Source organism: Cellulophaga sp. BC115SP (assembly GCF_009905545.1).
GTDB lineage: Bacteria > Bacteroidota > Bacteroidia > Cytophagales > Spirosomataceae > Flectobacillus > Flectobacillus rivi.
Window position 1 is genome coordinate 1 of the sequence record NZ_JAAALB010000036.1, and the last position, 57,671, is coordinate 57,671.

Consider the following 57,671-nt stretch of genomic DNA (forward strand, 5'->3'; position numbering starts at 1 on the left):
GCGGTGAATGGTAGTAATGTCTTAACCTTAACAGTGAAGGCATTGGATGCAGCGAGTGGATCATCAGTGGTGAATACAGCAAGTGTGATCGGAGGTGGAGATCCAAGTACGACACCAAAACCATCGAACCCAGTAACGACAGATATTACCCCAGCACCTAAACCAAACTTGTTGATTAGTAAGTCTGGTCCAGTAACAGGAATTGTTAATACGAACTATGATTATACCTTGGTGGTGAATAACTCAGGCACAGCATCAACTGCAGGAGTAATTACGGTGACAGATAACCTACCAAATGGTTTACAGTTTGTGAGTGGTGGTGGCAATGGTTGGAGCTGTAGTACTTCAGGACAATTGGTGACTTGTACGAATAGTGGAGTGATAGCAGTAAGTGGCAGTAGCTCGATGAGTTTGACGGTGAAACCAACACAAGCAGGAACTTATACCAACGTAGGTAATGTAGTAGGCGGTGGAGACATTAGCACTGAAACATCCAATAGTGTAACGACGGTGATTTCGAACCCACCAACACCAAACTTGGTGATAGTGAAGTCAGGACCATCGACAGCGACCGTAGGTACGAATTTCAACTATACTTTGACGGTAAACAACACAGGATTAGCAGCGAGTACAGGTACGATAACAGTAACGGATAACTTACCAAGTGAGTTGAGTTATGTGACATTCAGTGGATCAGGTTGGACTTGTAGTGCAGTGGGTCAAGTAGTGACTTGTACAACAACAACTTCGATAGCAGCGAATGGTAGTAGCACGATAGTCTTGACAGTTAATCCAACGACAGCACCAGCTTCGGGCTTACCAGTGAAGAATACGGCTTATGTAACAGGAGGTGGAGATCCAGTAACGACACCTAAACCATCGAATGAAGTACCGACGACTATCAATGCTTTACCGCAGGCAAACTTAACAATTACGAAGAGTGCTCCAGTAGTAGCGACAGTAGGCACGAACTTTGCTTATAGTTTCAATATAGCCAATGGCGGAACAGGAGCTACGACTGGTACGATAACAGTAACAGATAACTTACCAATTGGCTTACAATTTGTGAGTGGCCCAAGTACAGGCGGCTTTACTTGTAGTGCAGTAGGTCAGGTGGTGACTTGTACCAACAATGGCTCAACGCAGATTCCAGCAGGTCAGAGTGTAGGCTTGAGCATCAATGTGAAGGCTAACTTCAGTGGTGTGTTCAAGAACACAGCAGTGGTAAGCTCAAATGGAGGAACACCAAAAACCTCAAATGAGACTACCACAACAGTGAACTGTCCAACAGATATTAATCCAGGGGTGCTTGGATTCTAATATTCATAAAGAGGGAGCTAAAACTCCCTCTTTATTCTACTATAGCAGATAGTGTTATGAAAAAGTATTTTCCCAAAAGTTTCTTGCTATTATTATCACTTCTAATGATGTGTAGTTTTACCATCTGTAGTCAAACCTTAGGGTGTAATTTCAAACCTGGTACAATCCAATTAAATTTGAGTGGTCAAAGTATAGGTACCAATATTGTGAGTTATGTTGTGTTAGTAGATGGAGGTAATATTATCCGATATAAATCTGTAGTTAATTCAGGTACGATAGAGGCTGTTGGTGTTGGCAGTTATAAAGCTGTAGCGATCACATGGGATAATAGTCAGTTAAATCTACCATCATTAGAAATAGGAAAAAACTTCACTGAAATAGATCATTGTTTGAAAAGTACGGCAGTAGATATATCTATCTGTGATTGTAACACAACCACCAATAGTATAACTGTACCGAGCTTAGTAGGATTATCCCCTCAGTATTTATTAACTGATGGACGAGGAGTAATTCAACAAGTACAGAGTGGCACGACCTTTTCAGGTTTGAGCAATGGCGTTTATAATCATTATGTCTTGTGTAATACAAATCCCTCACTGGTAATTGGAGCAAAAATCACAACGATACCTAGTACAGATTTTTGTAGAACTGTGCCTTTGTCATACGTGGTATGTGTAGCCGAATGCGCCCCAGTGATATGTGTACCGATGGTGATAGCCAAAATTAGATAGGTTAGCATAAAGAAATTTATGAGCCTAAGGAGGACTAAAAAATATAATAAGATAGAAGTATAGATGAAATTCGTTGCGAGCGAATAGAAATCGAATTTATCATTAAATAAAGACTACGAAAGTAGTCTTTATTTTTGTTTTTAGCCTGTAATAATTTTGTGGTTTTTGAATTATAATAATAGATGATCTATCAAATAGGAAATATATCCTATTTTGTTGCGATAGGATCTTCCAATTGGTAATTTTTTTGCATTATTTAATTCAATTTCTTTGGCAGATACCCGCAAAATTTTTTGAGCATTAATAATGAATGAACGATGTAAACGCACAAAATTTTTCGAAGGAAGACGTTCTTCGAGTAAAGTAATAGATTCTTTTACTAAGATTACCTGATTCAAAAGAAAAACATTACAGGAAGAGCCTGTAGCCTCAATATAAAAAATATCATTAAAACTAATTTTGGTCATTTCTGCTCCAGTAGGAAAAAAGTCAAAATGATTGAGGTGTTGTACTTTGGGCAATACGTATTTGCTTAAAACTCTAATAAGTAAATTTTGAAGTTTTTCGGGATTAATGGGCTTCAAAGTAAATAAAATGACGTTGTCTAAATCATGAGGATCGAAGATTGTCTCATAATCATTGGCAATAACTATGATAGAAGTATCTCTGGGAATGCTAGAAATTACTTTTACTTCTTCCTCACTTATGTTATCTCCATTAAAAATAATTACCTCAAAGTATTCTTGTTCAATCAAACCATAAGCAAGCTCAAGTGATGAGACATTCGTAAAGTGAAAGGAGATGTTGCGAGGAAAGACATCAAGTTCTAAACTTATATCATTTGTTAGGTCAACGTATAGGCAATGAAATTGAATAGGTCTCATAATAGTAAATGCTAGATAATAGATTCTTAATTAACTGATATTTTACAAAACTGAAGGGACTGATTTATTCTTGTATTAAGATAATTAACCCCATAGAAAATAATACTAATTTTCGTTTGGGTGAATACAGATAGGATAAAATACAAGCCAAGATGCTAGTATGATCAATGTTAAAGATTTTAACTAGAGTTTGAAAAAGAATTGTAAATGATGAATAGGCGTTATTTATAAGCGGTGGATAGAAATTTACGAGTTAGACTTCTCACTAAATTTAGAAAGAAAAAATCTACTTTAAAAATAACAAAGTAACCGCAAGATTACAATACTATATGAGCTTTTATGTGAAGTAATACAAACAAATACGCCGTTCATATTTAATGAACGGCGTATAAAGAAAAAACTATTTTAAAGGGATAATCAACTTTTCACCTTTTTCTGTAATGTCTCTTGTCTTTTTGTTGGCTTGCATAATGAGTGCTTTTGAAACACCATATTTCTGTGCAATGACCCGAAGTACATCGCCTGAGCCAACGGTATGGACTTTTAGGACTCTGACTTTTAGTTTAGTAACCCCAACTTTGATTCCCTCAGGATTTACGCTTGGGTTGAGCTTTTGCAGAGATTGCCATTTGAGGTTATAACGGTTGGCGATTCCAAAGAAAGTTTCGCCTGCTTGCACTACGTGAGTGATTGTTTCTCCTTTACCTAAGCTAGCGTCAGATGCTTTGCTATATGTGCTTTTTTCTACCTTAGTTTTAGTAGTAGCTTTTTCTTTAGACTCAGATTTTTTCTCTTTCTTTTCTTCTTTTTTATGTTCCTCTTTACTATCTGATTTTTTTTCTTCTGATTCTTTTACTTTTTCTTGATCTTCACTTTCTTCATCAGAAGCTGCTTCTGCTACAACTGGAGATTCTCTATTATTGTCAATCACTGCAATGCTGTCTGTACCAGCATTGGTAAGTTCATTGTCTGAAATAGAGTCTTCTTTTAAATACTGCCAGCCAACGTAGAGTAACGCAGCAATCAATCCCAATAATACTAATAAAGTAATGTTAGGGACTTGAGAACTTTCTTCAACTGGTCGAGGGTTTCTTTTGTCTTCCATCTTCGTAAGGTTAATTAGGGCAAAATACTAGGATTTAGCATATCCCAATAATCTTTCCTAAGTTAACGATTGAACTTGTAAGGGAAAGAGATTTTTGATAAATAATTTATTGAATGGTTTTTTTCAATTCAGTAACCATATCGTCTACCTTGCTACTCAGCTGTTTTTTGTACTCAGCCAAAGTTTCGGCAATCACAGGGTTTTCAATACCTAACATTTGCACGGCCAAGATTCCTGCATTTTTAGCACCATTCAACGCAACCGTAGCTACAGGAACTCCTGATGGCATCTGTAAAATAGAAAGTACAGAATCCCATCCATCAATCGAATTAGATGATTTCACTGGCACTCCAATTACAGGTAAAGTAGTAACTGAAGCTACCATTCCTGGTAAGTGTGCTGCACCACCAGCGCCAGCAATGATTACTTTGATGCCACGTTCACGAGCTGTTTGAGCATATTCAACCATTTTGATGGGTGTACGGTGTGCCGATACAATATCGATTTCGTAGTCTACACCTAATTCTTTGATAACGTCGGCAGCTTCTTGCATAACTTTTAAGTCAGAGATGCTACCCATGATGATTCCTACCATTGGAATGTATTGATTTTTATGAATGAAAAGACTACCAATAATTTATGCGATTACTTTCAGCGTATTTTTTACGAAATCTACTTTTTCTTTCAACTTCGCTAGGTCATTTTCTACAACAGTAACATGTCCCATTTTGCGGAATGGTTTGGTTGTAGTTTTACCATATAAAAACGGATATACGCCTGCAACACTTAAGACGTCGGACATACCTTCATACTGAGCGTCGCCTGAATAACCATCTTCGCCCAAAAGATTAACCATAGCAGCAGTACTGTGAGCAGTGGTATCGCCAAGTGGTAATCCCAAAACTGCACGTAGATGTTGCTCAAACTGCGAAGTATGATTTGCACGAATCGTATGATGACCACTATTGTGCGTGCGAGGCGCTACTTCGTTGATTAGAACTTCTCCATCTTTTGTCAAAAATAACTCGACTGCAAGCAATCCTACTATCCCTAACTTTTCGGCAGTTTCAATGGCAATAGCTTTAGCTTTTTCGCTAATTTCTACAGAAACGTCTGCTGGTGCAAAAAGATATTCAACCAAATTGTGAACAGGATGGAACACGCACTCAACTGTTGGGAATGTTTTACATTCACCTTGTTCGTTACGCGCTACGATCACAGCGATTTCTTTTGCAAAGTCTACGGCTTTTTCTAAAAGACTTGGTTCTGTAAAAGCAAGGTGAACATCCTCGGCTGAACTAATGCGTTGAACGCCTTTTCCATCATATCCGCCACGACCTAATTTATTGAACGCTGGCAAGAAATCAACATTAGCTGCCACAGCGTCGGCGTTGTCGGTCAAGACAAAATCTGCTGTCGGTAATTGATGATCACGATAGAATTGTTTCTGAATGCGTTTATCTTGAATCAACTCCAACACTTCTGGTTGAGGGAACACCTTCTTACCTTCGGACTGAAGTTTTTTCAATGCATCGAGATTGACATTTTCGATTTCGATTGTTATTACTTCACAGTCTTGACCGAAAGCATATACAGTGTCAAAATCCAAGAATGAACCACAGACAAACTCTGGTGCAATTTTAGCACAAGGAGCATTAGGATCTGGGTCGAGAGCCTTCACATGGATGTCTAAATCGATAGCAGCTTGGAGCATCATACGGCCTAACTGGCCACCGCCTAAAAGGCCTAATTTGAAATTTTTCGAGAATACTGGCATGATTTGTAGCACGAAATCAAGAATCGTGTTTATTTATACCCCAAAATTACTGCTAAATATTGAAAGGTTATTAAATTTGTTGTGTATCAAATCAAGACATTTCATGAAAAATTCAATAAACCTTCGTTTTGGGGTAATCGCGGGAATGATTACAGTAGCAGCGTTGAGTCGTTTTTTATTTTTAACCCCTTCTTTAGCCAACTTTTCTCCAGTAGGAGCAATGGCACTTTTTGGAGGTGCTTACTTCGTCAACAAGCGTTGGTCGTATGCTATTCCTATGTTGGCATTGTGGCTTTCAAACTTAGTGTTGAACAATGTTGTTTATAAAGAATATTATCCAACTTTCTCTTTTGGTGTTGAGTCAGGCGTATTTGTGAGTTTTGCTGTGATGGTAACAGTTGGTATTTTTCTTTTGAAAAAGGTGACTGCACAAAATGTATTATTCGCTAATTTGTTGGGAACACTTGCTTTTTTCTTAGTTTCTAACTTTTTTGTTTGGACTGAAGGCAAGCTTTATACTCAAGATATGAATGGTTTGGCGTCGTGTTATGCAAATGCGATTCCGTACGTAAAAAATACATTAATGAGTAATCTTTTGTTCTCGACTTTAATGTTTGGAGCGTTTGAAGCTGCTAAACGTCAGGTTCGTGCATTGGCTTACTAAATTATGTTCGAAAGAAAGGAAATTTCCTATTTAGTGAATTGCGATTGAGTGATTATTCTTTAAATCTAAATTTCATGAGTAAAGACGCAATGTTTTGCGTCTAAATAGATACCCTTCCGAAATATAGTATCAAAAAAGCTGTCGGAAATTGTTTTTCGACAGCTTTTTTGATGTTACAATGCTATGTTTTACTCGACTTCAGACGCAATGCATTACGTCTCTACAGCTAGAATACAAATTTTAGAATAATCGCCCAATCACTTAATTCGTGACGGCTCATGTTTATTTCTTTTTGGGAGCAGACTTTAATGGATAAACTCTCACGTAGTCAATCTCCATACGCTGAGGAAAAATACTTTCATCCACACCTTTTAGACCACCCCATCCTCCTCCAACAGCAATATTTAGCAAGATATGGAAGGGTTTATCAAATGGATATTCTTCCCATCTATCGCTTACTTTTGGAAAAGACAAAACTCGCTCATTATCGATAAATGCCTCTATTTTGTCGGGAGTCCAATCTACTCGATATACATGAAAAGCCGTATGAAAATCAGGAAGCATTTTATTGGCAGAACGCTGAGTGCCTTTGATATGGTTAAAGTCGCGGGTATGTACTGTGGCGTGTACGCGACCAGGGTCGTAGCCTACGTGCTCCATAATGTCGATTTCGCCATTGTCGGGCCAATAAGTATTACTATAAAATTGCTTTGTTGCCAACATCCAAATGGCAGGCCAAGTGCCTCGTCCTTCAGGAAGCTTGGCTTTAATTTCGAATCTACCATATAGAAAATCTCCTTTGCCTTTGGTTACTAAACGTGCTGACGAATAGGCATTGTCTTTCACTGTTTCCTTCAGTGCTTCGATAATGAGTACACCGTTTTCAACACGAGCGTTTTTGAGATTTTTTTCTGTATAGTATTGTAGTTCATTGTTGCCCCAACCATGACCGCCCACATCATAATTCCACTTGGTGGAGTCGGGGAGTCCATTTTTGTTAAACTCATCAGCCCATGAAGGTTTTGAGGCAAACTGATACGTTTTTGTTGGAGTATTTTGCCCCCAAGACCAAAATTGCAAGCAAACGCATAGTCCAGTTAATACATAGCTTTTTTTCATTGTTTGCGAATTAATATATTGATAATAAGCCTTTTATTAGAAATGTTAAATGAAATATAAAAGAATAAATGTTAATATGAATATTTTTATATAAAATTAGAAAAATTATATTTTGTAGGCATTATTTTAAATGATTTCTTGGATTGAAACTGTAAAATTCCTATATTTAATCTAAGGAGTTTAGAAAATAAAGAAGAATCAAAAACATACTCAATACCTAAAACTCCCTTTCTTTCGGACTGCTAACACACATAGAATCAATAAATGCCTTCTAAAGTCCGAAACGCCTTAATTGTAATTTGCTCAGTATATTCTTTCCTTACTTGATTAACGTAGTTACCGTCTTGTAAATAAACTATGTTATAGTCAGAATCGATAATTGCTTTCTAGAAATTACCTCCATTGTCTCTCCCAACCGAGAGACCTAAATTTATATTGTTCAATTTTAAACCTTAATACAGAGCCATGATTGATATTCACGATTTTTTCAAACGTACTTTTCCAGATGCTTTAATTGCTAATCCAAGTGTAGCGTCGTTGCATCCGATGAAACTTCGTTTAACTATTCACGGCGAGCGCGAAGGAGAGTGGATTGTTGATACGACAGGCGTACCAACGTGTTATGTAGATGCTGCTGAGCATTGTGAAAACTCGATTAAGATGTCCTATTCGGCTTTTCAGAGTTTTATCAAAGACCCAATAGGTTTGGCAGCATCGTATGCTTCAGAAGGACTGATAAAAGTAAATGGCCGATTGAATTTGCTACCTCATTTTTCAAAGTTATTTAAAGTAGTAAAAGCATAGAGGATAGGTAATGAATCACTAGCTGTGATAAATTGAATACCTTTAAAAGCAAAAGCGGCTACTCCAAAGGAGCAGCCGCTTTTGCTTGATTTAAGCTTTTGCCGACAAACTATTTCTTGTTAAGATTGTTAATCCAAGCGGCAATTTTTTGAATATCCTTTTTAGGAACGTGGCTCATTGGTGCCATTGGCGTAGCAAAATCAGGCCAGTTTTCTGGTTTTGGTTCTGCAATCAAAGCTTCCAATTGAGCATTGGTATATTTACGTTTTGCTACTTCCGAATACGCAGGACCTACAGCACGCTCATTTACTTTGTGACAAGCCAAACAAGTATGTTTTGACAATAATGCCATGGCTTCTTTGTCAGAAATAATTGACGATACCGCGGCGGTTTTAGCACCAGCTTTTGGTTTAGCGCTACCTTTCATACCTTCAGTACTTGGAGCCGCTTCCTTCATCTGATTGTCTGGTGTATTGGCAGCCGCACCAGCATCTACTCTTTCACGTTGAGCTCTTGTTTTTGGAGTTACCAACGTTATGTTTGCTTTCGGACCAGTAGGAATGCTGTTTAATGTATAATATGCACTTCCGTGTAATAATGCCAAACCATCTTTCGCAGATTTAACACCTTCTGGCTTGATATCGTGAATATAACCTTCACGAAGACCGTCTACTACAATTCTTACTTTCAAACCATCTTCCGATGCCTTAGCGCCACGCACAGCGTTGTCTTTACGATCTACAATTGGACTACCATAAACAGGGTGGTATTTGTAAGTATAGCTCGATACATCATAGTTGTTTACATCTTCAGCCGTCTTTTTGTCAACTGGCGCTGTAAATTCTATTTCGAAACCATCTGGCATAGCACGAACAGCTTTCATTTCGAAAGGCGTTTTTCCTGTGTAAACCAATCTTTCTAAACCAAAATCTTCTTTACCTACAGAACCCCAACCACGGTTTGTACCACCTACATACATACCTTTGTCGGTACCCCATGACATACGCAAAACACCCGAACGGAATCCTGAACGGAAGTCAAAAGAAGCACCTTGGTATTGTCCGTTTACTTTTTCAAGAAATACACGAGCAATTTTTGACATACCTTGATCACCTACAAAAAGCTGACCTGCAAATGGACCAAATGCGCCACTTGTCTCGTCAGCAATGATTTCAGAAGTAGAAACTCCCAATACACCGTGAGGCAACCATACTGCTGGCGACTTGATATTCATGTTTGGATATGTTTTATGAGCCATTTCATAAATGGTAGTCATAGGCTCATTTTTCACATATTCAGGTTTTACTTTCGGATCGTCGCGAGGATCAACTTTTGAGAAAATCATATCCGCACGCATTTTTACTGGCGATTCAGGACGGCTAGCCCATTGCAATGAAGCAGGGTGACCCAAGAAATCGCCTTTTTCTACATGAGTGATAAAACCAGAACCCATCCAGTCACCTTGGTTATCACCATAGAAAAATTCACCATTCAACATACCAATACCGCAAGGAGAGCGCATACCAGCTGCGTAAGGTTGCATGTTACCATCTTCGGTAATACGCATCGTCCATCCACGCCAAGGTACAAGTGACTTGCCAGCCCACCAGTCTGAGTTACCGAAGCCTACGTTGCCAGTTACATAGAATGCACCATCTGGACCAACTTTTGGACCAAATGAGTACTCATGGTAGTGACCAGAAATAGGCCAAGCATATACTGTTTCATAGCGTTCTGCTTTGCCATCGCCGTTTTTGTCAACCAATTTAGTCAACTCACCACGTTGAGCACAGTAAAGATTTCCGTCTTTGTAAGCTAAGCCCAAAATTTCATGCAAACCGCTCGCAAATTTGCGATAAACAGGCTTGGTAGAGGTTGGGTTTTCGATGATGTAAACGTCACCACGACGTGTTGAAACAGCAATATCGCCATTGGGTAAAGTTACCAAACCACCTACTTCAAGAACAATACCTTCAGGGATTGGGACTTTTACAATTTTATAATAATCATTTTCAGTTGGGCCATCTTGAGCAAAAGCCCCAGCACTCATACATCCTGCCAATAGGAGTGCTTTAGATACTGAGTTGAATACAGATTTTATTTTCATTTTTTTGAAAGTCAAAATTGATGTTTTTCATGCCAAAAGTTTTTCTTTCAGCTTAAAAAAAGTAGTAAATCTACGTCCTCGGCAAGCACTTTTTTACATGCTTTACCAGACCAATGATTACCACATAATTGCGTACTGTACTTTTTCTGAAGCTGGTACAGTCAATACTTTCTGAGCACCTACCGATTCGATTGTAGCACCCGAAGCCTTGATATAATAGCTTTTGCCGTCTACCGTGTAAGTATCGTCAGCTACCTTGCTGATTTCGTTACCCAAAGCCAAACGAACTACTTGTCCCGCTGGATTTTTGATGCTCAACGTACGAGTCAAATATTTGTTATCAGTAACTCGGATTTGGTCTTCTACATCGCTACCCAACATTTTGTAACGGAAAGTAGGAAGATCATTAGCATCTAAGTCATATCCTAATGGACGGTATGCAGCCGACTCAGCAGGAGTATCAGTAGAAGAACCTTTGTCTGCGCTAGCTACCAATACAGGGCTATCAGGCAAAGTCAACAAAGCTCCACGAGCACGTGAAGAACCATCACCACGGTCATCCCACATTGGAGATGTATCCAAGAAATCACCTTTCCAGATTTGAACGATAGCACCGTTGTCTAGATCGTAAGTATAGTGCAAGTTGCTTGGGTTACCTACATTTACTGAGTGAACCACACGCTTTAATTTTTTACCTTCTTTGAAAAGGTCTGTAAACGAACGGAACACGATTGGTTCTTTGGCATCTAACAAAATTGGATCAGCAGGAGGTCCAGCCAACGTAGAAGCCAAGCTATGATAAGCCGTTGAGCGGAAACTTGGGCCTTGTACCCACATGCCTAAGATTGGAGGCATCCAACCATCTGTTTTATATACAGTAATCTCTACAGGAACTTTGCCCGCAGGTAAATCCATTTCAGCAAAACGCTTATCTCTTGAGAAAGTCCACGCATCTGGTAACAATTCTTTACCATTTACATTGACATAATATTTACCCGCAAGTTGGAATTCGAAAGAATGTTTTCCTGCTTTCGGAACATCAAGGGTAGTTGTGAAGATTTGAGCGAAATCGTTGGTTTGCTTACTTACATCCCAAGATAGGGTATTGATAGTGCCAGTAGCATCTGGTTTTTTCGAAAGAAAATCTTTTGGCTCTTTAAATTTGCCATAGAACACTTTGTAAGCGATAGGCGCCATTACAGCAGGTTTACCGCTAAGGTCAGCTATCTTGAAGTTACGGAAAGCTACCGCACCGTGGTCACCTTGAATCATAAATGGACCAAGTGGAGCTTCATCTTCAGAGATTGGACCACCTGTAGGACCAGTCAATTCTACATTTTCATGAAGAACATAACCGTTTAACCTAATAGAAATAACCTTGGCATTTGCGATTTTTTTACCAGCAGCATCAAAACGAGGCGCTTGGAAAGAAATCTGCATGTGTTGCCATAAGCCAGGAGCCAAACATGCATTGATACGTGGTGCGTGTCCTTCGTAAAGGTACTCCTGTGGAATAAACTTGCGACGCTTATAAATACCACCGCAATCGCCATAAGCAGGTTTTTTTACACCCCAACTGTCAAGCAATTGGATTTCGTAACGTCCTTGTAGATAAAATCCAGAGTTTGAGTGAGAAGCCATCATAAAGTCAAATTCTACATCTACGTCACCGTATTCGGCAGCAGACAATAAATTTGCACGGTTGTTGGCGTCAGGGAGGTTGACCAAAATGCCTTTTCCAGCCTGAGTGGTCATTGTTTCATTTTTTGTGAGGTCGGCAGTTACGTCACCAGCGATTTGCCAGTTGGCTTTACCCGTTGGCTTCCAGAATGATAAATCATTCAAAGAAACAGTCTCTTGTGCGAAGCTTCCTAAGGGCAAACACAAAGACATGACCAAAAGTAATTTTTTCATAAAAAGAGTTTTTGATATGAATAAAAATAGAAATTGGGAATTTGCCCTTAAATTTAACATTATACTTGGTATTTGTTATCCTGAAAAGCAAGAATCGGTAATAGGTTGTCGATTTCTCATAATTTCTGAAATGTAAAACGATAGTCTTATCAAAAATTAGATAGATTTCATGCAAAAGACTTCTAAGGATGTTGAGTATAGACATCTATAAAGACATTTAAATAAAAAACTATGGAAAAAGTATTTATTGCTCCTAATGCTTCGGTGATGGGAGATGTGACCTTCGGGAAAGGAGTTTCGGTTTGGTATGGCGCTGTGATTCGTGCAGATGTGGAAAAAATTATTATTGGCGATAATACCAATATTCAAGATACCGCAGTATTACATGCCGACCCAGGTGATCCCACTATCATTGGCGACTCGGTTACGGTAGGTCATGGTGCTATTGTACATGGCGCTGTCGTTGGCGATGGCTCCCTGATTGGTATGCGTGCTACGGTGTTGAATAAAGCCAAAATTGGAAAAGGCTGTATCATTGGCGCACATGCGCTTGTGACAGAGAAAATGGAAATTCCTGATTATTCCTTGGCTGTAGGAGCACCAGCGAAGGTGATTCGTCAACTTACTCCTGAACAAGCTGAAAAGATGAAGCTTGGTGCTCAACATTACGTTGATATGGCAGAGCGTCACGATAGAGGGGAGTTTCCTTTAGTATCTATAACTGAATGAATTGTGTGAATATTTTTAATATGAATTTTACTAGTAGAGACGCAATGCATTGCGTCTAAAGAGGTGTGATTCTGAGATATATTATCAAAAAGGCGTTCGAAATAAGATTTTCGAACGCCTTTTTTTGATACTGTATCTATTACTTGTATCCTTCTGATTATGAGTCTATTCCAGTGACTGATATACGGTTAACTAATAACTTCCTTTTACAACAAAAGTCCTGCTAAAGTAGCTGACAAATAACTAGCTAATGTTCCGCAAATTAGCGCTTTAAAACCTAGTTTTGCCAAATCAGCACGACGGCTAGGCGCTAGCTCACTAATACCTCCAATTTGGATAGCAACCGAGCTAAAGTTCGCAAAACCACAAAGCGCAAAGCTGGTAATTGCAATCGTTTTTGGCGCTAAAGTATGTTGTTGCTTAATCAAGTCGAGATACGCTACGAACTCATTTACTACCATTTTGGTACCCATCAAGGCGCCTGCAGCTTCAATATCTTTGGAAGGAACACCCATCGCCCAAGCAAAAATGGCGAACAATTTACCCAAGATAAAGTTGAAACTCAACTCTGGTAAACCAATCATAAAGCCAACTTTACCCAAAATCAAATCTAGCAATGCGATTAACGCAATAAAACCAATCAACATCGCGATAACATTCATACCTACTTTCAACCCATCACTAGCACCACCAGCGATAGCATCCACTAGGTTGACGTGTGCTTTTTCAACTTTGAGTTTTACTGTCCCTTGTGTTTCTGATTCTTCTGTTTCGGGCATTACGATTTTCGAAATCACCAAAGCGCCTGGCGCAGCCATAATACTAGCTGCCAAAAGATACTGTGCAGGTACACCCAAAGCAATGTAGGTCGCCATTACACCACCTGCAATACAGGCAAAACTACCTGTCATCGAAGCTAAAAGCTCCGAATTAGTCATGCCTTTGAGGTAAGGTTTAATCATAATTTGTGCTTCTACCTGTCCTACAAACGTACTTGCTACGTTTGATACCGCTTCGGCACCACTTACACCCATTAACCATTTCATACCTTTGGCCATTACTGCAACTACACGTTGCATCAAACCAATATGATAGAGGATATTTACCAATACTGCCACAAAAATAATTGTAGGCACTACTTTGAAAAAGAAGATAAATCCATTCTCTGGACCGAATACTTTACCCAAAAGCTCTTGCTTTACTAATGGACTAAATACAAACTCGGCACCTTTGTCTGACATTTCTAATAGGCGCTTGATTTTTTCGCCTAACCATTGAAAAATGTTTTGACCAAGGTCAGTTTTTAAAATAAAAATAGCTAGTGAGGCTTGTAAACCTAGTCCTACACCAACTGTACGGTAGTTGATTGCCTTTCGGTTGTTCGACATCAAATAGGCGATTCCTAGTATCAATACAACTCCGATTAGTCCTGTAAAGCGTTCCATGTTTTATGTAATTAGACCGAGATTAGTGCTTAGTTTTATAGTTGATGAATTTTGCAAAAACAGGTAAAGATAGGAAAAAAACTTCTAAACCTATACGAATATATAGGCGATAGAGCTCAAATGACCTTTTTGACCAGAAAATCCCTGAAGAAGTAAGTAGTTTTTCTGTTATACTGTTTTTACCAATTCATCCGTTTGCGTAGCTCCAAGATATGCGCCACATGGTGACGCCCATGCCACGAATACATGCCTGCCATTACGCTCAAGGAATTGGTGTGACGCGTAGCTGGATGAAATAATTGCTTATTAAAATCGGCCTTTGTCATATTTTCTAGCAACATTCCCCATCTCAAGTGTAGTGCTTCTAATAAGGTCAATGACCATTCGATAGGGGCATTTTTGCCATCAGATAACTCCGCCCAAAGTTGTTCTTCGTAAGGTCTTATCGTAGGAATACTCTCTGTTAGGGCTAATTTGAATCTGGTATAGGCATTAATATGTGAATCTGCAACGTGGTGAACTGTTTGTCTGACAGTCCAGCCGTCAGGTCTATAAGGTGTTGCCAATTGTTCTTTATTGAGTCCTTCCACTGCATCAGTAAGCTGCTGCGGTAATTTTTTAATATCAAGAATCCATTCTGCCAGTGTAGATTCTGTGATTTCTTGGGGTTTTTCAAACTGACCAATTGGATATTTTAGTAATTCTATATCGTCTTTTTGCATAAGGTAAAAATTGTTTATAACGAAATTATTATCTTCTAGGATAGAAGGTTTCCCTAATATATCTATTTCAGTTGTAAAATAGCTAAACTAAAAGCAAAAATTAAGCAACAGCTCATTTGTTGGTAGACTTGCTAAAATCATAGAGGCATTACTTCGAGCATTTACTATGATTAAGCAATGGATAGGGGATAACTGGCTTAAGTACAAATACTTATGACTGTTTTGAAGGGGGCGTCACTTTCGAATTTCTGATGAAAAATACTCTTCAGATGGTTATATATCATAAATTCTTTGAATAATTAAATTTCAAAAAAAGATATATATGTCAATTCAAAGAATAAATTTAAAAGTGTCGAAAATATTGAAATTATATTTTGATTTTTAGATTTTTTTTGTAAAATAGTGTATGCTTTTTCCAAAAACACAAAATATAATACTGATTAAGATAAAGAATATAAAATAAATAAACTTATCTATTAAGTATTATTTCTTAGACCAGTTCAGTTGTCCAAACAATCCCAAAATCGCTTCAATTGATAAAAGTTTTACGCAAACTCGTAGGAACCCATTCCTGATGTTATTGTAAAGAATCTTGATAAACATCCTATAAATCAATACCCTTATTAAACTCATTATTCACCCTTAAAAAAAAACAGGTTATGAAACATTTAGACAAGCTACCTCCAGTGGTGTTAATTATGTTATTTGTTTTGTTGACATTGGTTAGTGCTTAATAAGTAATGCCATGGTCTCGGAAACACTGCGATAATCTTTCGCTTACAGCATGCAACGCCTTGTTCATGACAGGTGATTGGGACAATCATCTGGAAATCTCACATTATGTAAACCCATTTTGCAAGATTTACTTGATTACAATCTTATCAGCTTTTGCCGAGCTACATAGTTAATAGACCTGTGAAGTTATATTTTACAGGTCTTTTTATTTCCATAATGTTTCGTTCCTTTTATACTACCTAGAGGTTTCACTAAGTGACAAATTCGCTGTTGCAGGTATTTTAGCATATACTAACATTTTGGCTGCTGTTTCGCTATCTAATTTTAGTATATAGGTTAAGTGGGTCAAAAAAATATTTGAAAAATACAATATTTATATTTTTACATATCTTAAAATATCTCCTATATATTGTTTTGATTTAATCCTATTTTTGCTAATTTTACATAAATGAAAGGCTATATGTAATTTTTCAAAACCTATTTTTTTAATTTTTGTAAAAATATTGTAAAAAATAAGTTTGTTTTAATGCAGTTTTTGTAATTATTGATAAATTTGTATTATTGAAAAAGTGCTATATGCTGTTTCATTTTTTTCCCTTAACTATCAAATTATAATCAACAAGCTAGAGCCGTACTTCATCCTTTGTTTCACTACTAACTAAGACGTGTTATGAAAACAGTACTCAAACTCTCAGACTACCTTAAAATGTTGTTGGCAGCCATTGGCGCATATTTTGGCGCATGGATTATAGCCTAATGCTTGTTCATGTTGTTTGTGAGTATTCTAGAAGGGCGTCCTTCGCAATTTTCTGCTCATTCGACTTTCTAGAATTCTCTCGCAACAAGTTTCTTGATTTTGACTCAAAGGAGATAGAACTCCTCGATAACCATACAAGCTGCAAAACACAAAGTTTTGCTCCAAAGTACAAAAAGGTAATAATGACAGTACTGCCTTAAGGATTATTGAGACCACATCGACAAATCCAACTGCATTATGCTGATCGATAAATAGACTATCATTACTCAAATCACTTCAAAAACAACGTCTTACCATGTCATTCAATATCAATCGCCGTGATTGGCTCAAAAAAAGTCTTATAGCCACCGCAGGTTTGGGCGCTGCTTCAACTTATATCCAACGTGCACAAGCAAATCCAACTGTAAGAAGAGAATTACAAATGAGCTTGTCGCCTGATTTTCAGTTAGAAAAATCATTGATAGGTATCAATCCTCCTGTGGTAATGAAGGCTCGTTTGGGTGCCAATGAAAACCCTTGGGGACCTTCGGCAAAAACCAAAGAGGCGTTGATTGAGGCTGTTGGCGCATCAAATCGCTATGGTATGCAAAGCCGTTCGGCGTTGATTAAGTTGATTGCAGAAAAAGAAGGTGTGCCTGAAACTCATATTTTATTGGGTGCTGGTTCTTCTGAGTTGTTGACAGCGTCGATGGTAGCTTATGGTTTGAAAGGTAAGATTATTTGTGGTGACCCATGCTATATTTCAGGTAATGAAGAAAAAATCCCAATGGAGAAAGTGCCATTGACTAAGGATTTTCAATATGATTTGGATGCCATTGCAGGTCGTTTGAACGGCTCACAAAGTTTGGTATATATTACAAATCCTAATAACCCAACAGGTGCGATTTTGCCAGCGGATCAACTAACGGCCTTTATCAACAAAGTTTCTGATAAAACCCCTGTGTTGGTCGACGAAGCTTATATCGATTATGCCAAAAACCCTAAAACCGATGCTATGGTGGCATCTATCAATGCAGGTAAAAACGTATTGATACTACGTACTATGTCTAAGCTTTATGCTTTTGCTGGCTTGCGTGTGGGTTATGCTATTGCCAAACCAGAAATCTTAAAGACCATTGCACCATATTGCTCTGGAGGTTTTGATATTTCGGTTCCTTCTTTTGCAGCAGCAATTGCAGCGTTAAAAGACACAGATTTTCAACAATTGACATTAACGAATACTGCAGAGTCAAAAAAATACCTGTATGATTTCTTGGCAAAAGCAGGTTATAGCTACGTTCCTTCTTCAGCCAACTTTGTGTTGTTCCCAATCAAAATGAAAGGACAAGATCTCATGAGTAAACTTATGGCTGAAGGTGTTATGGTAAGAAGATGGGAATTTGATCGCCAACACTGGTGCCGTGTTTCCATTGGAACCATGGACGAAATGAAGGCATTTACAGAAGCTTTCTCGAAAATCACCTCTTAGATAATTGATAAAAGTCATCGATTTGGATTGTTGAGTAACCAGTTGATTTTCTTATTTTTAATATTTTTTTCTAATAAAAAATCAAAGGTTCTTTATCGACAAAATACAAATCAAGCATTTCAATTACTAAGACACAACATTATGACGAGAAGAGATTTTATAGAAAGAACAGGTGCTGCTAGCTATTTGACATTATTAGGATTAGGAATGATTCCAGAAGCAAATTCACAACCCTTGGATTTGCAAAGAGGAAAGGCAGATAAAAAAATTATTATCCTAGGAGCTGGTTTAGCAGGCTTATGTTCGGCTTATGAGTTAACAAAATTAGGCTATCAAGTTACAGTACTAGAAGCACGCAGTCGCCCAGGTGGACGTGTTTGGACTGTAAGAGGTGGCACCACAGAAACTGAAATTGGAGGTCCCTCACAAACGGCTCAATTCGATAAGGGACTTTATTTAAACGGTGGTGCGGCACGTATTCCGCACAATCACGAAACGACGCTCCATTATTGTCGTGAATTTAATATTCCGCTCGAAATATTCATGAATATGAACGAGGGAGCTTATTACTACAGTGACAATGGAACAGGTCCTTTGGCAAACAAACGAGTAAAAATTCGTGAAATACATGCTGATGTTCGTGGTTATACAGGAGAGTTATTGGCAAAGGCAGCTGACCAAAAAGCCCTAGACCAAGATTTGACCAAGGAGGATATCGACAAACTCATTGCTTATCTGAAAGAGGAATGCGATTTGGATATTACCAAAAAATACAAAGGCTCTGAACGACATGGGTATTTGCGACAAGGTGGATATGGAGATCAAATCCCACAATTGGCAGAACCTCACTCGTTGCACGATATCATTGGTGGAGGGTTGTTTCACCCTGCATTTTCGAATGTAAGCGAATATACTTTCAATCAGCAACCAGTCATGTTACAGCCCGTTGGCGGAATGGATGCTATTCCGTATGAGTTTGCAAAGCGTCTTGAAGGAAAAATACAATATCAAACTGAAGTAAAAGAAATCCGAAAAACACAGCCAGGAGTTCGGATAGTCTATAAAGATAAGGCTGGACAGGAAAAAGAACTTAAGGCAGATTATTGTATTTGTACCATTCCTCTACCTGTGTTACGGAATATACAAACAGACCTTTCATCGGATATTCGTCGTGCAATAGATTTTACTTCTTATATGAATACTGGTAAAATTGGTTTGCAGTTCAAGCGTAGATTCTGGGAGGAGGACGATAAAATATTCGGTGGTATTTCTCGTACCAACATGGATATTACCCAAATTTTTTACCCTTCCTACAATTTTATGGGTAAAAAAGGTTTGTTGAAAGGCTATTACAATTTTCATGACCGAGCCGTTAAAATGGGTAATTTATCCATCGCCGAAAGAGAAAAAGCAGCTTTGGAACAAGGAAGTAAAATTCACCCGCAATATGCTGCCGAATTTGAAAGTTCCTTTTCGTTGGCTTGGCAAAAAATTCCGTATTCGCAAGGAGGTTGGGCGGAGTACACAGATGCACAACGCAAAAGATTATATCCAGCCTTGATTAAGCCTGATGACGAGATTTATATGGCAGGAGAGCACACCACTCACCTTACAGCTTGGATGGCTGGTGCATTAGAATCGGCTAAAGCGGTAGTAGACCAAATCCATCGTCGTGTCAATGCATCATAATTTTTTAATTTATTTCTTTAATTAGTTAAAATTATTTTAAAAAATTTGAGATACTATTATTTGATAATCAATAATTTATTATATTTATAATTGTAAAATAATTTTGATTTAATAATGCTGTATTTCAAATAACTATTACACAAGTTTTCAGTCGTGATGAGTTATTTCTGAGGTTAAAAATACCTCCAATCACTTGTTATTATATCAAGTGCTTCATTATTGAAGACTAAAATTATTCAGTATGAAAAAAGTATTATTAGTATTCGGTTTAGTTTGCTCAACTCTTTTCGCCAAAGCTCAAGAAGTAGCTAAAGTGGGAATCAAAAATGCTGATTATGATGCGCTTAAGAAAATTGCAGTCAAAAATCCTGACAAGGATACATATATTAAAGAGGGAGCTTACGTATTGGATAACAGTAACCCACCATACGTCTTCAAATTCTCGGATGGAAAAGAGCGTCGTATATATTTATACAAAGTCTTAGAAACCGCCGAAATGAAGGAAATGGGCTCTTTGATGGTTTTTACAACGCCGAAAGACGGTAAAAAAATCAGCTTAGTAGTGCCCAACCCAATGGCCGAAAAGGAAGTTTGGGGCAAATACATCGATGACCTAAAAGATGGCGAAAAAGCCGTTTCAGGATTCTCATCTTGTGTAGCTTTTGTACTAGCAAAAGAATTTACAGGAGGCGCTTCAGGTGCTGAGCATGGTGCAGAAGATAAATACGAATATTGTTTCCCTGAGACAGCTGTTGTAACAATGGCTGATGGTTCGCAAAAGTCCATTGCAGCAGTAAAAGCAGGTGAGGTGGTGATGTCTTACAACACTGCAACTAATAAAGCCGAAACAACGCTTGTCGATGAAGTAATTGAACACGATAATAAGTCTTTTGGAATCGTAAAAGTATTGTTGAGCGACGCCGAAGACCAAGCTTTTGCTTCGACACAACCGCTTTTTCAATTAACAGAATTGGAAGGTACAGCCAATCATCCTGTAATGACTACTACTGGTCATGCCAAATTAGGTAAGTTGAAAGTGGGTGAACAAGTTTTGATGTACAATAGCGATACGCATACTTTTAATCGTTATAAAGTATTTTCAACTAATTCAGACTATCGTACGGTCGAAAAGGTATATAACCTTCGTACCGCTAATGATAAATACCTCGTAAATTCTATCGTGGTATTAGAAAAATAAGTGAAATGGTTTAATGCACATCGAAGGTTTCGGCCTTCAACCTAAATGTTAAGCCTACCGAAAGGGACTTAATTTTTTTGAGATTGTTTTTGGATAATTTTTAAATCCTTTCTCTTCTAGGGAAAGGATTTATTTTTTTTATATGGGGTAATATCTGCTATTTGAGTGTTTTTTGAGCGAATTACATGACTTAAATAGCTTTATTACATAAGGTGTATTTTAGTACTAAATCAAGATTTGTTTTTGGTATAAAAAGAGGGGATGAAAATATTTGTTCATTTTGTTTAAAAAAAAATTGTTAAAATTATATTTTATTCAAAAAATGCTATTACATTTGTAAAGCTAAGCAGTTAGCAATATTCAAAAACAATCTCGACAAGATATAAAGTGATTCTCTAGATTAGAGAAAACAATTTGACTTAACAAAAGATTTGAATCCAGAAACGGATAGAAGCTTTTAAAGATATTTTCAGAGCGAATTTTAAAATGATAAAATTTTAGGGTCACCGTAAGTGACAAACTATGAAAGTACCAATTTGATTAATTTACTAAACTCAAAACAACTATTTAACTTTGAAGCTCTGATAAGCCCCAGCTAACCACTGGGGCTTTTTTATTAAGTGATTTAGTGATTTTCTATTGAGTGATTGTTGAAATTCTCCTTCAAGTTTTGTCAATACAGATAACGAATATACCGTTAACGATTAACCTCTTTCACGATTTGTGCTAAAACCTGCTGTTTCTCTGCCGATATATCTACTTGGTTTTCTATACCCTCCAGTTGCTTCAATACATTTTGTAAAAACTTCTGATGAGCTTCGGACGTAATATCAAAAGGCTTGTGAGTTAACGCTCTTTTGATTTGTTGCCATTTAGGTAAAAAAGTTTGTAAATCGTCTGAAAAATAGGTTTTTGCAAACTGCTCAAAAATATATTGCTCCGCCACCTCATTGGGATGAATCATGTCTGCCTTATAGAAACGATAATCACGAAGATCGTCTATCATGATTTCATAAGATGGAAAATACGCTACATTTTCATAATCAGTACTGAGATAATGACATGCCGTTCGAAGAATTGATTTTGACAATTGGTTTTCGGCAAGTCCTTCTTTGGTATGTCGCACTGGCGAAACAGTAATAATGATTTTTAGAGAAGGATTTAATTCTGTTATGGCTTTATGCAACTCTGCAAACTTTTTACAAATATCCTTCACACTCAACAAATCCTTTTCAAATAAGCTTGCGGGCATTTTATGACAATTGGCTACATAGCTCGGTGTAGTTTTGAGCTGATGAACAAATGCCGTTCCGAAGGTTAAAACTAAGAAGTCATATTGCTGAATCTGAATTTTTGCTAAGCTATCATTCAGTAATTCCTTTAGAGATTCTTGCTGAGAAGCAAAAAATTGCGAGTGAAAATCATAATGCAACCATGTTTGTTGGTGCTGTACAAATAGTCGATCGTCGGCTTGTTGGTAGTTAGGATTCAAAAGTTTGAATATCGACATGGGGTTAAACAACGTCCCGAAAGGGTTAACTTCGGTCGCAATTTTGTTTTCTTCAAGCTTTTGTCCGATAACCTGTGCAAAGCATGAACCAACTGTCAATACCTTGGACTGAAGTTGTATTTGAAAGGGCGATTTTTCTATTTTTATTGGCGTTCTGAATTCCATAAGGCGATTTTGACTGAATATTTTACAAAGGTAAAGTTAAGCAATTTAGGATATGATAATTTCTAAAAACTGTTTAACAGACACTCTGTTAGTCTTAAAATAAGATTCTAAAATTGAAAAGAATTCTCTATTCTCTAATTCCCTCAATCACAATTTACTACCTTTGTACCAGATATAGGTGCTTTATACGTCAAATCTACGAAGTGTTAAAGCTTAATAGGGAATTAGGTGCAATACCTAGACTGTCCCCGCAACTGTAAGTTTCAATGATGTCGAATTCAATCTTCATGGCCACTGCCCTTGCGGCGGGAAGGCTCGAAGTCGATGAAACAAGTCAGGAGACCTGCCTTTTATCTATTCTTGGTACAATTTACGGTGGATGAGTTGTCGCTGAGCGTTCGCTTTTCTGTTCATTTTCTTGCCTTTTAATGTCAATTCATTTGAGCCTATCCTATAGGCACGAGTGTTAACTTTAGGGAAGAAAACAATCATCAAATCAATGTTTAAATCTTTATTTTTCTGTTCAGGATTACTTTGTGTGGCAAGCCTAAGTATGGCTCAAAACAATGTGACAAACCTTAATGAAGTAGTAGTTACCGCCAATAAAGTACCTCAAAAGCAACTACAAACAGGAAAAGTTTTAACCGTTATATCCAAAGAAATTTTGGAGCGCAATGTGGGCAAGTCGCTGGGAGAGCTACTCAACCAACAAGTGGGCATGCAGGTAGTAGGTTCGCAATTAACACTTGGTGCAAATCAAGAAGTAAGTATCAGAGGCTTGAGCAATGGTTATGCTCTTTTGCTTATGGACGGCATTCCATTGAACGACCCATCTACGATTGGTAATTATTTTGACTTAAACGTTATTTCAATTGACCAAATCGAAAGAATTGAAATTTTGAAAGGAGGGCAATCCACCCTTTATGGTTCGGATGCTGTTGGTGGAGTTATTAATATTATTCGTAAAAAAGCTGACAGTAAGCCATTTAGTGCGCAAGCCAACCTTTCAGGAGGAAGTTATGGAACTTGGAAGGGAGCTTTGAATTTGAGTGGTACTTTAAATAAAAACTCCAGTTATTCTTTGGCTTACACCAAGTTATATTCAAAGGGTATTTCGCAGGCAGCTAATAAAAAAGATGATAACCTAAACGAAAAAGATGCTTTTAATCAAGATGCGTTTCGTGCTCAGTTTCAGCAAAAAATTGGCACAAACCTTACAACCAAAGTTTTTGTAACCCACGAAACTTATCGTGCCGACATTGATAACGGAGCATTTAGCGACGATAAAGACTTTGTAGCCAATAGCCGCAGCACACAAATAGGAGTAGGGGCAGAGTATTTTGTGGGAGGTGGCAAATTAGTGGCCAATTACCATTATAACGACCTCAAACGTAGCTATATCAACGATTCTAATTATGTTGCTCCTGATGCGTATGATAAGTATTCAGCTAGTAATTATGGAGCAAAAACCAACTATGCAGAACTATATGGCAGTTGGAGTTTGGGTAAAAATGTAACATGGTTGATTGGTGCAGAATACCGTGCCCAAAAAATGAGTCAAACCTATTTGTCTATCAGCGATTGGGGACCTTATGAGGATGCTCCATTGAGTGATGATTTGGCAAATGTAAACCAAGTGAGTGGTTACACATCTTTTACCTTGAATAATTTAGGTGGTTTTGGTGCTGAAGCAGGAGGACGTTACAATCATCATTCTTTGTACGGAAATAATTTTACCTACACCCTCAATCCTTATTATTTGTTAGGCAAAAATCTAAAGGTATTAGCTAACTTTTACTCAAGTTTTAAGTCGCCGACTTTATATCAATTGTATTCTCCTTACGGAAATACAGCTTTGAATCCTGAAAAATCATTCACGCAAGAAGGCGGTTTTCAGTTGTTTAGCAATAACCAACAATCCTATTTCCGTGCTGTGTATTTTAATACAACCATCAACGATGTGATCATTTTCCAGTCAATCAGTGCAGCGCCTTATGGCAAGTATGTTAATTTCAATAAGCAAGCAAGTAAAGGTTTGGAATTAGACGCTCAAGCGCAGTTAGGCAAGTTCAATATGTCGGCTACCTATACGCACCAGATTGGAGAATTGACTACCAAAGTAGCAGGAAAAGACACTACTTACAAAAACTTGATTCGTCGTCCTGAGAATGCCTTTACCTTGAGTTTGGGTTATCAGGCTACTTCAAAATTGTATGTTAGTTCAACCTTGAGAGGCATTGGTGCTCGTAAGGACACCTACTATGATAATGACCAATTCAAATCTATTAACGTAGATTTGGATGCATATCAGCTGTTAGATGTTTATGGTGAATATCGCATCAATTCAAAAATCAAAGCGTATGCTGATTTGAGAAATATTTTGAATACCAAATTTGTAGAAATAACAGGCTACCAAACCCGCCGATTTAATGCAAGTATTGGGTTGAGTTTGCAGTTTTAAAATAGGCACTAGGCATTAGGCAAGAGGCAATAGTTTTTATTTAAAAAAATAAAGATTTGTTTAATGCTCAGGAATTTTACATCCAGTAATTAAACCACTAGTGCCTTTACCCTCAAAAAATGAACCTCCTTTGTTCTTGGTCTGGTGGAAAAGATTCTTGTTTTGCTTTGATGCAAATGAATCAACTGCCTACCGTAATTTTTACGACACTCAACGAATGGGGCGACCGCTCACGTTCGCATGGTTTGAGCCCTGCTATTTTGGAAGCTCAAGCTAATGCTATTGGTTGTCCAAGTGTTACGATTAGTACTTCTTGGGAAAATTATACCGAAAAGTATATCGCTCGTCTCAAGTCGCTGACTGAAGAATACCAATTGACAGATGCAGTTTTTGGCGATATAGACCTACAACCGCATCGTGAATGGGAAGAGAAAGTTTGTGCCGAGGCACAGCTCAATTGCCATTTGCCACTTTGGCAACAAGACCGTAAAACATTGGTTTTTGCAATGATTGCGTCAGGTATCAAAACGATGATTGTATCTTGTAATGATACGTTGGGTGCCTCGTTTTTAGGTAGAATTATTGATGCTCAAACTGTAGCGGATTTGGAAGCAAAAGGTGTGGATGTTTGCGGTGAAAATGGCGAGTTTCATACCGTAGTATTAGATTGCCCTTTGTTTCAACATCCAATTGATGTGGTTCAAGGCGAAAAATTAGTTCATAACAATTATCATTTTTTAGAGTTAACATTGGTAGAATGTTGAAGATACACACCCATTGTCCACGTTGCCAACAACCATTTCAGTGCAAAGTTGACGATATAGCACATTGTGATTGTCAACAAGTAACATTGACTTATGAGCAAACCCAACAATTGAGACAGTTGAGTTTAAATAAGTACGGAGGACAATGTTTGTGCAACACTTGTATAAAGTCTCTAATCAAAACCCATTTTGAAGACCATGATGCAACTCAGTCCTAAAACTTTCTGCGACACTTTTTCAAGTGTAAATACCTCTATGCCAATTTTGACTGGTATGGAATTTATGCGTCGTCCTGCAAGACTCAGCGATGCGTTACTGCATGAATATGAGTGTGTGAGTCGAATGGCTCATGTGCGAAAATGGGATTTCGATTTGTATCATTTCCGAGAGTTTATTCAAGACCCTCAACATGCTGTAGTCATTACCAACGTTCAACAAACTATACAGTGGGTAAATCATGGTTTTGCTAATATGACGGGCTATCAGATACAAGAAGCTTTGGGAAAAAAGCCTAGTTTTTTACAAGGAAAAGAAACCGACCCACTTACACGATCAGCGATTAAGGCTTGTTTGTTGGAAGAGAAAAAGTTTGAAGGAAAACTGATCAACTACCGCAAAGACGGCGAACCTTATTGGTGCGATGTTCGTATAGAACCTATTTTTAACGAGCAACAAAAACTGGTTAATTTCATTGCCTTCGAGGAAGAAATTGTTTGAAATAAAGATATGTGATAGAGACGCCAAACTTAGCGTCTCTATTTTTTATATCGTAGCTACCTTTATGACTAAATGTCCTTTTTTGACACCATAAGGCTTGTAAGATATTCTTAAAAAGCCTCTTCCATAGTAATCAATACTATAATCTAGGGCGGTTTTTCCCTTCTTCAAGTTGAATCTATTTACAATATAATTTGGATTATCATAATCACGAATCTCGATATAGGCTGGCGCATCTAGCTCACCTTCTATTTTTAGGGGTAAACTCACGAAGTCATGGAAAGTAGCAGAGGTGTCAACGTAAAATTGAGGTTTTTGAACGTCTTTGACCGTGATAGCCAAGTAATTGGGCTTTTTGAATAGGAGCATCCAAATACCAAAGAAAAGAGCAGTATTAAGCACAATAGGCGCGATGTTACGTTTGATTTTTTGTAGCATGTAGATTGAAATTAATAGATGAAGACTATTATAAAAGTACATATTTAACTGAGCATTGGCAACGCCTTCTTTTTCAGTATCTATATGCTTATTTACTTTTCTCTAGTAATAAATCACTAAATTGAGTAGTAATACTTATTTTATTTATGAGTAATTATTACCAATTTTGTAACAAGTTAATAATTCATCTCATGCTATCGAATTGTAAACTTTAACAGAGAAAAGACCGAACGCCCCCCGAAAAACGTTCGGTCTTTTATTTTTACACCTGTTTCGACACCTAAACCTACGAAAATGATAAAAGTTTCTTGTAAAAACTGAAGAATCCTCTAACTTGTAAGTTGATTTATATCGTGTCCATTTGAGGTTTTTGAAGTCTAACTCAAAGGAATGTTATACAAGCAGAAATGCGTATCTAAAATTTATTTCCTTAATTTCTTCATATACCTTTTTCGTAAATCATTAATCGAAATAACCCTACCTGCAATGAAAAAAATTATGTTTGCCCTTTGCTTTTGGCTCTTAGGAATCGTGTTTGCCAAAGCTCAGACAATCTATGTAAACGGTCAATCATTGAATGCTATTCGAAATGTGAATTATATCACAATCAAAGCCGAAAAAGCTTGGCTTGCAACCAAATTATCTGTTTTTCTTGATTATGGACAAGGAAATTCACCAAGAGAACAAGAGGTGACAGATGCCAACCGAAAGCCTTTATTTTTTAATAGTAAAGTTGAAATATTCAATTTGATGGATCGCCAAGGATGGGAGTTAGTGGATACTTACGAAGAGATAAAAGAAGGTAAAACCTTCATTTTGCATATATTTAAACGTAAAATTTTACCACGTGTAAAATAAGCATATCTACTTAAAAGTCAGTAGTAGTAGCTACATAAAGAGATTAAAAAGCCTCAACTTTTAAAAGGTTGAGGCATTTTTTTTATCTTTGAAAAGATTTGCAATGTTTTGTATAACATGAGCAAGTTTTTGCAGAAAACCTTGAACTAATCAAATTAATTATACCATAACACCACTAGCTTTTAGCGAGATAGAAGTTAGTTATATCCCGAAATTGAGAATTTATGAGTAAAGTAGTAGTAAGTGCCGAAAAATTAAGGTTAAAAACTCGTGCCGACAACAAAGGATGGAAAAAATGGGGTCCATATCTATCTGACCGTCAATGGGGAACAGTACGAGAAGATTATTCTCCTAATCAAGATGCTTGGAATAATGTAACGCACGATATGGCTCGCTCAAAAGCCTATCGTTGGGGCGAAGAAGGTATCGGTGGTATTTCGGATAACAAATCGTATATCTGTTTTGCACTTGCTTTGTGGAACCATAATGACCACATTTTGAAAGAAAGGTTCTTCGGACTAACAGGAAATGAGTCGAACCACGGCGAAGATGTAAAGGAATTATATTACTATCTTGACTCGACGCCTACGCACTCGTACATGAAGATGTTGTACAAATATCCCATAGCAGCATTTCCCTATTCAAAACTGGTAGACGAAAGCCGTAAGCGCTCACGCTTAGAGCCAGAATACGAACTTCTTGATACAGGTATTTTTGATAACGATGAGTATTTCGATGTATTTATCGAATATGCAAAGTCGGACGAACAAGATATTTTGATAAAAATTACGGCACATAACCGTAGTAATAAGCCTGCTCCAATTACCTTATTACCAACTATTTGGTTTAGAAACACTTGGTGCTGGGGATACGAAAACTTCAAGTACAAGCCAATGTTGACTGGTGTGTCAAACAAAGTAATTGAAGTAGACAACAAAAGCGTAGGACACTATAAATTGTATTGTGAAAAGGCGGATGAATTATTATTCTGTGATAACGAAACCAACTTCCAACGCTTGCATGGTGTAGCTAATAATGTGCCATATACCAAAGATGGTATCAATGAGTACATTGTTAATAAAAACAAAGCGGCTGTCAATCCAAACAATATCGGTACTAAAGCCTCAGGACGTTACACCAGAGTGGTAAAAGCGGGTGAAAGTGTAACGATTCGTTTGCGTTTGTCCGACCATTCTATTATTGAGCCATTCGGTGGTTTTGAAGACATTATGGACAAGCGTATTCGTGAGGCAAATCAGTTTTACGATGAATTGCAAAGTAGTGTACAAGACCAAGAGTTACGTTCAATTCAGCGTCAGGCTTATGCAGGGATGCTTTGGACAAAACAATGGTATTATTACAATGTCAACGAGTGGATTAAAGGCGACCCTACAATGCCGAAGCCTTCGGACAATCGGAAGTTTGGTCGAAATTCAGGCTGGCGACACATGTATGCCGCCAACATCCTTTCGATGCCCGACAAATGGGAATATCCTTGGTTTGCGGCATGGGATTTGGCCTTCCATACCATTCCATTGGCACGACTCGATCCTGACTTTGCAAAACGCCAGTTAGCCGTAGTATTGCGTGAATATTATATGCATCCGAATGGACAAATTCCTGCTTATGAATGGTCATTTTCGGATGTAAATCCTCCTGTACATGCTTGGGCGACATGGCGTGTGTATGAGATAGATAAAGAAATGAATGGCGTAGGGGATGTCAAATTCCTAGAGCGTGTTTTCCATAAATTATTGCTCAATTTTACGTGGTGGGTAAACCTCAAAGACGAAGGTGGTAACAACATCTTTGGAGGCGGCTTCCTTGGAATGGATAACATCGGAGTATTTGACCGCTCGGCAACTTTACCAACAGGCGGACGTCTTGAACAGGCTGATGGTACAGGCTGGATGGCCATGTATAGCTTGAACATGCTTCGCATTGCCTGTGAAATTGCAGTTGAGCGCCCAGTATATCAGGATATGGCTTCTAAGTTTTTTGAACACTTCTTACATATTGCTGGTGCAATGCAAATGTTGGGTGGCTCAGAAATTAGCCTTTGGGATGAAGAAGATCAGTTCTATTATGATATGCTTCACATGCCAAATTCGCAAAGTATGTTGCTCAAAATCCGTTCGATGGTAGGATTAATTCCACTTTTTGCTGTAGAAATTCTTACACCAGAAATGTTGGAAAAACTTCCAGACTTCAAACGTCGCGTGGATTGGGTTTTGGCTAACCGACCAGATTTGGCAGGTTTGATTTCACGTTGGTACGAGCCAGGAAAAGGAGAAAACCGTTTGTTGGCAATCTTGCGTGGTCACCGTATGAAGATGATTATGAAAAAGATGTTTGACGAAAATGAGTTCTTGTCAGAACATGGCGTTCGTTCATTGTCAAAATATCACCTCGAAAATCCATACCAGTTCCGTGTACACAACGAGGTATTCAGAGTAGATTATACCCCAGCCGAATCTACGGGAAGTATGTTTGGGGGTAACTCGAACTGGCGCGGACCTATCTGGATGCCAATGAACTTCTTGTTGATTGACTCCTTGTTGAAATTCCAGTCGTATTATGGTAATGAATACGAAGTAGAATATCCTACCAATTCGGGTAATATGGTGAGCATCAAACAAGCCGCTTTGAGCTTGGCAGAACGTTTAATCAAAATCTTTAGAACAGATGAAAACGGTAAACGTCCGATGTATGCCAATTACGAAAAAATGCAAACCGACCCACATTTCAAGGATTTGGTGTTATTCTACGAATATTTCCATGGGGATGATGGCAAAGGGCTAGGAGCTGCTCACCAAACAGGTTGGACAGGTCTAGTAGCAGAATTGATTTTGATGGTAAATGAGGCGAATAAGGCAGAGATAAAAGAAATCTTATAAATGCTGAATTCTGAGGTGTGAATTAGGGCTGTACGTTCAGATATCGGATGTTGGATTTCGGAAGTGTAAGCTTCTATACTTTGTAAAAATCAAGATATTTTACTTTTTACCGAAATCAGAAAGCCCAATAATTCAATCTTATTCCTCCAAAACAGTATCAACAAAAAAGCCTTAAGCAGTCTGCTTAAGGCTTTTTTATTGATACTGGCATTCGGAAACTTTAAGCATTTTAAAGAATCTAAAAGCAACTCATCAAAATATTCTTAGTGTGCTTTTGCTCCTGATGGAGTTTGTTTGCGCATAATGAAATACAATACGGCAAAAGCGATAATCAAGATGAATGGGAATACTGCCATATTATCCAAAGTTGCTTGTCCAGCAGCTAAGTCAAGCTCTTGACCTGTCAGACCATTGGCAGCAGCAGCAGCTTTTTCGTCATCCAACCATTTACCAATGATTGGTTGGAAAATTGAGGTAGAGAACATCCCCATACCACCAATAATTGACATACCAAAAGCACCAGTACGAGGTAGATATTCAGCTACAAAACCAATCATAGTTGGCCAGAAATAGCATACACCAATCGCGAAAATTACTGCCGAAACATATACCATTGCACCTTCAGCTTGGCTCATCAAAACCACACCGATTGTTGCAAAAATAGCCGAACCTAGCAATACACCCGTTGGGTTTAGATTATGTACAATTGGACCAGCAAAATAACGACCTACTGCCATCAAACCAGTTACCAAAGCCAAAATCAACATTGGACTTGCTCCTGCATGACCCAATACTGGACCAATCCATTGCTCAGGACCAAATTCAGAAATAGCAGTCAATGCCATACATGCCAACATAAATAAGTACAATGGCGAAAGCATCGCTTTGAAGTTTTGACCTGTTGAAGCAGCACCTTCATCTTGACTTTCAGGAAACGCTTGTCCCAAAATCAATGCTGCATAAGCTACCGCAGGAATCAAAATGATACCAATTTGCAACTGCCAGCCCATACCAGCCGAAGTCATAAATTCAGAAATTAAACTCGCAATAACGATACCTCCAGGGAACCACATGTGGAAACGGTTCAACATTTTGGTTTTTTGATTGCCTTCGTACATATCAGAAATCATTGGGTTACAAGCCGCTTCTACGGTACCATTGCCAAATCCAACGAAGAAAGTCGAAATCAATAAAGTCCAGAAACCACTTGCGAAAATGGTCATTACTAAACCTAATACGTGTGTAATAAATGCTACCCACATGATTTTTTTAGGACCTAATACATTGTAAAGAGGACCTCCAATAATCATTGCGATAGGGAAGCCTAAAAATGCCATCTGGTTGACGTATCCGAGGTGCTCTGCATCAAGGTTAAAGGCTGTACCTAACTGCGTGAGGACACCTGCACGAATACCGAAAGCCATTGAAGTAGTGATTAGTGCAAAGCAACTCGCCAAAAACAATCGATTATTATTAACTGTTTGGGACATAATTGATTAAAGGGTTTAAGATTAATAAAAGGGACAGTGTTCTTATTTTATTATAATTCGTACTAAAAAAAATCCATGCCAAAAAAACAAAAAGATTTCCGTATTTACTAAATGCCTTTGTAATAATTTTAATTAAAATTTGCAATCAAACGGTATAGAGCGGGCTAAATGTAGTATTTTCAGGTGTTTTTTTAGATTACTTTTTCAAATAGTACATTTTAGGATGATTCCTCAAATCATTTCATGATTACGCTTCAGGCAATAAACCATACTTATCAGGAGTGCCGAATTATGAATGCTGAATTAGGAGTGTACGAAAGATTTCCAATAATTGCGGATTTGGGATTTCTGATTTCGGAAATAAAGTAAAATATCTCTATTTTTTATAAAACATAGAAGATTACACTTTCGAAATCCCACATTCCACATCCGATATCCGAAATAGACATTTTTAGAATCCTTCGTACAGTTCTGATGATGAATTGTATATGTATTTTTTAATTGTCAATAACTTACAATTAAAAGTTGTTATTTTTTGCATGAACGCTTATTGGAAGCAAAAATTTATATTCTTGTATTAGGAAATACAATTCCAACATTTAGCACATGGCATAAAGCATATAGCTCTCAGTCAATAAAATTATATTACTTTTGTGCAATATTGTATCAAAAAGATACAGAAAGAGAGAATAGTCTTATTTTTCAAATATCAATATTAGCTTTAGGCAAAAGACCGTAGGCATTAGGCAAAAAATGTATACCTGATTTTATTAGAATACTTTTATACTTTTGGCTTAGTGCACATAGCCTAACGCCTATTGCAAGTAAAATTGAAGTAGTTGTGGATATGAAATACTGATAAACTTTACATTCATCATTCACAACTCATAATTCATCATTAATTAATGATCCATTATTCTAATTATATATATCAATTATTATTTCAACCTAAAACTGTTGAGCCTTTAGAACAAGCTGACCTTGATTAGTCAGCCGAGCCGTTCAGAAGCTCGATATTTAATTAACGAAAAAAATGGCTAGAAAAATCAGAATGGGCATGATTGGAGGAAGTTTGGATGCCTTCATCGGAGCAGTTCACCGCAGAGGAGCCGCCTTAGATGGCGAAATCGAACTTGTTTGCGGAGCGTTTAGTTCAAATCCTGAAAAATCTAAAGCTACTGGCGAGGCGCTTTATTTACCTGCCAACCGAGTATATGACTCGTATGAGGAAATGATTCTGAAAGAAAAAGAACTTCCTGAAGGCGAGCGTATGGATTTCGTTTCGATCGTTACGCCAAACCATGTACATTTTCCTGCGGCAAAATTTGCTATCGAAAACGGTTTCCACGTAGTGATGGACAAACCACTCACTTTGACGATGGAAGAGGCTAAAGAATTGACCGAAATCGTTAAAAACTCTGGCTTGTTATTCGCCCTTACGCATAACTACACGGCCTATCCAATGGTAAAAGAAGCACGTCAATTGATCAAATCAGGTGCTATTGGACAAATCCGTAAAGTAATTGTTGAATATCCACAAGGATGGTTATCTCAATTGGTGGAGGCATCTGGTCAAAAACAAGCTTCATGGCGTACGGATCCCGCTCGTAGTGGAGCAGCAGGTGGAGTTGGCGATATTGGTACACATGCTGAAAACTTAGCTGAATATATTACTGGCTTACAAATTACAGAACTTTCGGCGGACCTTACGATTTTTGTGGAAGGTCGTATGCTCGACGATGATGCCAATATTCTCCTACATTTTGACAATGGTGCCAAAGGTATTTTGCACAATAGCCAAATCTGTAATGGAGAAGAAAATGACCTTAATATTCGTGTCTATGGTGAATTTGGAGGTCTGAAGTGGCGCCAAATGGATCCGAATACTTTGATTATGACAAATCAAGAAAATGGTTCGAAAATTATCCGTACAGGAGTTGGCAATTTGTCACCTCACGCACAGGCACATACGCGTCAGCCAGCAGGACACCCAGAAGGCTATATCGAAACATTTGCAAGTATTTACCGAAACTTTACTTATGCCCTACGTGCCCGTTGGGGTGCCGAAAGCAAATCTGGTACAGGTGGTGGTTTAGGAAAAGGTACTGGAGTGGAAGGTTACGACCCAGATATATATGACTTCCCAAGCATCGAAGATGGTTTGCGTGGTATGGCTTTCATCCAAACGGTTGTGAAGTCAGCAAACTCAGCGGAAAGATGGACAAAATTTGAAATCTAAAAAGAAGTATCTCCAAGTCACAGATTTATGCTTGATGGCTTGGAGATATTCTGTAAATTTGGAGGCTATTAAAGAGGCGCAGCCTATAGAAAATCGTCTTTTTCTTTCATCCTTCATTACTTTTGTACAAAAAGTTTGGAAAAAACTCGCTTGAGATTGTTATGAAATACTTCTTAACATTCCTGTTTTTAGGACTCCTATTTACTCGTTCATTGGCTCAAATATCTCAGTATGAAGTGTTTTTTGCTCAATATCAAAATGAATTAGTCATTAGGAAATGGAAAGATGCTGGTACTACCCAATACTTACTGGTTAATCCAGAAAGCCTCAAAACACGCGTTCTGAATAATATTGAGGTGCAGTCGATGGAATGGAGCAATGTGATAAATGCTTTTGAAAAAACACCTTATATTCATGATTGGCAAATAGAAAAGCATCGTGATTATGAGCTTCAAGACGCAGGAATTACAAAGGCAGATAGTACGCTCAAAGGTTTTAGTTTAACGATAGATTTATGTCCATCGAGCAAACCATTGACTCGAAGTTTTTTCCAAAATGTGATTAAAAGTTTTGAAATCAGTGAACGTCCTGTTCCTCTGACTATAACCATTACAGGCGTTTGGATGCAAAAACATCAAGATGACCTCAGTTGGCTTAAGCAACAAGAAAAAGTAGGTAATTTACGTATTACGTGGGTCAACCACAGTTATACGCACCGTTACGACCCTAAATTGCCTCTTACTAATAACTTTTTGTTGGAACATGGTACCAATATCCTTTCGGAAGTATTATTGAATGAGCAAGCTATGTTATCCAATGGACTAGTTCCTTCTATTTACTTTAGATTCCCGGGGTTGGTGTCCGACAAAAGCATTTTCGATGAAGTTTTGGCTCTTGGGCTATTACCCCTCGGAAGCGATGCTTGGCTAGCCAAAGGCGAGTCTATCAGAAATGGAAGTGTGGTATTGGTTCATGCCAATGGTAATGAGCCTTTGGGATTAGCGCTTTTTCAAAAAATGCTTCTAAAAAATGAAGGAAATATCAAAAGTAAAAAATGGCTTTTATGGGATATTTCCAATTTACTATCCAAAGAGTAACCCTTTACAAAAACAATAATTAATTATATCCCCAAAAAACAAATCGATTAACTCATGTCAAAAATCAAAGTAGGTGTCGTTGGTACAGGCTTTATTGGACCAGCTCACATCGAGGCCCTCAGAAGACTACCAAATGTAGAAGTAGTAGCACTTTGTGAAGTGAATATTGAATTAGCTACGGCTAAAGCTGCACAGTTAGGTATCGAACGCCCATGTACGTTTGACCAATTGTTAGCCATGGAAGACATCGCTTGTGTACATATCTGTACGCCAAACTTCTTGCACTATTCTCAATCAAAGGCCGCTTTGTTGGCAGGTAAGCACGTTGTTTGCGAAAAACCATTGGCAAAAGACTTGCACGAAGCAGAAGAATTAGTAGCACTTGCTAAAGAAACAGGTTTGGTAAATGCTGTTCACTTCAACTTACGTTATTATCCATTGGTGCGCCAAATGAAAACGATGCGTGAGAAAGGTGATTTAGGAGAAATTTACTCAATCATTGGTTCATATCTACAAGACTGGTTGTTTTACAACACAGACTATAACTGGCGCTTGGAACCAGACAAATCTGGTGATTCTCGTGCTATTGCTGATATTGGCTCACACTTGATGGATATTATCGAGTATATCACTGGTTTGAGAACTGTTGAGGTTATGGCTGATTTCAATACAGTTCATAAAACTCGTAAGAAGCCGTTAAAACCTGTAGAAACCTATTCAGGCAAAATGTTACAGCCAGAAGATTATGCAGACGTTGAAATCAACACAGAGGATACTGCTAACGTATTGTTACGTTTTGATAATGGAAATAAAGGCTTAGTAACAGTTTCTCAAGTTTCAGCGGGTCGCAAAAACCAATTGAAATTGGAGATTTCTGGTTCAAACAAAACTTTTGCTTGGAACTCAGAAGCACCAAACGAATTGTGGTTGGGTAACCGTGATGCAGCCAACCAAGTGTTGATGCGTGACCCATCGTTGGCATATGCCGAAGCAAGAGATATTATGACGTTCCCTGGTGGTCACAACGAAGGTTTCCCAGATACTTCAAAACAATTGTTTAAAGAAGTATATGCGGCCGTAGCGGCTGGCAAACAACCAGAAAATCCAACTTTCCCAACCTTTGCGGATGGTTACAGAGAACTACTCATCTGTGAAAGAATCCTAGACAGTCACAGAAGCCAAAGCTGGACGAAAGTATAGTATTTAGTGAATGAGTGATTGGTGATTTAGTGAGTAAAAGAGAATGATGAACAAGGTGTATATTTGTTCATCATTCTCTTTTAAAATTGTGAATCAATTCAAATATGAAAATCAAGAGCGTTCAACTGAAAAACTTCAAACGATTTACGGATTTAAGAATAGAGAACATTCCTGAAGAAACTAAATTGGTTTTACTGATTGGAACAAATGGTTCTGGTAAGTCTTCTGTTTTTGATGGTTTTAGATATTCAACCTTTGTAGCTAATAGCAGTGCTAAAAACGATGGGTTGCTACTCAAGCCAGAAACTACTAAGGAATATTACAGAAAACAGGTTGATGTGCCTACTGAATGTACTATTAACCTATATCATAACAAAGAAATACACAGATTAGAACAGTATCAATTAGAATCTCTTAATCCTGATGCTTTTGATTTACGTAAAAAATTTATTGGTAGAAGTAGTAGTAGGATTATTCCCAAAATCATCAATCAAGCGGATTTAGCAGAAATAAATAAGGATGCTGATGCTCCTGCATTGTATATTGACAATGATACTCGTTTCATCAACGATGTTTTCTCCTATATTCAACAAATCAATAAAGCATTAAGAGAACCTGCTTTTAGAGGAGAATCAGCCAATACGCTTGAAATATTTCAGGAGTTCATAGCACCTCTGAACTCTTCATTAAGTACGATTTTTGGAGATGATACTGCAATATCGTTGAAAATTGTTGAATTTGAAGATGCATCTCCGTCGAAACCTGCCAAACTAATTTTTCAAAAAGGGAACTCTAAAATCAATTATGATTTACTAAGTCATGGAGAAAAGCAGGTAATTATACTTTTACTCAATTTTATTGTCAGGAAAAAACAATACGAAGATGCTATTATATACATCGACGAAATGGATTGTCACTTAAATACTTCTTTGCAAGAAACACTCCTAAAAGAAATTGTTGAAAAATGGATCCCTGATAGTTCGCAGTTATGGACTGCATCGCACGCGCTTGGTTTTATTGACTATGCTCGAAAAACAGACAATGCGGTGATTTTAGACTTTGATTCTTTAAATTTTGATGCTCCCCAAACCATCGTGCCCCAATCGAAAGAGGTATTAGATGTGTATGATTTAGCGATACCTAAAAGCATTTTATCTCAATTATTTAGCGATAAAAAAATTGTTTTTTGCGAGAATAGAAATGATGAATACTACAATTTAATGGGGATAGATAAGACCTTATTTGTTGGAGTAAAAGATTCACGTGATGTGTTTTTACAGATCAAAAATGATAAAACTAAATTTTCACTTCGAGATAGAGATTTTCTTAGTGACGGAGAAATACAGATCATTCAAGGAGAATATCCCAATCATCGTATTTTAAAGTATTATGACTTTGAAAACTATCTCTATCATCCTGATAATATTGCAGCGTTGGGTCTTGCAGGTTTTGATAAAAATGAATATCAAGCAGAAATACTGAAGCAGAAAAAAGCAAAAGTTCATTACATTTTGCCCAAAGTTGAATCAGCCAGAAAAACGTATGAAGAATTTAAAACTGGCCTCAAACCCGAAAGTACTAATAGTATTGTAGATGATTTTGTCAGTGATGAGTTTGAACGTTTTTATAAGTTTTTTGATATGAAAGAACAGTTTAATCGTACATCTCTTGCTCCATTCAATCTGACAACCCAACGATTAGCTGGTACCAACTGGTTTAAATCTCAAATAGAACAACTATTAACATAACAACATGAAAACAATCAAAGGTCCTGCTATATTTTTAGCACAATTTTTAGATAATGCTGAGCCTTTCAACTCACTTGATTCTATTACTTCGTGGGTAGCTGATTTAGGTTACAAAGGTGTACAGATTCCTACTTGGGATGCTCGTGCGATTGACCTTCAATTGGCTGCAGAGTCAAAAACATATTGCGACGAATTGAAAGGTAAATTAGCTGATAAAGGTGTCCAAATCACTGAATTGTCAACGCACTTACAAGGTCAGTTAGTGGCAGTGAATCCTGCTTATGATGTGATGTTTGATGGCTTTGCGCCAGATTCAGTAAAAGGTAATCCAAAAGCTCGTACCGAATGGGCTGTGCAACAATTGAAATGGGCAGCGCAAGCTTCGCAAAACCTTGGTTTGAATGCTCATGCTACATTCTCGGGTGCTTTGATGTGGCATACGGTATATCCTTGGCCACAACGTCCTGCTGGTTTGGTAGAACAAGGTTTTACTGAATTGGCTAACCGTTGGTTACCAATTTTGAATGCTTTCGATGAAGCTGGTGTTGACCTTTGCTATGAAATTCACCCTGGTGAAGATTTGCATGATGGTGTTACATTCGAAATGTTCTTAGAAAAAGTAGGTGGTCACAAACGTGCTAACTTGCTTTATGACCCGTCTCATTTTGTATTGCAATGTCTTGACTACTTACAATACATCGATTTCTACCATGAGCGTATCAAAATGTTCCACGTAAAAGATGCTGAGTTTAACCCAACAGGTAAACAAGGTGTATATGGTGGTTATCAATCATGGGTAAATCGTGCGGGTCGTTTCCGTTCATTGGGTGATGGACAGGTAGACTTTGGTTCAGTATTCTCTAAATTAACACAATATGGTTACGATGGTTGGGCTGTATTGGAATGGGAATGTGCTATCAAAGATCCAGTTCAAGGTGCAACGGAAGGAGCTCCATTCATTGATTCTCACATTATCCAAGCTACGTCAAAAGTATTTGATGACTTTGCAGGTGGCGGTGCTGATATTGAATTGAATAAGAAGATTTTGGGAATTTAATGTGATTTGGGATTTTATAAAAGAAAACCTCATAAGCTTGCTTATGAGGTTTTCTTTTATAAGTCGTTGGTAGTTCTTGGTTGCAATTGTAATGAGTTATCGAAACAATTGGTATTAAGCAAATGAAATTCTTTACGCTGAATCAAATCAGTTCTGATAAGAGGAATGTCTTCAAAAACCTTTAGCCAAATAGAAAAGAAACCCGATTGTACAGCCAAATCCACAATAGCATTAACTGATTGATTCATCCCTGATTGATATTCTAAACGTCTATCAATAGCCATTTTATAAGCTTTTAACTTTTCGATCCAGCGAGTATCAGCACTTCCATCGCTTGTAGCTTCTTTTCTTAAGCCATAGAGTTCAATCAAATTATTCGCTCTCTTTTTTTGTATTCGGGTTAAAGAATCAGATGGCTTGATATGTGGAAAAATTTGTTCATAATCAAATACTAACAGCGTATTGTTCAAATGAGGCCAAAAATAGGTTTCCTTATATTTTTTAGGAATTGTAGCTAGTTTGTGAGAATTACAATAGGGACATATCAATAGAAAATTACTCCAATGACTTTTTAGTTGTGGATAAGACTCTTGGGGTTTTATATGTTCAATTGCAAACCCGCTGTTCATTTTCATTTCACATAAATGACAATAAAGTCCAGTTCTTTGCTTCAAAATGGATATAGCTCTCGTCCAGTCATTAAAAACTTTCTTTTTTGTGCTATTATTTTTAGTTGGCCATGTACCTTTATTAATCGGTCTCATTCTCTTCTTTTGCTTCTAAATATGCTTTATAAATAGGGTCGTTCACTTCGTCTTTTATAATTTTACCTATCAGAGAACTAATATTTTGGTAATCATCTAGCGTTAATTTTTTGTTATCATTATTTATCTCCTCTAATGCCGTTTTCGCTCTTTGGTATCTATTTTCAAAATCATCGCTTCTGATGTTCTCAACCCCCATAATATCAGTAACTACTTTATTTAGGGGTAATTCATCTGGAATCTGTGTCAGCTCAGGCTTATCTAAATTGATCAGTTCATTAGCACCTAAACTCTGAACAATAAATGGGGAGTGAGTTGTGGCTACAAACTGAATATGAGGAAACGCATTTTTTAGGTCAGCGATAACATGTCTTTGCCAAGTTGGGTGCAAATGCAAATCAAGTTCATCTATCATTACAATACCTCTTGATTTTATAACCGCTTTATCATCTAAGAATCCATTAAGAATAACACATCTATAGGCCAGTTCTGCTACCATTTCTGTAAATGAGCGAATTCCATCACTATGAAGCTCTAAGGGTAATAAATCAGAAGTATAGTCATCAATTTGAACTTTTATCCAAAGTTTTCCTGCTTGTTCTTCAATCTCTGTAATGTAAGGATTTGCTTTTTTTATAGTATCAAAAAAGGCTTGCTTAGTATTGGAATACTCACGATTACTTTTTCTTAAAAAATCGTAGGAGCTTAGCCAATCTTCGTATTTAAAGGTTGTTGCCTTCATTTCTATCCAGTCCTGATAGCCTTCTTTGAAAATTTGTCTTCCTGTTCTCGATTCTCTATTTCTACCTGCTCCATGTATTCTTGAGGTTCCGAAAAATGCTATGACAGGTAACTCCACATTATCATTTTCTTGCAGAACTATTTGATGATATTTCTCTTTGCCAATTTTTCTTACGTTTCCAACATCGGCATCACTTGATGTTGTACTCTTGCTATCCTCAAGTATCTGCCTCTTCCAAATGATAGTATCTTTTATTTTTCCTTCAAAATATCCTTCTGCTTCAATTTTCACAGGCTTTTGAGGAACTAAGAATTTTCCTAAATCTTTAAGTCTAATATCAGATTCTATAATATGCCTCTTTTTTACTTCAGAAATACCTAGGAAAAAGGCACCGCAAGCTACTCTAAGCCCCAAAAGAATACTAGATTTTCCCTTACCGTTAACACCGATTATTACTGTAAAGTCAGGGTCAAGTTTAAATGTACCCTCTTCTATATTTCTAAAGTTCTTAAGTGTCAATCTCGTTATATTCATAATTCTTTCCGTTCAAAATGGTATTGCAATTTATATATTTTCTTAACTCTCTCAATCGTATTTCTATTTGAATACAATTTATGTTATTTTTTATATATGATTTTAAACATCTTAGATAGAATATCCGTCTCTTTATATTATTATTTTTGATAAAATAAAGGTATATTTATTGCTAAATTATCAGACATTATTGATAATTATTACCAAAATGAAAAATATGCAACTATTCCAATCCGACCAAGAAATCGAAACATTAATAGAAAAATTCAACACTTGCTGTTTGCCTGCGGAGGCTTGGACACATGAAGCACATTTGGCGATGGGCGTTTGGTATTTGCGACAATACACGCTTACTCAGGCAATGTTATTGGTGCGCCAACGAATTATTCTATTCAATAGCTCTGTTGGTGGCCCCGTGGGTTTTGAACGAGGATATCACGAAACACTTACTTGGTTTTGGCTTAAAACTATCGAGGCATTTCTCAATGAGTATGGACGTGAAAAAGCCCTATTAGATACCTGTAACGCATTTCTCGAAAGTCCGCGAGCCGATCGTAATAGGGCTTTGTTCTTTTATCAAAAAGAAGAAGTAATGTCGTTAGAAGCCAGAGCTATGTTGGTATATCCTACCAATACTTCCCACCCTTGGTAATAATCAGTTTGATACCTCTAAAAAGGATTTGAACATGTGCCCCAATCGCTCCAAACACACCAAAATGCTTTTGTAATACTTTATAACGGTCAATTAGTGAACGTTTGAGTTGTTTATTCGAAATCCCTCCTGTTAGGTATTTGGCTACAACAAAATCCAGATAAACCACTTGTTGGGCTTTTTTAAGACACGTAATTTCCCAATCTACATCAGCACTTAAGTTTTCTTGCCAGTACACAGGTGCTACTCTTTTGCTAGCAATAAATGATTGATGACACACGAGCATTCCCAAATTCATATCTTGCCATTGGAGGTTTTTAGGCAACCTATGCGGCGTTATCACCGAGCGCAATCCTTGTATTTCCCCCGCATTATTGACAAAATAGGTATCACCATATAGCACATCAGTTTCTGGCGTAACCTGTTGATAAATTTTTTCAACTACTGAAGGGTCATTAATTTCATCTCCTGCGTTGACAAACCACACAAAATCACCCGTTGCCATTCGTTGTCCTTTATTCATCGCATCATAGAGCCCTTTATCTGGTTCCGATACTAGTAAGTCAACTCGGGCACGATACTTTTCTGCTATGGTAAGCGTACTATCTTTTGACTTTCCATCAATGATAATATATTCAAAATCTTGGCAGGTTTGCGCCAAGATACTTTTGATAGTTCGTTCCAGAAATGCCTCGGCATTGTAGGTAATGGTTATTATTGATATTTTTCTCACAATCAAAAAACGTATTTAAAGAAGAGATTGATAAAGTGTTTCGTAACGCTTGGCTACGACAGACTCTGCGTACTCGGATTCTACTTTGGAGCGAGCCTGTTTACATAAACCCTCATAGTTGGGATGTTGTAAAATATGCACTATTCCATTGGCTAAATCTTCAGCAGAAGGAGCTTTTGCTACATATCCCGTCTGAAGGTGCTCTATCATTTCAGGAATACCCCCTGTTTCAAATCCTACCACTGGTGTTCCACAAGCCATAGCTTCCATGATGGTGTTCGGAAGATTTTCTTCCAAAGACGGAATCACAAATACATCCGCAGCGGCATAGGTAGTTGCTATTTTCGAAAGATCAGATAGGCGACCTAAAACATTTACTTTGCAGGGAATATTTACAAAATCTGCTTCTTGGGCTTGTCCCATCACCAATAATTCTACACTATCTTTTAACGAGGGGTTTTGTGTTATTAAATGCTGAATCGCCTTTTCAAAGTATTGAAAGCCTTTGCGTGCATCACTAATTTTCATGGCGGCAAATAAGATATATTGCTTGTCTTGTGCCAAATTAAGCTGTTGGCGAGCTTCTGTCTTGTTTTGCGGATAAAAAAGCTTCGTATCTATCGGATTAGGAATCGAAATGACTTTTTTGCCTTGTAATAAACTACTTTGACGGGCTTTTTCAGCCAGCCATTCACTACAAGCCACAAGGGTTAAATCCATTTGGTCAAATAATGCCTTTTTCCGAAGCCATACTTGATGAGATAGGTCATCAGCTGAAGGCTTTTTCAAAAAGTGTTCACAATTTCCACAGGACTGTTGATAACTTTCGCAAGTACCGCTATAATGACATCCACCTGTGAATGCCCACATATCGTGCAAGGTCCATACGAATGGGCGATTTAGTTTGGACAATTGAGTTAAAGATTTTACAGATAGAAAACCAAAATTTACCCAATGTAAATGAAAAACTTCTGCATCCCTAACAACTGCTTCAGAGGTGACATTTATTCCTATTTGAGCTTGCGAAAAAACAAAACGAACTGCTTTTGATTTTTCATAAAAAGCAAACTGATAACGATCGGCTGCAAATCGTGCCAAGGCAATTTTTTGTTGCACCCAATTATTAGCTACAGAATATACCTCTGGGGCTTTCCCTTTTTTGTCTTGAACCAGCATACGCGACTGTACGCCATAGCGACCAAGTGCTTGATGCAAGCGAGAAGCAGCGATGGAAGCTCCTCCAAAAGTATCGAATGTGCTAAAAATAGTAACCCTCACGAATGTTTGCCTCTTATATTTTGATGGATAAGACTTAAGACAATCAAAAACGGATTTTTCTGTACGTTGATTATTGCCTATTCACTTAAAAAACTAAACTATTTACAAATATCCTTCGAGTTTGCGGAAAAGCCTTAACTATCGGAATATTTCTCTCTAAAATCGCTGATTTACTGAGCTTTTACGAGCTAAATTTCGATGCTCACAATGATAAACCATACCAAACGGAATGATATTACCTTCTTTTTCTGACATTTATAAGTATTATCCAAAAAACATCAAAATAATACAAAAAATTATTGGATTTAAAGAAGTATAAATTATATTTATCCAATAATTTCTTGTACTATGCTAAAACATTAATTTCCTTTGCATAAAGTTTCAATTCAAAGTTTTTGCTTTTTGCTATAATGAATTGAACTAAAATTCCCAACCATCTGTAGTTCAAAGGTATTGTATTAGTGATAAGCCTTGATAATCAGCTAGTCACATAATATTTACTAGGTACAGGAAATACTTGAGTATCAGTGCAAAATAGATGATTAAATAAGGCATCCAGCGATTGAAAATCTTTGATGTTTGTACCAATATTTAAACCTTCCCCTATCTAGCAAAGCCCAAAGTTAGCATTAACCTTGCAACGAAGTTGGACTGTATTTCATAATTAATATCTTAAACTAACACGTAATGTTCATTAACGCAATTGCAAGTTACCTGCCCGAACAAGTTGTTACGAATGCCTATTTTCAAGAACTCAATGGATTGACCGACGAATGGATTGTTGAGCGTACTGGAATTCGTGAGCGTCGCAAAGCATCATCTGAGGAGAATACGCATACGATGGCATTGGAGGCAGCCAAAAAGATTACTGAAAGTTTACCTTACGACATTTCTGAAGTTGACCTAATTGTAGGTGCTACCTACACTCCACACGATAATATATTTACACTAGGCCACGCATTACAACACGCGTTAAATATCTCTGAAATTCCAGTAGTAACCATTTCGTCTGCTTGTTCTTCATTACTCAATGCAATCGAAATCGTTCAGGGATATTTTGCTATGAACAAAGCTAGCAAGGCACTCGTAGTTGTTTCGGAGCACAACACTGCTTACAACAACGAAGATGATACCAAAGCTGGACACCTTTGGGGCGATGGCGCAGCGGTATTATCTATCTCTAAAGAAAAAGCAGGAGAGCAAAACTGGGAAATCAAAGATTTGATTACTGGTGGTGCAGCCAACGTAGGGAAAGCATCGGAAGGTGTAACACTTAAACCGCTTCACCGTGGTTTGATTATGCCTTATGGTAAAGATGTGTTTATCAATGCTTGTACTTACATGCCAAAAGTAAGTAAGCAGGTAATGGAGAAAAACGGATTGACTGTTGAGGATATTTCTTTTGTGATCCCTCACCAAGCCAATTATCGTATCACCAAAAACGTAGCTGGTACTTTGGGTGTACCTGACGAAAAAATGATTTCAAATATCCATTATTTAGGCAATACAGGTTGTGCTGGCTGTGCTATTGCCATGGACGAAAATAAAGGCAAGTTCGAAAAAGGTAACAAAATCATCGTAACGGTATTTGGCGGTGGTTACTCTTATGGAGCCATGCTTGTGGAGATTTAAGCTAAAAAATCGAAAAATATTTCAATTTTTTAAAGATTTCATGCAAAAACTAAAACCACTAAGTTGCTTAGTGGTTTTTTTATTGGACAAAAGAAAGACATATTACGGTTTTTGACCGAAATTATTAAATGGGGCTTCTCCTATTCAGAATAATTTCTATATTTGCTTTGATGTCAACCAAAAATTTTGCCTCAAAAATCTTATTGGCCTCACTTTTAAAACCAGATTATTCATTTTTCTAAATATTCTCAAATAGATAAAACTATGTCAACAGGTTTAGACGCTCTTACCAAGAAAAACATTGATACTTGGCTAACTGGTAACTATGATGAAGAAACAAAAGCTAAAATCCAGCAGTTGCTAGACGAAGGAAAAGAAACAGAACTTTCGGATTCGTTCTATAAATCGTTGGAGTTTGGTACTGGCGGTATGCGTGGAGAAATGGGTGTGGGTTCGAACCGTATGAATAAATACACCGTAGGAGCTGCTACACAGGGTTTTTCAAACTATCTTAAACAAAGTCTTCCAGGCAAAGAAATCAAAGTAGCTATTGCACACGATTCTCGTAACAATTCTCCTTTCTTTGCTCGTATTTGTGCTGATATTTTCTCGGCAAACGGAATCAAAGTATATCTTTTCTCGGCACTTCGTCCTACTCCTGAGCTATCATTTACGATACGTCATTTGGGTTGCGACGCTGGTTTAGTAATTACAGCATCTCACAACCCTCGCGAATACAATGGTTACAAAGCGTATTGGAACGATGGTTCACAAGTGGTTGCTCCTCACGATAAAAATATCGTAACAGAGGTGAATAACATCACCTCGGTAGATGATATCAACTTCAACGGCAACGAATCGCTTATTACCTTTATAGGTGAAGAAGTAGATAAAGAATACTTAAAGACAATCCAGCATAATAGTATCAATCCAGACGTAATTGCTCGTCAGAAGGATTTGAAAATTGTATATTCTTCTATTCACGGTACAGGCATTACCTTGGTACCTCAAGCCTTGGCTTTGCTAGGTTTTGAAAATGTAAACGTAGTAGAAGCACAAGCAGAACCAAATGGTGACTTCCCAACGGTAGTATATCCGAACCCTGAAGAAACCGAAGCAATGACATTGGCGGTAAATTTGGCTAAAGATATTGATGCTGATTTGGTAATTGCTACTGACCCAGATGCCGACCGTGTAGGTGCTGCTGTAAAAAATCCTCATGGCGAATGGGTATTGTTGAACGGTAACCAAATGGCGAGCTTAATTATCTATTATTTGTTGGGTGCTTGGGAAAAAGCTGGCAAACTAACAGGTAAAGAGTTTGTCGCTAAAACTATTGTAACTACTGAAATCATCGCAAAAATGTGTGCTAGCAAAGGCGTAAAATGCTACGATACTTTGACGGGCTTTAAATACATCGCTGCGGTAATTCGTGAATTAGAAGGCAAAGAGCAATTCATCGGTGGTGGTGAAGAATCTTATGGTTACTTGATTGGTGATGCCGTTCGTGACAAAGATGCTGTAGCTTCTTGTGCAATGATTGCAGAATTGACAGCTTATGCAAAAGATAATGGTAAGTCATTGTTTGACTTCTTGACAGAAATGTACCAAGAAAACAATTTCTACTACGAAGGCTTGATTTCTTTGACTAAAAAAGGAAAAGCTGGTGCTGAAGAAATTCAACAAATGATGGCAAATCTTCGTGCCAACTTGCCAACTTCTGTAGCTGGTTCTGAGCCAGTAACGGTATTAGATTACAAAAACTTAACTTCGAAAGACCTTAAAACAGGTGAAATCACTGCGATTCCTGAAGGGTTGGGTATGGAGTCATCTAACGTAATTCAGTTGATTTTGGCAGATGGTTCTAAAGTTTCTGCACGTCCGTCAGGAACAGAGCCCAAAATTAAATTCTATGTTTCGGTAAATGCGCCATTAGCTAATCCTGCTGACTTTGACGACACGCTTGCAGCTTTAAAAGCTAAGGTTTCAGCTATTCAAGAAGATTTAGGATTGAAATAATGATATAAGTTACTTTCGGTAAAAAGCGATGTTATCTTCATTGGTAACATCGCTTTTTTTTTGACCATTTACTCATTAAATCATTCACTTATTCAAGAATTATTCAGTAATTAGTGCCAGAAGTCACGACCAAACTGTTGGTTTGAATATCGTTTTTACTCTTTAAACTTATCCATCGTCGTTATTCGCCCTAAGTTCTGTGGGCTTCAAATGTTGTTTTATTTTTGTTAAAACCCATAAAACATTCATTTAAGTTTTATTCTAAACATTTCAAAATCATGAAAAATTTAAAGTTTTCAGCCCTTCTTTTTGCTCTTGTAGCATTGGTTAGCTTTTCATCGCAAGCACAAACATTCAAACGTGGTGACAAAATTTTGAATGCGGGTATTGGATTACTGTATTTTGGTGCGTACGCAAATGCAGAGTTTGCGATTGAAGACAATATTGGTATTGGTCCAATGGTAGGTTATACTTATTATAATTCGGGCGGTTTGGTAGGATATGGTGACTATAGCTATGGGCAATTTAGAGTAGGTGCTAGAGGAGCGTATCATTTGGGAGATGTCCTTAATTTAGGAGATGATTCTATCGACCCGTATGTAGCCGTTGGTGCAGGCTTGCTCTTCGACCGTAATAATTATATCTACAATACAAATACGGGTAATGTTACGTATGGAACAAGAACAACTATATTTATTAATCCCCGAGCAGGTGCTCGTTTTCCATTGAGCAATAATCTTTCAGGTTTTGGAGAAGTAGGCTGGGGTGCCTCTTGGGTAACAGCAGGTGTCTCTTTTGGATTTTAGTATTTTCAAATATAGCTAATGGTTTTAAGCCAAATTTACTTTCATATATATCAGGAAGAAAGTAAATTTGGCTTTTATTATATCTCGACTATGAATCAAAAAAATCGTCTTTATCTATTATTAGGCTTAATGTCAATGCTGACATTAGCCTTTTCTTTTTCTTCTAATACCGTCAAAAAAATTAGTATGATAATGGTTGCTCGTTCTAATAAAAACGGGAAAACAGCCACTATCAAATCAGAGATAGCCTATCAGGTAGCAGGAGGGAAGATGGTTAGCCACTTTACCCAGCCCAATAATCAGTACATTATCAACAATGCCAAAGGCGAGGTGAGTATTTATGACCCTGCGAAAAATACCGTTATTCAACAAGTAAACTACATTTTCAGTACAGAAACTACGCAGTTTTATTATTTCTTGAACAACCAAAAATCTGATTTGGGATTGAGAAATATGGGCTTTACTAATAAGGCGACTAAGTTTGAGAAAAACCTCATGATTAGTACATGGATAGCGCCTGCTAAATTGAGCAAAAGTATTCGTTCGGTAGAATTGGTACATAATGGTGGAAATCCGATTTATACCAAATATATCGATGGAGAAGGCAAGGTGATGAAAAAGGTATATTATTATAATTTTCAGAAAGTGGGAGATATTGAGTTCCCTTTAGCGGTAACACAAATTGACTTTTTTACGGCAAAAGATTCGGTTATCACCAAAACTTCTTATTCTGATGTGAAAATTAATGAGGCTATCAATAATGAACTTCTCAACTTTACGATACCACTCAATGCCAAAGCACTTAAATAAGATACTTTTCTTGGTATTAGGGCTTCTTATGGGTAATTCACTTAAAGCTCAGAGTCTAGAGACTGACTTACAGCTTTTGGAGAAAAAAGAACAAGCCGAACAATCTCAAGTAACCTTATCGGTTGGGAAGAAAGGATTTCATCCTATTTCTTTTGTTATGAATGGTACATTAACCTTTTATCAGAAGGTGATTTCTCCACAATTTTCGGCCAATTGCCTCTACGAACTATCTTGCTCACGCTTTAGTCGCGAGGCGATTCGTATGTATGGACCACTCAAAGGAGTAGCGCTTAGTGCCGACAGATTGGCACGCTGTAACCGTATTAGTGGTACTACGATCAATCCATTCAGAGTAAATGAGCAAGGTAAAGTCATTGACTCGCCTCAAATGTATAAGTAAGCGAACCTCGTATTCCTCTCCACTATGTCTGATAAGCTTCATATTCGATTTTGGGTTATTCTTAGTTGCGTGTTGCTCCTTGGTATCCAATCGGGTATTTCTCAAATCACAAAAGATAGCCTCTTTTTGCAACATTTGATTGGCAAAGAACAGTATCACGACGCTATTACCTTTACCAATCAACTTGAGCGAAAATATCCTATCTCGATACAAACCAAATTACAATTGGCTTACCAAAAGGGTTTTGCTTTTTATTCGCTCAAACAACTCGACTCAGCAAGTGTCTACTTTTCTAAAGTATCCTCAGAAAGTCCTTTTTTCTCAAAATCTCAATTTTGGGCAGGATTATCAGATAGCTATTTAAGAGATTTTACAAAAGCTGAAAAATACTTTAGAGCCATTGATTCAAAAGATAGTCTTAATCGTTCTTTACAAACCTTTGAGCTAGCAGGTTTGGCACTTTTACAAAGAAATCAACGGCGTTTTGATTCTCTTCAAAAACACCTCGACCCTTCGCTTTATGCTTTACAAAAGCAACAAGCTAATTATTTGCTTTACCGAGACGATATTTTGAAACAACAAAAAAAATCAGGTTTCAAGGCAGGACTATTATCTGCCATTATTCCTGGAGCGGGCAAGATTTATGCAGGAGGGCAATTAGGACAAGGAATTTCTGCCTTTTTGCAAAATACCATTCTCGGATTACAGGCTTATGAAGGCTTGCGTAAAGATGGCGTTGGGAGTCCTCGATTTATTATTTATGGAAGCTTGTTTAGCCTTTTTTATATTGGAAATATTTGGGGAAGTGCTTTAAGTGTCAAAATCAAAAGACAAGAATTTAATGAAAAAATCGACGAGCAAATTCTATTTGATATGCATATTCCTTTGCGTACCCTTTTTAATTAAGGCGCAAAATCGTAATGCCATTGTATCAAAAGCTGATAGTTTGTTTCGTCTACGACAATATGACGAAGCGATGTTAGGCTATGAACAAGCCTTTTTTGAGCTTAGCGAATGGCCTGATTCAACTCTTAGTAATAAGCAAATTCAAGATATGAAAAATGCTTTTTTACTGAAAAAGCTCTATTGCCAAAAAGCGGCACAAAAGTTTACAATGGCGTTACAAACGAGTCAGCGCTTTGATTTTAGTAACCTCGAAGATCAAGAACAGATACCGCTTCGAAACGAAACAGTTGTATGTAGTTTTTTGGCAGGGCTTTATGACGATTGCTTCAACAATGTCCAGCAGTTTAAACATTTCGTAAAAGATAGTACGCAACATACGCCAACGTTGCTTTGGGAAATACTCTCACTTACCCAACTAGCCCGTTACGATGAAGCAAAAGCACTTATTCCGACCTATAATCAAGCTTTTCATACACAAATTAATGCTGAGGATTTATTTGCTTTTGCCCAAAAACCAAAATTTAGAAGTATCAGAAAGGCCGAAGCTTTGGCAACTTTTGTACCAGGTGCAGGAATGATTTATGCTGGCAATACGACTCAGGGAATTGTTTCGCTGGTACTACAACTTGGAACACTTGGTTATGGGGCTTACAGTATAATCAATGGCTATTATTTTACAGGGATATTTACAGGACTAGGGCTATTTCAAGCCTTTTATTTTGGAGGAGTTCGCAGGAGTGCCTATTTGGCTGAACAGAAGAATATGAATCTAAAAAATCAGTATTATCAACAAGTCAAAAAAGGGCTTTTATCAAATCGGAAATAGTCTGAAAAGAAAAAGCTGAAGGAGAGTCCTTCAGCTTTTTTATTTTTTGAATCTTTCGATTCTTATCTTCCTCCCCACATAAAGAATTTAGGGTTGTCTGTGTATTTGCCAATACCTTCATCTTGAACTAAAGCGATTAACAATACTACCCAGTCAACAAATGCTACGATACCGCAACCACCCAAAGTAAGGATATAACCTACTCCAGTCAAGGTAGCTGTACCCATGTAGAAACGGTGGATACCCAAACCTCCCAAAAATGTTGATAAAATGAATGCTACAACAGGATCTTTACTTGCAGCAACAGAACTAGCTGGCATAGAAGCAGAAGCTGCCAACATGTTGTTTTGAGTAGAAACCTCAGCATTCGAAACAGGAGTAAGGTAGTTTACCTCTACACCTTCATTCAAAGTTGTTTCGATAGCAGCGTCATCTACAAAATACTCAGACGATGATGAAGCAAAAGACTTAGTGCATACAGATGCAAAAAGCATTGCTGATAAAATGATAGATTTTTTCATAATTAAGAAAGCTTTGCAATTGAACGATAATTAATAAAGCACTGCAATATATAGATAAATTCTCAAGAAAAATCAAAGAATTGTCATCTCTGAATAAACGGTAAAATAATTGTTTTTAAAGAAAGATTAACATTAGTGATTTTCAGGGGTTTAAAAGCTTAAAATACAATTTTATTAACAAATTAGCAAGAATCCACAGTCATAGTTTATTTTGCATTTATACAAAAAGGCTCGAACTAATTTTTGCTTTTGCTTAAATTAATTCGAGCCTTAAAATAGAAAATTTAATGTTGTTCTTATGCCTCTGCCGCCAACTTAAATTCCGAGGTAAAGTGGAATTGAATATCAGGGTTATTTTGGATATTCATACGCAAAATCCAATCAGATTCAGCTAAGAATACATAATTACCATCTTTATCAGTAGCGATTTGCTGTCCTTTCAAACGAACAAACTCAGCTAATTTTTTAGGGTCTTCAGAGGTAATCCAACATGCTTTAGCGATGTCACGATGATCGAAGCGACATTTTGCTCCATATTCATGTTCCAAACGATATTGAATTACTTCATATTGGAGTTCTCCTACGGTACCAACAATTTTACGATTACCCAAATGAGACTGCGTAAATAACTGCGCTACCCCTTCATCTGTCAACTGCTCAATCCCTTTTTCCAATTGCTTGGCTTTCATTGGGTCGAGGTTGATAAGTTCTTTAAAGATTTCTGGAGAAAAACTTGGAATACCTTGGTAAAACATGCTTTCACCTTCAGTGAGCGTATCGCCAATCTTAAAGTTACCCGTGTCATACAAACCTACTACGTCACCAGGGAAGCCTTCGTCGATGACTTCCTTGTCTTGTGCCATAAAGTTGTAAGGGTTGTTGAAACGCACGTTTTTGTCTAAACGCACATGCTTATAAAACTTATTACGCTCAAATACACCCGAACAAATACGCAAGAATGCGATTCTATCACGGTGTTTAGGATCTAAGTTTGCGTGGATTTTGAAGATAAAGCCAGAGAACTTTTTCTCATCTGGTTCTACAATACGTGTATCAGTTTGGCGCTTTTGAGTTGATGGAGCAATTTGAGTAAATGTATCCAACAATTCTTGAACACCAAAGTTATTTACTGCCGAACCAAAGAATACTGGGGCAACTTCCCCCGATAAATACGCAGAACGATCGAAGTCGTTATAAACACCTTCGATAAGTTCAACATCTTCACGAAGCTGATTAGCATCACGTTCGCCAACACGTTTGTCTAGTTCCTCAGACCAAATATCTACAGAAACAACCTCTTTTTCAATTTTGGTTTTGTTGGCACTAAACAAGTTTAGAGACTTTTCATAAAGGTTATATACCCCTTTAAAGTTAGCTCCAATATTGATAGGCCAAGTCAATGGACGAACTTTGATACCGAGTTTTTGCTCTAACTCGTCCAGTAGGTCAAACGCATACTGACCTTCGCGGTCCATTTTATTGATGAAAATGATTACTGGCGTATTACGCATACGACATACCTCCATCAATTTTTCGGTTTGTTCCTCAACCCCTTTTACACAGTCGATTACCAAGATAACTGAGTCTACAGCCGTAAGCGTACGGTAAGTATCTTCGGCAAAGTCTTTGTGACCTGGTGTATCGAGGATATTGATTTTTACATCATTATATTCAAAAGTCATTACCGAGGTAGCCACAGAGATACCTCTTTGGCGCTCGATTTCCATAAAATCGGAGGTTGCACCCTTTTTGATTTTATTTGATTTTACAGCCCCCGCTGTTTGGATAGCTCCACCGAACAAAAGTAGTTTTTCGGTAAGCGTAGTTTTACCCGCATCGGGGTGGGAAATGATACCGAATGTACGGCGTTTTTGTATTTCTTCTTGTAACGTTGCCATATTTAATAATCGACTGTCAAAATCGAAATGCAAAATTACGGATAAAAAAACAAAACCCACAGGTTTTTTGGGATTGAGTGCTTTGAATTTGAGTGAATTAAACTTCTTAATAAAATCAAAAGGCTCTAACAAATCAATGCTAGAGCCTTTTGAGTATCTGTAGAATCAAGCTTAAAGCTTAATTTTTAAATCTACTTTTCGTTCAAATTACTGTTTGGTTTACCGTAAAGGAAGTACACCACCAAACCAATTAGCAACCATCCGAATGCCAATTTTTGAGCCAAACCATCCAAGTTGAAAATCAAGAAAAGGTTTGTTAAGATACCTAGTGGAGCAACGATTTTCAAGGCCGGAGCTTTGAAGTCACGCTCTAAGTTAGGCTCTCTGTAACGCAATAACAATACTGCTAAACATACCATGGCGAAGGCAAACAAAGTACCGAATGAACACATATCGCTCAATACACCAATTGGCGTAAACGCTGATACAACTGATACTAAGAAACCTACCAAGATTGTGCTTTTCCAAGGAGTACGGAAAGTTGGGTGAACCTGACGGAAGAAGTTTGGTAACAAACCATCTTTTGCCATACCTAAGAATACACGTGTTTGACCTAACATCATTACCAACATTACCGAAATCAAACCAGCTGTTGCAGCAGCAGTAATAATAAATACTGCCCAAGGTTGACCTACTTTATCGAATGCGTAAGCTACAGGCGCTTTCAAAGCATCACCTACGATGTCTTTGTAGTTAATCATACCCGTCAATACCAAAGAAACCAAGATATAAAGGATTGTACAGATTACCAATGAAGCGATAATGGCAAAAGGCATATCTTTCTTAGGATTGATAGCTTCACCAGCTTGTGTAGATACAGCATCAAAACCAATATAAGCAAAGAAGATAGCCGCAGCACCACTCGCAATACCACCCCATCCGTAAGCTTCTTTCATAGAACCATCAGCGTGTTCTACCATTTCAGGAGCAGGGATAAATGGAGTCCAGTTAGCAGTGTTTACAAAAAATGCACCTACGATAATTACGAATAAGATCGCAGCTACTTTCAAGATTACAATAATGTTGTTGGCACTTGCCGCTTCTTTGATACCTTTAACCAAGATATAAGTTACCAACCAAGTAACAACAAAGGCAGGTAAGTTGATACCCCAACCTACGTGCTCAAGTCCCATAGATTTAGCATAAGTTGCTGCCGAAAATGGGTCATTTTTTAAATAATAAGGAATTTCAATACCGAATAAGTGGAGTAGCTTATTGAAGTACCCGGACCAACTCACGGCTACAGTCATTGCCCCCATGGCATATTCTAACACAAGTCCCCAACCAATAATCCAAGCAAAGAATTCACCGATTGTACCATAAGCGTAGGCATAAGCTGAGCCCTCTACAGGAAGTAGAGCTGCAAACTCAGCATAGCAAAGAGCTGCAAAAATACAGCCGATACCTGCTAATACGAATGATAATGCCAAAGCCGGGCCAGCATGATAGTGAGCGCCTGTACCAGTTAATACGAAGATACCTCCACCGATAATCGCACCGATACCGATAGCAGTCAAGCTCCATTTACCAAGGACGCGCTTCAGCTCACTGTTTTTAATATCTGCCTCGTAAGCTGACATAGGCTTTTTGCGCCAAATACTGTTACTCATAAAGAAAAGGTTTTAGTTTATTTTATTGTGATTGAAGGTAATTACAGAACAGAATTGTATAAACTGTGTTTCAAGATAGTTAATATTTTGTCGTGAAACAAAAAAAGACCTCATAGCTTTTGGGGGCTATGAGGTCTTTGAGAGTAATTACTTAGAAGGGTTTGCGGCTGGCGCTACAGCTTTCTTCTTTCCTGTTCCAAGGTCAATAACGATTGGAGCGGCTACGAAGATAGATGAGTATGCACCAAATACTACCCCGATAAACATCGCAAATGAGAAACCACGCAAGATTTCACCACCAAAGAACAACAATACTGATACTACTAAGAATACCGTCGTAGCTGTCATTACAGTACGGCTCATTGTATGGTTAATCGATGTATTGATAGTTTGGATAATTAATTCTTTGTTTGACATATCTGCATCTACACCGATTTCTTCACGAATACGGTCAAATACTACCACAGTATCGTTGATTGAGTAACCAATAACTGTTAATACCGCAGCGATAAAGATTTGGTCAACTTCCAAGTCTAATCCGAAAATACGAGCGATACCTACCATACCTAATACTACTAAAGTATCGTGTAACAAGGCGATAACGCTACCCAATGAATATTGCCATTTACGGAAACGAATCAAGATATAAATAAAGATCGCAATTAGGGCATAACCAATAGACACAAATGACTGTGTCAAGATATCATCGGCAATAGTTGCACCTACTTTAGACTCTGAAAGAATCACTGGTTTTGCATCAGCAAACTGTTGTAAACCCTTTTCTAAAGCAGTACGTACTTTTTGGTTAGCCGTAGCTGATTCATCTTCAACCAAATATGAAGTTGTAACTTTCATCTTAGTTGGTCCGTTGAATGTTTTTACTTCAACGCCTTTTTCTTCGAAATCATCTTTCAACGCTTCTTTGATGTTTGTTGCATCAACTGGCTTAGTAAATTCTACTACATAAGAACGACCACCTTTGAAGTCAACACCCAAATTGAAACCGCCTTGTGCAATCAACACACCCATACCCAAAGCAATTAAGCCCCATGAGAACCAGTAAGAGTATTTACGTTTGCCAATAAAGTCGAAATTCATTCCTTTGAATAGGTCTTTCGAGATAAATGTTTCGAATGTTACTTCTTTCTCTTTACCAGCAGCAATTTTACGTTGTACCATCCAGTCAACCAATACGTGTGATACGAATACCGCAGTAAATACTGAAGTAACCAAACCAATACAAAGTGTTACACCAAAACCTTTTACAGAACCAGAACCAAAGATGATCAAGATAACACCAATCATGATAGTTGTAATGTTACCATCCAAGATAGCAGAAAGCGCTTTTTCATAACCTAACTTTACTGCTTCTAGCAACCCTACACCTCTATGAAGTTCTTCACGAATACGTTCATTAATCAATACGTTGGCATCTACGGCCATACCCAATGTCAATACGATACCTGCGATACCTGGCAATGTCAAAGCCGCTTGGATTTGAACTGTGATACCAGCAATGAAGAATACGTTGAACAACAAGGCAGCGTTAGCCATCCATCCTGGGTTACCATAGTAGCCAATCATAAAGATGATTACTAAACCTAAACCGATAGCCATTGATAAATAACCTTGGTTAATTGCTTCCTGACCTAATGATGGACCAATGAAAGC

47 protein-coding genes and 1 riboswitch (1 of these 48 running past the window's edge) are annotated in these 57,671 nt (G+C 37.6%); of the genes, 27 read left to right on the forward strand and 20 right to left on the reverse strand.

Annotation, left to right across the window (positions count from 1 at the left end; translation table 11 throughout):
• On the forward strand, positions 1-1,320 hold a 1,320-nt coding region (locus GVN22_RS20330; protein WP_166552850.1), incomplete at its 5' end, for a DUF11 domain-containing protein.
• Between the two features lie 56 nt (positions 1,321-1,376).
• Complete coding sequence (locus GVN22_RS20335; RefSeq protein WP_166552851.1) at positions 1,377-2,051, forward strand: hypothetical protein; 675 nt, start codon at positions 1,377-1,379, stop codon at positions 2,049-2,051.
• A gap of 170 nt (positions 2,052-2,221) precedes the next feature.
• Here the strand turns inward: GVN22_RS20335 and GVN22_RS20340 are convergent, their stop codons facing one another.
• The 4 genes from GVN22_RS20340 to GVN22_RS20355 form a co-directional block, all read right to left on the reverse strand.
• Positions 2,222-2,935: a LytTR family DNA-binding domain-containing protein gene (locus GVN22_RS20340; RefSeq protein ID WP_166552852.1), complete on the reverse strand. Its 714-nt coding sequence runs from the start codon at positions 2,933-2,935 to the stop codon at positions 2,222-2,224.
• A gap of 400 nt (positions 2,936-3,335) precedes the next feature.
• On the reverse strand, positions 3,336-4,040 hold the full coding sequence (locus GVN22_RS20345; protein ID WP_166552853.1) for a LysM domain-containing protein: 705 nt from the start codon (positions 4,038-4,040) through the stop codon (positions 3,336-3,338).
• Between the two features lie 106 nt (positions 4,041-4,146).
• Positions 4,147-4,635, reverse strand: a complete 489-nt coding sequence (gene purE, locus GVN22_RS20350; RefSeq protein ID WP_166552854.1) for a 5-(carboxyamino)imidazole ribonucleotide mutase — start codon at positions 4,633-4,635, stop codon at positions 4,147-4,149.
• 42 nt (positions 4,636-4,677) lie between these two features.
• Positions 4,678-5,817 carry a 5-(carboxyamino)imidazole ribonucleotide synthase gene (locus GVN22_RS20355; RefSeq protein WP_166552855.1) on the reverse strand — a complete coding sequence of 380 codons (1,140 nt, stop codon included), beginning with the start codon at positions 5,815-5,817 and terminating at the stop codon, positions 4,678-4,680.
• Between the two features lie 103 nt (positions 5,818-5,920).
• Here GVN22_RS20355 and GVN22_RS20360 point away from each other — a divergent pair, with 103 nt between their 5' ends.
• The gene (locus tag GVN22_RS20360; RefSeq protein ID WP_166552856.1) at positions 5,921-6,481 is read left to right on the forward strand and encodes a DUF6580 family putative transport protein; all 561 of its coding nucleotides are present in this window, start codon (positions 5,921-5,923) and stop codon (positions 6,479-6,481) included.
• Between the two features lie 282 nt (positions 6,482-6,763).
• On the opposite strand, the gene GVN22_RS20365 is transcribed toward GVN22_RS20360, so the two are convergent.
• Positions 6,764-7,600 (reverse strand): family 16 glycosylhydrolase, encoded by an 837-nt coding sequence (locus GVN22_RS20365; protein WP_166552857.1) that lies wholly within the window; start codon positions 7,598-7,600, stop codon positions 6,764-6,766.
• A gap of 465 nt (positions 7,601-8,065) precedes the next feature.
• Here GVN22_RS20365 and GVN22_RS20370 point away from each other — a divergent pair, with 465 nt between their 5' ends.
• Positions 8,066-8,404 carry a hypothetical protein gene (locus GVN22_RS20370; protein ID WP_166552858.1) on the forward strand — a complete coding sequence of 113 codons (339 nt, stop codon included), beginning with the start codon at positions 8,066-8,068 and terminating at the stop codon, positions 8,402-8,404.
• Positions 8,405-8,513: 109 nt separating this feature from the next.
• Here the strand turns inward: GVN22_RS20370 and GVN22_RS20375 are convergent, their stop codons facing one another.
• Together GVN22_RS20375 and GVN22_RS20380 are read right to left on the reverse strand one after the other, a co-directional pair.
• Positions 8,514-10,511 (reverse strand): c-type cytochrome, encoded by a 1,998-nt coding sequence (locus GVN22_RS20375; RefSeq protein ID WP_166552859.1) that lies wholly within the window; start codon positions 10,509-10,511, stop codon positions 8,514-8,516.
• Positions 10,512-10,628: 117 nt separating this feature from the next.
• Positions 10,629-12,425, reverse strand: a complete 1,797-nt coding sequence (locus tag GVN22_RS20380) for a DUF1080 domain-containing protein (RefSeq protein ID WP_166552860.1) — start codon at positions 12,423-12,425, stop codon at positions 10,629-10,631.
• 231 nt (positions 12,426-12,656) lie between these two features.
• Here GVN22_RS20380 and GVN22_RS20385 point away from each other — a divergent pair, with 231 nt between their 5' ends.
• Positions 12,657-13,154 carry a gamma carbonic anhydrase family protein gene (locus tag GVN22_RS20385; protein ID WP_166552861.1) on the forward strand — a complete coding sequence of 166 codons (498 nt, stop codon included), beginning with the start codon at positions 12,657-12,659 and terminating at the stop codon, positions 13,152-13,154.
• Positions 13,155-13,360: 206 nt separating this feature from the next.
• Here GVN22_RS20385 and GVN22_RS20390 read toward each other — a convergent pair whose 3' ends face one another.
• Both GVN22_RS20390 and GVN22_RS20395 read right to left on the reverse strand, forming a co-directional pair.
• Positions 13,361-14,599, reverse strand: a complete 1,239-nt coding sequence (locus tag GVN22_RS20390) for a NupC/NupG family nucleoside CNT transporter (RefSeq protein WP_095161466.1) — start codon at positions 14,597-14,599, stop codon at positions 13,361-13,363.
• A gap of 179 nt (positions 14,600-14,778) precedes the next feature.
• On the reverse strand, positions 14,779-15,321 hold the full coding sequence (locus GVN22_RS20395; protein WP_205690978.1) for a YfiT family bacillithiol transferase: 543 nt from the start codon (positions 15,319-15,321) through the stop codon (positions 14,779-14,781).
• Between the two features lie 1,787 nt (positions 15,322-17,108).
• Between GVN22_RS20395 and GVN22_RS20400 the strand changes: the two genes are divergently transcribed.
• The 3 genes from GVN22_RS20400 to GVN22_RS20410 all read left to right on the forward strand — a co-directional run bounded on the left by GVN22_RS20400 (position 17,109) and on the right by GVN22_RS20410 (position 21,168).
• Positions 17,109-18,281 carry a histidinol-phosphate transaminase gene (locus GVN22_RS20400; protein ID WP_166552862.1) on the forward strand — a complete coding sequence of 391 codons (1,173 nt, stop codon included), beginning with the start codon at positions 17,109-17,111 and terminating at the stop codon, positions 18,279-18,281.
• A gap of 141 nt (positions 18,282-18,422) precedes the next feature.
• Positions 18,423-19,970 (forward strand): flavin monoamine oxidase family protein, encoded by a 1,548-nt coding sequence (locus GVN22_RS20405; protein ID WP_166552863.1) that lies wholly within the window; start codon positions 18,423-18,425, stop codon positions 19,968-19,970.
• A 241-nt stretch (positions 19,971-20,211) separates the two neighbouring features.
• Complete coding sequence (locus GVN22_RS20410; protein ID WP_166552864.1) at positions 20,212-21,168, forward strand: hypothetical protein; 957 nt, start codon at positions 20,212-20,214, stop codon at positions 21,166-21,168.
• Between the two features lie 697 nt (positions 21,169-21,865).
• Here the strand turns inward: GVN22_RS20410 and GVN22_RS20415 are convergent.
• Complete coding sequence (locus tag GVN22_RS20415) at positions 21,866-22,843, reverse strand: GSCFA domain-containing protein (protein ID WP_166552865.1); 978 nt, start codon at positions 22,841-22,843, stop codon at positions 21,866-21,868.
• 159 nt (positions 22,844-23,002) lie between these two features.
• Positions 23,003-23,209, forward strand: a riboswitch (cobalamin riboswitch).
• Positions 23,210-23,342: 133 nt separating this feature from the next.
• Here GVN22_RS20415 and GVN22_RS20420 point away from each other — a divergent pair.
• The 4 genes from GVN22_RS20420 to GVN22_RS20435 all read left to right on the forward strand — a co-directional run bounded on the left by GVN22_RS20420 (position 23,343) and on the right by GVN22_RS20435 (position 26,785).
• The gene (locus GVN22_RS20420; RefSeq protein ID WP_166552866.1) at positions 23,343-25,304 is read left to right on the forward strand and encodes a TonB-dependent siderophore receptor; all 1,962 of its coding nucleotides are present in this window, start codon (positions 23,343-23,345) and stop codon (positions 25,302-25,304) included.
• A 119-nt stretch (positions 25,305-25,423) separates the two neighbouring features.
• Entirely contained in the window at positions 25,424-26,068 is a 645-nt protein-coding gene (locus GVN22_RS20425; protein WP_166552867.1) for a diphthine--ammonia ligase, read from the forward strand.
• Positions 26,062-26,286, forward strand: coding sequence for a cysteine-rich CWC family protein (locus GVN22_RS28455; protein ID WP_166552868.1), 225 nt, complete (start codon positions 26,062-26,064; stop codon positions 26,284-26,286). The genes GVN22_RS20425 and GVN22_RS28455 overlap by 7 nt, the downstream gene beginning before the upstream one ends.
• Positions 26,267-26,785 carry a PAS domain-containing protein gene (locus tag GVN22_RS20435; protein WP_166552869.1) on the forward strand — a complete coding sequence of 173 codons (519 nt, stop codon included), beginning with the start codon at positions 26,267-26,269 and terminating at the stop codon, positions 26,783-26,785. Before GVN22_RS28455 ends, GVN22_RS20435 begins: the two co-directional genes overlap by 20 nt.
• A 45-nt stretch (positions 26,786-26,830) precedes the next feature.
• Here the strand turns inward: GVN22_RS20435 and GVN22_RS20440 are convergent, their stop codons facing one another.
• Entirely contained in the window at positions 26,831-27,223 is a 393-nt protein-coding gene (locus GVN22_RS20440) for a hypothetical protein (protein WP_166552870.1), read from the reverse strand.
• A gap of 486 nt (positions 27,224-27,709) precedes the next feature.
• Between GVN22_RS20440 and GVN22_RS20445 the strand changes: the two genes are divergently transcribed.
• Together GVN22_RS20445 and GVN22_RS20450 are read left to right on the forward strand one after the other, a co-directional pair.
• Positions 27,710-28,081, forward strand: coding sequence for a hypothetical protein (locus tag GVN22_RS20445; RefSeq protein WP_166552871.1), 372 nt, complete (start codon positions 27,710-27,712; stop codon positions 28,079-28,081).
• A gap of 224 nt (positions 28,082-28,305) precedes the next feature.
• The gene (locus GVN22_RS20450) at positions 28,306-30,978 is read left to right on the forward strand and encodes a glucosidase (RefSeq protein WP_166552872.1); all 2,673 of its coding nucleotides are present in this window, start codon (positions 28,306-28,308) and stop codon (positions 30,976-30,978) included.
• A 263-nt stretch (positions 30,979-31,241) separates the two neighbouring features.
• On the opposite strand, the gene GVN22_RS20455 is transcribed toward GVN22_RS20450, so the two are convergent.
• Positions 31,242-32,468, reverse strand: a complete 1,227-nt coding sequence (locus tag GVN22_RS20455) for a sugar MFS transporter (RefSeq protein WP_166552873.1) — start codon at positions 32,466-32,468, stop codon at positions 31,242-31,244.
• Positions 32,469-33,501: 1,033 nt separating this feature from the next.
• Between GVN22_RS20455 and GVN22_RS20460 the strand changes: the two genes are divergently transcribed.
• The 5 genes from GVN22_RS20460 (at position 33,502) to GVN22_RS20480 (ending at position 39,809) form a co-directional block, all read left to right on the forward strand.
• Positions 33,502-34,707 (forward strand): Gfo/Idh/MocA family protein, encoded by a 1,206-nt coding sequence (locus tag GVN22_RS20460; protein ID WP_240915722.1) that lies wholly within the window; start codon positions 33,502-33,504, stop codon positions 34,705-34,707.
• A 161-nt stretch (positions 34,708-34,868) separates the two neighbouring features.
• Entirely contained in the window at positions 34,869-35,804 is a 936-nt protein-coding gene (locus tag GVN22_RS20465) for a polysaccharide deacetylase (protein ID WP_166552874.1), read from the forward strand.
• A gap of 54 nt (positions 35,805-35,858) precedes the next feature.
• Positions 35,859-37,004, forward strand: coding sequence for a Gfo/Idh/MocA family protein (locus GVN22_RS20470; RefSeq protein WP_166552875.1), 1,146 nt, complete (start codon positions 35,859-35,861; stop codon positions 37,002-37,004).
• A 104-nt stretch (positions 37,005-37,108) separates the two neighbouring features.
• Positions 37,109-38,752: an ATP/GTP-binding protein gene (locus GVN22_RS20475; RefSeq protein ID WP_166552876.1), complete on the forward strand. Its 1,644-nt coding sequence runs from the start codon at positions 37,109-37,111 to the stop codon at positions 38,750-38,752.
• A gap of 4 nt (positions 38,753-38,756) precedes the next feature.
• On the forward strand, positions 38,757-39,809 hold the full coding sequence (locus GVN22_RS20480; RefSeq protein ID WP_166552877.1) for a sugar phosphate isomerase/epimerase: 1,053 nt from the start codon (positions 38,757-38,759) through the stop codon (positions 39,807-39,809).
• Between the two features lie 56 nt (positions 39,810-39,865).
• On the opposite strand, the gene GVN22_RS20485 is transcribed toward GVN22_RS20480, so the two are convergent.
• Both GVN22_RS20485 and GVN22_RS20490 read right to left on the reverse strand, forming a co-directional pair.
• Positions 39,866-40,573 carry an HNH endonuclease gene (locus tag GVN22_RS20485; protein ID WP_166552878.1) on the reverse strand — a complete coding sequence of 236 codons (708 nt, stop codon included), beginning with the start codon at positions 40,571-40,573 and terminating at the stop codon, positions 39,866-39,868.
• Positions 40,560-41,849, reverse strand: a complete 1,290-nt coding sequence (locus tag GVN22_RS20490) for an AAA family ATPase (RefSeq protein WP_166552879.1) — start codon at positions 41,847-41,849, stop codon at positions 40,560-40,562. Before GVN22_RS20490 ends, GVN22_RS20485 begins: the two co-directional genes overlap by 14 nt.
• Positions 41,850-42,066: 217 nt before the next feature.
• Here GVN22_RS20490 and GVN22_RS20495 point away from each other — a divergent pair, with 217 nt between their 5' ends.
• Positions 42,067-42,501, forward strand: a complete 435-nt coding sequence (locus GVN22_RS20495; protein WP_166552880.1) for a hypothetical protein — start codon at positions 42,067-42,069, stop codon at positions 42,499-42,501.
• Here the strand turns inward: GVN22_RS20495 and GVN22_RS20500 are convergent.
• Positions 42,476-43,234: a glycosyltransferase family 2 protein gene (locus GVN22_RS20500; protein WP_166552881.1), complete on the reverse strand. Its 759-nt coding sequence runs from the start codon at positions 43,232-43,234 to the stop codon at positions 42,476-42,478. The genes GVN22_RS20495 and GVN22_RS20500 overlap by 26 nt on opposite strands.
• A 15-nt stretch (positions 43,235-43,249) precedes the next feature.
• Positions 43,250-44,512: a glycosyltransferase family 4 protein gene (locus GVN22_RS20505; protein ID WP_166552882.1), complete on the reverse strand. Its 1,263-nt coding sequence runs from the start codon at positions 44,510-44,512 to the stop codon at positions 43,250-43,252.
• Positions 44,513-45,199: 687 nt separating this feature from the next.
• On the opposite strand from GVN22_RS20505, the gene GVN22_RS20510 reads away from it, so the two are divergent.
• From GVN22_RS20510 to GVN22_RS20540, 7 genes are all read left to right on the forward strand, one after another.
• Positions 45,200-46,144 carry a 3-oxoacyl-ACP synthase III family protein gene (locus GVN22_RS20510; RefSeq protein WP_166552883.1) on the forward strand — a complete coding sequence of 315 codons (945 nt, stop codon included), beginning with the start codon at positions 45,200-45,202 and terminating at the stop codon, positions 46,142-46,144.
• 264 nt (positions 46,145-46,408) lie between these two features.
• Complete coding sequence (locus tag GVN22_RS20515; RefSeq protein WP_166552884.1) at positions 46,409-48,163, forward strand: phospho-sugar mutase; 1,755 nt, start codon at positions 46,409-46,411, stop codon at positions 48,161-48,163.
• A 278-nt stretch (positions 48,164-48,441) separates the two neighbouring features.
• The gene (locus tag GVN22_RS20520; protein WP_166552885.1) at positions 48,442-48,969 is read left to right on the forward strand and encodes a hypothetical protein; all 528 of its coding nucleotides are present in this window, start codon (positions 48,442-48,444) and stop codon (positions 48,967-48,969) included.
• A gap of 90 nt (positions 48,970-49,059) precedes the next feature.
• Positions 49,060-49,779, forward strand: coding sequence for an outer membrane lipoprotein-sorting protein (locus GVN22_RS20525; RefSeq protein ID WP_166552886.1), 720 nt, complete (start codon positions 49,060-49,062; stop codon positions 49,777-49,779).
• Complete coding sequence (gene yidD / locus GVN22_RS20530; protein WP_166552887.1) at positions 49,760-50,179, forward strand: membrane protein insertion efficiency factor YidD; 420 nt, start codon at positions 49,760-49,762, stop codon at positions 50,177-50,179. The genes GVN22_RS20525 and yidD overlap by 20 nt, the downstream gene beginning before the upstream one ends.
• A 24-nt stretch (positions 50,180-50,203) precedes the next feature.
• Positions 50,204-51,085 (forward strand): tol-pal system YbgF family protein, encoded by an 882-nt coding sequence (locus GVN22_RS20535; protein WP_166552888.1) that lies wholly within the window; start codon positions 50,204-50,206, stop codon positions 51,083-51,085.
• A gap of 40 nt (positions 51,086-51,125) precedes the next feature.
• Complete coding sequence (locus tag GVN22_RS20540; RefSeq protein ID WP_166552889.1) at positions 51,126-51,911, forward strand: hypothetical protein; 786 nt, start codon at positions 51,126-51,128, stop codon at positions 51,909-51,911.
• A gap of 62 nt (positions 51,912-51,973) precedes the next feature.
• On the opposite strand, the gene GVN22_RS27905 is transcribed toward GVN22_RS20540, so the two are convergent.
• From GVN22_RS27905 to secDF, 4 genes are all read right to left on the reverse strand, one after another.
• Positions 51,974-52,432 carry a TM2 domain-containing protein gene (locus GVN22_RS27905; protein ID WP_240915725.1) on the reverse strand — a complete coding sequence of 153 codons (459 nt, stop codon included), beginning with the start codon at positions 52,430-52,432 and terminating at the stop codon, positions 51,974-51,976.
• 296 nt (positions 52,433-52,728) lie between these two features.
• Positions 52,729-54,330, reverse strand: coding sequence for a peptide chain release factor 3 (locus tag GVN22_RS20550; RefSeq protein ID WP_166552890.1), 1,602 nt, complete (start codon positions 54,328-54,330; stop codon positions 52,729-52,731).
• A gap of 191 nt (positions 54,331-54,521) precedes the next feature.
• Entirely contained in the window at positions 54,522-56,000 is a 1,479-nt protein-coding gene (locus GVN22_RS20555) for an APC family permease (protein WP_166552891.1), read from the reverse strand.
• Between the two features lie 147 nt (positions 56,001-56,147).
• Positions 56,148-57,671, reverse strand: partial view of a protein translocase subunit SecDF gene (secDF, locus tag GVN22_RS20560; RefSeq protein WP_166552892.1) — the 3' portion only. 1,437 nt of this gene lie beyond the right edge of the window; 1,524 of the gene's 2,961 nt are visible here — the last part of the coding sequence; the start codon falls outside the window, past its right edge; it ends in the stop codon at positions 56,148-56,150.

What these genes read in the sequence shown, in the direction of transcription:
- GVN22_RS20335 (WP_166552851.1), top strand. Translation starts at nt 1,377, where the DNA reads ATGAAAAAGTATTTTCCCAAAAGTTTCTTGCTATTATTATCACTTCTA.
- GVN22_RS20340 (WP_166552852.1), bottom strand. Translation starts at nt 2,935, where the DNA reads ATGAGACCTATTCAATTTCATTGCCTATACGTTGACCTAACAAATGAT.
- GVN22_RS20345 (WP_166552853.1), bottom strand. Translation starts at nt 4,040, where the DNA reads ATGGAAGACAAAAGAAACCCTCGACCAGTTGAAGAAAGTTCTCAAGTC.
- purE (WP_166552854.1), bottom strand. Translation starts at nt 4,635, where the DNA reads ATGGTAGGAATCATCATGGGTAGCATCTCTGACTTAAAAGTTATGCAA.
- GVN22_RS20355 (WP_166552855.1), bottom strand. Translation starts at nt 5,817, where the DNA reads ATGCCAGTATTCTCGAAAAATTTCAAATTAGGCCTTTTAGGCGGTGGC.
- GVN22_RS20360 (WP_166552856.1), top strand. Translation starts at nt 5,921, where the DNA reads ATGAAAAATTCAATAAACCTTCGTTTTGGGGTAATCGCGGGAATGATT.
- GVN22_RS20365 (WP_166552857.1), bottom strand. Translation starts at nt 7,600, where the DNA reads ATGAAAAAAAGCTATGTATTAACTGGACTATGCGTTTGCTTGCAATTT.
- GVN22_RS20370 (WP_166552858.1), top strand. Translation starts at nt 8,066, where the DNA reads ATGATTGATATTCACGATTTTTTCAAACGTACTTTTCCAGATGCTTTA.
- GVN22_RS20375 (WP_166552859.1), bottom strand. Translation starts at nt 10,511, where the DNA reads ATGAAAATAAAATCTGTATTCAACTCAGTATCTAAAGCACTCCTATTG.
- GVN22_RS20380 (WP_166552860.1), bottom strand. Translation starts at nt 12,425, where the DNA reads ATGAAAAAATTACTTTTGGTCATGTCTTTGTGTTTGCCCTTAGGAAGC.
- GVN22_RS20385 (WP_166552861.1), top strand. Translation starts at nt 12,657, where the DNA reads ATGGAAAAAGTATTTATTGCTCCTAATGCTTCGGTGATGGGAGATGTG.
- GVN22_RS20390 (WP_095161466.1), bottom strand. Translation starts at nt 14,599, where the DNA reads ATGGAACGCTTTACAGGACTAATCGGAGTTGTATTGATACTAGGAATC.
- GVN22_RS20395 (WP_205690978.1), bottom strand. Translation starts at nt 15,321, where the DNA reads ATGCAAAAAGACGATATAGAATTACTAAAATATCCAATTGGTCAGTTT.
- GVN22_RS20400 (WP_166552862.1), top strand. Translation starts at nt 17,109, where the DNA reads ATGTCATTCAATATCAATCGCCGTGATTGGCTCAAAAAAAGTCTTATA.
- GVN22_RS20405 (WP_166552863.1), top strand. Translation starts at nt 18,423, where the DNA reads ATGACGAGAAGAGATTTTATAGAAAGAACAGGTGCTGCTAGCTATTTG.
- GVN22_RS20410 (WP_166552864.1), top strand. Translation starts at nt 20,212, where the DNA reads ATGAAAAAAGTATTATTAGTATTCGGTTTAGTTTGCTCAACTCTTTTC.
- GVN22_RS20415 (WP_166552865.1), bottom strand. Translation starts at nt 22,843, where the DNA reads ATGGAATTCAGAACGCCAATAAAAATAGAAAAATCGCCCTTTCAAATA.
- GVN22_RS20420 (WP_166552866.1), top strand. Translation starts at nt 23,343, where the DNA reads ATGTTTAAATCTTTATTTTTCTGTTCAGGATTACTTTGTGTGGCAAGC.
- GVN22_RS20425 (WP_166552867.1), top strand. Translation starts at nt 25,424, where the DNA reads ATGAACCTCCTTTGTTCTTGGTCTGGTGGAAAAGATTCTTGTTTTGCT.
- GVN22_RS28455 (WP_166552868.1), top strand. Translation starts at nt 26,062, where the DNA reads ATGTTGAAGATACACACCCATTGTCCACGTTGCCAACAACCATTTCAG.
- GVN22_RS20435 (WP_166552869.1), top strand. Translation starts at nt 26,267, where the DNA reads ATGATGCAACTCAGTCCTAAAACTTTCTGCGACACTTTTTCAAGTGTA.
- GVN22_RS20440 (WP_166552870.1), bottom strand. Translation starts at nt 27,223, where the DNA reads ATGCTACAAAAAATCAAACGTAACATCGCGCCTATTGTGCTTAATACT.
- GVN22_RS20445 (WP_166552871.1), top strand. Translation starts at nt 27,710, where the DNA reads ATGAAAAAAATTATGTTTGCCCTTTGCTTTTGGCTCTTAGGAATCGTG.
- GVN22_RS20450 (WP_166552872.1), top strand. Translation starts at nt 28,306, where the DNA reads ATGAGTAAAGTAGTAGTAAGTGCCGAAAAATTAAGGTTAAAAACTCGT.
- GVN22_RS20455 (WP_166552873.1), bottom strand. Translation starts at nt 32,468, where the DNA reads ATGTCCCAAACAGTTAATAATAATCGATTGTTTTTGGCGAGTTGCTTT.
- GVN22_RS20460 (WP_240915722.1), top strand. Translation starts at nt 33,502, where the DNA reads ATGGCTAGAAAAATCAGAATGGGCATGATTGGAGGAAGTTTGGATGCC.
- GVN22_RS20465 (WP_166552874.1), top strand. Translation starts at nt 34,869, where the DNA reads ATGAAATACTTCTTAACATTCCTGTTTTTAGGACTCCTATTTACTCGT.
- GVN22_RS20470 (WP_166552875.1), top strand. Translation starts at nt 35,859, where the DNA reads ATGTCAAAAATCAAAGTAGGTGTCGTTGGTACAGGCTTTATTGGACCA.
- GVN22_RS20475 (WP_166552876.1), top strand. Translation starts at nt 37,109, where the DNA reads ATGAAAATCAAGAGCGTTCAACTGAAAAACTTCAAACGATTTACGGAT.
- GVN22_RS20480 (WP_166552877.1), top strand. Translation starts at nt 38,757, where the DNA reads ATGAAAACAATCAAAGGTCCTGCTATATTTTTAGCACAATTTTTAGAT.
- GVN22_RS20485 (WP_166552878.1), bottom strand. Translation starts at nt 40,573, where the DNA reads ATGAGACCGATTAATAAAGGTACATGGCCAACTAAAAATAATAGCACA.
- GVN22_RS20490 (WP_166552879.1), bottom strand. Translation starts at nt 41,849, where the DNA reads ATGAATATAACGAGATTGACACTTAAGAACTTTAGAAATATAGAAGAG.
- GVN22_RS20495 (WP_166552880.1), top strand. Translation starts at nt 42,067, where the DNA reads ATGCAACTATTCCAATCCGACCAAGAAATCGAAACATTAATAGAAAAA.
- GVN22_RS20510 (WP_166552883.1), top strand. Translation starts at nt 45,200, where the DNA reads ATGTTCATTAACGCAATTGCAAGTTACCTGCCCGAACAAGTTGTTACG.
- GVN22_RS20515 (WP_166552884.1), top strand. Translation starts at nt 46,409, where the DNA reads ATGTCAACAGGTTTAGACGCTCTTACCAAGAAAAACATTGATACTTGG.
- GVN22_RS20520 (WP_166552885.1), top strand. Translation starts at nt 48,442, where the DNA reads ATGAAAAATTTAAAGTTTTCAGCCCTTCTTTTTGCTCTTGTAGCATTG.
- GVN22_RS20525 (WP_166552886.1), top strand. Translation starts at nt 49,060, where the DNA reads ATGAATCAAAAAAATCGTCTTTATCTATTATTAGGCTTAATGTCAATG.
- yidD (WP_166552887.1), top strand. Translation starts at nt 49,760, where the DNA reads ATGCCAAAGCACTTAAATAAGATACTTTTCTTGGTATTAGGGCTTCTT.
- GVN22_RS20535 (WP_166552888.1), top strand. Translation starts at nt 50,204, where the DNA reads ATGTCTGATAAGCTTCATATTCGATTTTGGGTTATTCTTAGTTGCGTG.
- GVN22_RS27905 (WP_240915725.1), bottom strand. Translation starts at nt 52,432, where the DNA reads ATGAAAAAATCTATCATTTTATCAGCAATGCTTTTTGCATCTGTATGC.
- GVN22_RS20550 (WP_166552890.1), bottom strand. Translation starts at nt 54,330, where the DNA reads ATGGCAACGTTACAAGAAGAAATACAAAAACGCCGTACATTCGGTATC.
- GVN22_RS20555 (WP_166552891.1), bottom strand. Translation starts at nt 56,000, where the DNA reads ATGAGTAACAGTATTTGGCGCAAAAAGCCTATGTCAGCTTACGAGGCA.